Consider the following 54,591-nt stretch of genomic DNA (forward strand, 5'->3'; position numbering starts at 1 on the left):
CGCGCCGAGCCCTGCCTGGTGCTCCTTCAGGATGCCAATAATCTGTTCTTCGCTGAAACGGCTTCTCTTCATCTTTTGTCTCCTCAATTGGAGAACAGGCTAACCTCAAATCGAGGACATTTCAGGGGAGCAGGTCATTAGCCACAATCCGTATTGTTGTTTGTTTCCAATGGGCCATTTGATGGCTAACCGGAGCCTAAGTAACTGTTATATATCGTGTCCTAGTTCTGCCGGGCCTACCATTCCGCCCCCGCTTTTCGCCCAAACCTCAGCGTTTGGCGCTGACATGCCAGTTCACCTGCATCTGAACGACCGTCTCGCCCGCCTCATTCTGGATGTCGACCGCCACGTCAAAGGCGACTTTTCCGTCCTCTTGCAGCGCGGTCAGCAATTCGGCACCGGGGCGCGAGGTTTCGGCGTGGGCGGTCAGCGTGCCTTCGGCGATCTTTTTGAATGTGATCTGCCCCATGGCCGCGACGGGGCGCATGTCCATAATCACCGGCGCAATCGCCCCTGCCATGGCAGCACCCGAGGCCGCCTCGCCCAAGGTGAACATCGCGCCTGCGTGCTGGGTGCCGATGTGGTTAGAGGTCTCATGTCGCTGCACCAGCTCAGCGCTGGCAGTACCGTCACCGATCTTGAGCAGTTTCACTCCGACATGGGCGGCAAAAGGCACGGCGGTGTCGAGATGGGCTTTGATCATGTCGTAGGGGGTCATGGCTGCGCTCCGTTCTAAGGTCGGCTCACTGTGGCAAAGCCGCGCGCGCGGCACAATCCTGCCGCGGGGTCACCGCGCGATGACAATATCTGCACGCAGCCCGCCGAGCCGCGCCGATTCTCCAAGCCGCAGCACCCCGCCATGGGCGCGCGCAATGTCTGAGGCGATGGCAAGGCCCAGCCCAACGCCGCCGCCCTTGTCTTGATTGCGCGCAGGGTCGAGCCGCGAGAAAGGCCGTGTCGCCTCGTCGCGCCGCTCTTCCGGGATGCCGGGGCCGTCGTCTTCGACCCGGATACGCAGGGTGCGGTCGCTCAGCATGACCGAGACTTCGGCCTGCGAGCCATAGCGCACGGCGTTGGAGATCAGGTTATCCACCGCCCGGCGCATTGCCACCTTGCGCAGTTTTACCATGCCCTCGCCCGTGCCTTCGGGCGGTAGAAGCGTGACTTGACGCCCCCCGCGCTCGGCATCTTCGACGATTGCGCGTACAAATCCATGCGGCTCCACCTTCTCCGGCTCGCCCTCGGCGGCACCCTTGGCGAAGTTTAGAAACTCATCCAGCATCCGCTGCATATCATCCACATCGGCCAGCAGCGGGGCCGCATCCTCTTCGTCGATCATCGACAGGCCAAGGCGCATCCGGGTCAGCGGGGTGCGCAGGTCGTGGCTGACCCCCGAGAGCATCAGCGTGCGCTGTTCGATCTGCCGTTCGATCCGTGCACGCATGTCGACAAAGGCGTTGCCCGCCGCGCGCACTTCGACAGCGCCAGTAGGGGTATAGGGCTCATGCCGGCCCCGGCCAAAGGCTTCGGCTGCACGGGCCAGGCGTTTGATGGGGCGCAATTGATTGCGCAGGTAGATCGACGCAATAACACTCAAAAGCACGCCGAAAAACACCGTGTAAACGAAAAGCTGGTGCGGGTTCGAGGCCGAGATCCGCCGCCGTTCAAACTGGATGCGCAGCGGGCCATGCACGCTATCGACGTAGAGCACGACAAAATCATCATCGCTGAGGTCAAATGCCTTGATCCCCTCCATGCGGCTTCTCATCCGTGGGATGAGCACCCGGCCCGAATAGTCATACCACAGCATGCTGTCTTCATCCGGCAGCGGAGGATTGGCGCGGGTCACCACGAAATCAAGCGGCCCCGCCCGCGCCTCTACCGCCATGGGCACCGATTGGGCATCGGGTGCCGTGCCGACCGCCAGCATGACCAGTTCCAACTCGCGCAGGACCGTGTCGGTCATCTGACCGGTGACGCCTTCGAAATGTCGCTGGGCAAAGATCACCACAACGACCAACTGCAAAAACACCACCGGTAACAGCAGGATCAACGCGGCGCGTCCGTAGATGCCGCGTGGCACATATCGTTTGAGCCAGGCAAAATTCATGGCTAGACCTTAGCCAGCCCCCTGCCCCAGCGAAAGGTGAAACCATGCTGCCGCCCGACAACTTCGACCCCGAGATTTGCCTTGCCGAAACCTTGGAGCCCGGGCTGCGCCGTATCGTGGCGCCCAACCCCTCGCCAATGACCTATCGCGGCACCAATACCTATCTTCTGGGCAAGACCGATGTGGCAGTGATCGACCCCGGCCCCGACAGCCCCGCGCATCTTAAAGCGATCCTCGCCGCGATAGAGCCGGGGCAGCGCATCAGCCATATCATCGTGACCCATACGCATCTCGATCATTCCCCCCTCGCCCGTCCTTTGGCCGCGCGGACCGGGGCCGAGGTCTGGGCTTTTGGCGACGCTACGGCGGGCCGTTCGGCGGTGATGCAGGGGCTGGCCGAGGCGGGGCTGATGGGCGGCGGTGAAGGTGTGGATCACGGGTTTCGCCCAGATCATACCTTGGCCGACAGCGATGTGCTGGAGGGGGACGGCTGGGTGCTGGAGGTGCTGCACACGCCGGGTCATATCGGCAATCACCTCTGCCTCGCATGGGGGCATGCCTGTCTCACAGCGGATCACGTCATGGGCTGGGCCACCTCTCTGGTCTCTCCACCCGATGGGGATTTGACCGACTTCATGGCCTCTTGCGAAAAGCTGGGCGCGCGGAATTGGCGGGTGTTCTACCCCGGCCACGGCGCGCCGGTCCTTGACCCCAATGCGCGGCTTGACTGGTTGGTGGCGCACCGCCGCACGCGGGAGGCTTCGATCCTTAAGGCGCTGAGTGCCGGGCCCGCCACGGCTGAAGACCTCGCCCGCGCCATCTATACCGAGACCCCCGCCGCGCTATTAGGGGCTGCCACGCGAAACGTGCTGGCGCATTTGGTCGATTTGACAGGGCGCGGCCGCGTTGCCCCGCAGGGTGTCTTGCAGGCAGAGGCGCATTTCGCCCTCAGCTTATAGGGAAAAACCGTGGATTCCGTCGCAAAATCGCAACAAATGCCTCAATCTGGGCGCAATTCGGCCCATTTATGGACCTGAACCGCGCTCAAGCTGGTTGCTAGGGTGAAAGACATCAAACCCCAGCGAGCAGCAAAGGAGCTACCCGATGGCCCGACTTGACAGAACGCCGCAACCGCAAAAACCCAAGCCTGAGCAGACGCCCAAGGGCACTTCGGCCCAGCCACCGCAGCGTCCCACACCATTGATCACCGATTACGCCAGCCTTTGAGCAGGCCCCGCGACGCGCCGGATGGAGCCGGTGCTTTGGGGAACTTTGCAGCCTGACCGCGCGTTTGCAGCCTAGAGCAACACGCAAGGACAGATATGGAACCCCACGCCCCCTCTCACGAAGCCGACCTCGCCCGTCTGCGCCGTCTGGCGGTCAGCATGGACAGCGCTTTTAAATTGCCGATTGTCGGTGTGCGCATGGGATGGGATTCGATTTTGGGTTTCGTGCCCGTGGTGGGCGATACGCTCGCCCTGCTTCCTTCCGCCTATATCCTTAAAGAATCGCACCGGATGGGCGCACCAAAGGGGATGCTGGCAAAGATGTTGGTCAACACCGGGATCGACTACGTTATCGGTTCGGTCCCGCTGGTGGGTGATCTTTTTGACATCGGGTGGAAGTCGAAACTGCGCAACGTCGATCTGCTGGAACGTCATCTGAAAGACCAAGCCGCCAAAGCGCCGCCCACGGGCAACGTCGAAGGGCGCATGTCCTCGCATCACCCCACGCTCAATAACTGATCCCTAAACGCAAAAGGGCCGCCCGAAGGCGACCCTTTCAATCGTTTTCCGAAGAACGGTGGCTTAGCCGACCAGTTCCAGACCGGAGAAGAAGTAGGCGATCTCAACCGCTGCGGTTTCCGGTGCGTCGGAACCGTGAACGGAGTTTTCGCCAACGCTTTCAGCAAATTCTGCGCGGATGGTGCCTTCGGCGGCGTCCGCAGGGTTGGTGGCACCCATGACTTCGCGGTTCTTCGCAATGGCGTTTTCACCTTCGAGAACCTGAGCAACGATCGGCGCGGAGGCCATGAATTCGCAAAGTTCGTCGTAGAAGGGACGCTCAGCGTGCACCTTGTAGAACTCGCCCGCCTGCGCCTTTGTTAGGTGGATGCGCTTTTGTGCGACAACGCGCAGGCCAGCGTCTTCGAATTTCTTGACGATGGCGCCGGTCAGGTTGCGGCGGGTTGCGTCGGGCTTGATGATCGAGAAAGTGCGTTCGAGGGCCATTGGCTGTACTCCATAGCGGGTGTTGATTTGCGCGCTCCCTAGCATGGGGTCTAACACATGAAAAGCCGTGATTGACCTTCGGCCCGGCTTGCTCCAAACGGCGTGCATGTTACGCATTTCAGAAATCAACTACTCCGTCGAAGGCCGCCCTCTGTTTGAGGAGGCCTCTGCCGTGATCCCCGAGGGCCACAAAGTGGGCATCGTCGGGCGCAATGGCGCGGGCAAGACCACGCTGTTCAAGCTCATCCGTGGTGAACTCACGCTGGACGGCGGCGAGTTGTCTTTGCCCTCACGCGCCAAGATCGGCGGCGTGGCGCAGGAAGTGCCCTCATCCGAGACGTCGTTGATCGACACGGTGCTGGAAGCCGATGTCGAACGCGCGCGGTTGATGAAAGAGAGCGAGACCGCCGAGGATCCCTCTCGCATCGCTGACATTCAGACCCGTTTGGCCGATATCGACGCATGGTCCGCCGAAGGGCGCGCGGCGTCGATCCTCAAGGGTCTTGGCTTTGACGACGAAGAGCAGCAGATGCCCTGCTCTGCCTTTTCCGGCGGTTGGCGGATGCGCGTGGCGCTGGCAGCGGTGCTTTTTGCCCAGCCCGACCTGCTGCTGCTCGACGAGCCGACCAACTACCTCGACCTTGAAGGTGCGCTGTGGCTGGAAAGCTATCTGGCGAAATACCCGCATACGGTGCTGATCATCAGCCACGACCGCGGTCTGTTGAACCGCGCCGTGGGCGGTATCCTGCACCTCGAAGACCGCAAGCTGACGTATTATCAGGGTCCCTATGACCAATTCGCCCGCCAGCGCGCCGAGAAACGCGCGTTGCAGGCGGCGATGGCCAAGAAGCAGCAGGCGCGGCGCGATCATATGCAAAGCTTCGTGGACCGCTTCAAGGCCAAAGCCTCCAAGGCGAAACAGGCGCAATCCCGTCTGAAGATGATCGAGAAGATGGACATGATCACCGCGCCCGAGGATGTGGCGCGCAAGGTCTTCACCTTCCCTGAGCCCGAGGAACTCTCGCCGCCGATCATCAATATTGAGAACGGCTCGGTCGGCTATAGCGACGACAACCCGGTGCTGACGCGGCTGAACCTGCGCATCGACCAAGACGACCGTATCGCGCTCTTGGGCAAGAACGGTCAGGGCAAGTCGACGCTGGCGAAACTCTTGTCGGACCGTCTGCCGCTGATGGCCGGGCGGCAGGTAAACTCCTCTAAACTACGGGTGGGCTTCTTTGCCCAGCACCAAGTGGATGAGTTGATCGTCGAAGAGACGCCGCTGCAACATATGATCGCCGCCCGCCCCGGTGTGATGCAATCGAAATTGCGCGCGCAACTGGCGGGCTTTGGCCTTGGCCCCGAACAGGCCGAAACCGAGGTAGGCCGCCTGTCAGGCGGCCAAAAGGCGCGGCTTTCGCTGCTGTTGGCCACGCTGCACGCCCCGCATCTGCTGATCCTCGATGAGCCGACCAACCACCTCGACATCGAAAGCCGCGAGGCGCTGGTTGAGGCGCTGACGCGCTACTCGGGCGCGGTGATCCTTGTCAGCCACGACATGCACCTATTGTCGCTGGTGGCCGACCGGCTTTGGCTTGTGTCGAACGGCACGGTCAAACCCTATGAGGAAGACCTCGAAGCCTATCGCAAGATGCTGCTGACACCCGAAAAGCCCGTCAGCAAGAAGCCGTCGAAACAACTCAAAGAAGCCCCCAAAGTCAAACGCGCCAGCCGCGATGAGGTGCTGGCCCTGCGCAGCGAGGTCCGCAAGGCCGAAACACGCATGGAAAAAATCAATGAGATGCGCGACAAGCTAGCCAAGAAACTGGCCGATCCGGCGCTCTACGAAGATGCCAAGACCGGCGAGCTTGAGGTCTGGAACAAGAAATACGCTGAAGTGATGGAAGCGCTGGAGCGTGCGGAGAGCCTCTGGGTCGGCGCGCAAGAAAAGCTGGAGAAAGCCACAGCCTGACCCCGCATGGCCCAATTTATCACATCGCGGGGGTCGCCTAAGGGGCGGCCCTCGTGCATTCTGGCAAGAAGCCCCGCGCCAAGGAAGACCTATGACCCTCGACACCGCCTATATGATCACCGCTCTCGTTACGATGTTCGTGGTGATCGACCCCATCGCCATCGCGCCGGTCTTCCTTGCCTTGACCCGTGGGATGAGCAATGCACAACGCCGCCTGATCGCATGGCGCGCGGTGGGTGTGGCGGGCTTGGTGCTGTTGATTTTTGCCGCCTTTGGCGAGGCGGTGCTGGGCTTTATCGGCATCTCGATGCCCGCCTTCCGTGTGGCGGGCGGCATTCTTTTGTTCATCACCGCGCTCGACATGCTGTTCGACCGCCGCACCAAACGCCGCGAAGACCGCGCGGATGAGGATGACCACGACGATCCGTCGGTTTTCCCTATGGCCATTCCGCTGATCGCTGGCCCCGGCTCCATCGCCTCGGTGATCCTGCTGACGGGTGAAAAACCGGGCGGCGAAGGGCTGCTGACCATCATCGTGATCACCGCGCTGACGCTGGTGGTCATGGCGTTGACGATGCAGGTCAGCGGCGCGTTGGAGCGGGCGATGGGTAAGACCGGCATCAATATCATCACCCGTCTGCTGGGCATGTTGCTGGCGGCCCTCTCGGTTCAATTCGTGCTCGACGGGCTGGCGGCCTTTGGCTTTGGCCCCGGCCCGATGCCCGGCTGACATTTGCCCGCTCGCTTCCTATATGAGGTGTAAGGGGGCGCATTCATGGCCGAAATCGATACCGCACATCTGATCTACCTCATCGTTCTGCTGGCGATGCTGGCGATGCTGGCGGGCTGGTTCTTTTTGCAAAGCCGGCCCAATATGAACAAGACGCTGCAACAGGCGGCGGTCTGGGGGCTGATCTTTACCGGCGCGGCGGCGGGCGTTGGCCTGTGGCAAGACATCACCCGCGACACCGCCCGCCAACAACTCTCCGTCAACCAACAGGGTGAGATCGTCCTGCCGCGCGGGCGCGATGGGCATTACTACCTGACGGCCGAGATCAACGGCGCGGCGGTGCGCTTTGTCGTCGACACGGGCGCGTCGGACATTGTGCTGACCAAAGCGGATGCTGCGCGGATTGGCATTGCCCCCGAAGGGCTCGACTACCTCGGCCGCGCGGGCACCGCCAATGGCGAGACGCGCACCGCTTTCGTGCGGCTGGATGAGGTCGTGGTGGGCGATGCGGTTGACCGCAATGTCCCCGCGGTGGTGAATGACGGGATCATGTCGCAATCTTTGCTCGGCATGGGCTACCTGCAACGCTGGGGCCGGATCGAGATCAGCGGCGGCGAGCTGCGCCTGAGCCGCTGATCGAATAGGGCGAGACCTTGCCCGAATTGCGCTACAAAAGATCAAATTCGCCGCAAAATCACGCCGCATTCGCCGTGAATTGAACAGGTTTCCGCCCTTTTGCCCAGATACTTGCAAAGCACAACTGTACCCAATTCTGGAGAAAGTGCTGCTATGCTGACAAATATCATCGGTGGGTCATCCTCCTACCAACAAAGCAATAAACCCGCCAAGGCGGAGAAGGCTGAAAAGCCAGAGAAGGCCGAGAAGACCAACAACAACTCCCCACAGGCGCAAACGAAACCCGCCAGTGAGGGGCAGACCACGCAAAATAGCACGGCGGCACAGGAGGCTTCCAAACCCCAAGCCGTGGGAGCGCCTGCCAAGACCGAAACGGTGCAAGCCGTGACCCAGGCAAAGCCGGTTGAGACATCGCAAAAGCCGACGGGTGCGGATGACGCAGCCTTTGCCCGCGCCGCAGCACAGCGCAGCGTCGACAGCCAGCGTACACGCGCCTTGCTGGACACCATCGCGCCGGTGAACAACAGCGCGGTCGAAGCGGCCAAATCCTATGTGAGCAAGGTCGAACCCGCAGCGCCGGAGGCCGAAGCGAGCAAATCCGCCGCTGCCTCGAAACCCGCGCTCGACAAAGCGGCCTGATCCGTGTTCAGGGGCGGCGGGCTTTCGGCCCCTGCCCCTGCACTGCCGTCTTTTAAGTCTCGGCCTTCTTTTCCCAGCGACCACTTTCCTCAGACCAATATTGCGCCGACGCGCCTTCGGATTTCAGGCGCTTCCACAGGCCGCGTGCTTGATCCAGTGCCACGGGATCATGCCCGTCAAACAGCACGCAGACCCGTTGCAGCGACGCGATCTCTTCGGCGGTGACATCGGCACCATGCACCGCCATCAAACAATCCGCGCGATTGGGCGTGCCATCCTCCAAGGTCAACAGCACCGGTTGATCCGCGTCCCGCGGTCCGCCCGCCATGCCATGGGGCAGAAAACTGTCGTCCGAATAGGTCCAAAGCGCCCGGTCGAGCGCTTGCAGCCCCGCATGATCGGTTCCGCGCAGCGCCACGCGCCACCCGTTGGCGAGCGACTTTTCCAGCAGCATCGTCAGCGTCTCGACCAGAGGTCGCTGGGTCAGGTGGTAGAAGTAAGCCGCCCCCATATCCGGCTCAGCCCTTCTCGAAACGGTCGGCGACCAGACGGTTCAGTGCCGCCACGCCCCAGCCCGTCGCGCCCGCGGGTGCCAGCGTGCTCTCGGACTTCAACGAGGCGACCCCGGCGATGTCGAGGTGAATCCAAGGTGTCTCATCCTTGACGAAGCGCTTGAGGAATTGCGCCGCCGTGATCGATCCCGCCGGACGCCCGCCGATGTTTTTCATATCGGCGATCCGGCTTTTCAACTGATCGTCATAGCCTTGCCCCAGCGGCAGTCGCCATGCGCCCTCGCCTTCACTCTCTGCGGCCTTCAGGAAATCGTTGCACAGCCCGTCGTCGTTCGAGAAGACGCCAGCGTTTTCATGACCCAGCCCGATAATGACCGCACCCGTCAGCGTCGCCAGGTCAATCATCGCGGCAGGTTTGAAGCGGTCCTGCGCGTACCACATCACATCGCAAAGCACCAAACGCCCCTCGGCGTCGGTGTTGATGACCTCCACCGTGTCGCCTTTCATGGTTGTGATCACATCGCCCGGACGGGTCGCATTGCCCGAAGGCATATTCTCGACAATGCCCACCAGTCCGACAACATTCGCCTTGGCCTTGCGCAGCGCCAGCGTGCGCATCACGCCCGACACAACGCCCGCGCCGCCCATGTCCATCGTCATGTCTTCCATGCCAGCGCCGGGTTTAAGGCTGATGCCGCCTGTGTCAAAGACGACACCCTTGCCGACCAGCGCCAGCGGGGCCATATCATCTGCGCCGCCATCCCACCGCATCACGACGACTTTGGAAGGGCTGTCAGACCCCTGACCCACAGACAAAAGCGTGCGCATACCGAGGCTTGCAAGCTCTTCCTCATCCAGTACTTCAACTTTCAGGCCCAAGCTCTCCATCTCGGCCAGACGTTCTGCAAAGTTGGTCGTCGTCAGAATGTTGGCAGGCGCGTTGGTCAGATCGCGCGTCATAAAAGCGCCCTCGGCCACCGCCATCAACGGCGCTGCGGCCTCGCGGGCCTCCTCGGGTTTGGAGCACATCACCTCAACACTGCCTTTACGCGGCTTGGGGGCGGATTTGTGATCTTCAAACCCATAGTCTCGCATCGCCAGTCCAAAGGCCACATCCGCCACCCGGCGGGTCGCGGCAGCGAGCATCAGCATATCACTGTCGCCCCGGCGCTTGGCCAGCGCGGCACCGGCTTTGCGGGCGGTCATCACATCGGCCCGGCGCGGCATGTGGATTACGTCGACGGCCTCTGCCGCCATGCCAGCCGGATAGCCCATGCTGAGCATGTCACCGGACTTCAGCGCCGCAAAACGCTCACTCTCCACCAGCCGCTGCAAAGCGCCTTTGGTCAGCCGATTGACCCGCCGCGCCCCGGCATCCAAACGGCCCTCAGGCTCTAGGAACACCGCGATCCGCCCGGAATGCCCCGCGATACTGTCGATGTCGGTCTCGGCGAAGGTGATGGGGGTCAGATCGGTCATGGCATGCCTCATGGTTGATTTTGCCCCAGACCTATCGCGGCGCGCCGCGCATGGCCAGATAGCAGTTTTCCCGCCCCGCGAATTGCTTTAGGATCTGCGCAAAGGCCGTCAGAGCATCTCGGGGGATCAGAGTGGCAAGAATTGACCGCTACATGCTGTCGCAACTTCTGGTTATGTTCGGCTTTTTCGCTCTGGTGCTGGTGGCGCTGTTCTGGATCAACCGCGCGGTGGTCCTATTCGACCGTTTGATCGGCGATGGCCAATCTGCACTGGTGTTTTTGGAGTTCACGGCCCTTGGCCTGCCCAAGCTCATCGTCACCGTCCTGCCCATCGCGACCTTTGCCGCTTCGGTCTATGTGACCAACCGCATGTCGGGCGAATCTGAGTTGACCGTGCTGCAGGCCGCAGGCTCCGGCCCATGGCGGCTGGCTTGGCCTGTCTTTGTCTTTGGGCTGTGTGTGGCGGTGATGATGACGGTGCTCAGCCATTTTCTGGTGCCTATGGCGCAGGGTCAGTTAAAACAGCGCGAGGCCGAGATCTCGCGCAACCTTACCGCGCGGCTGCTGACAGAAGGGACTTTTCTACACCCTTCCGACGATGTGACCTTCTACACCCGGGCCATCGACAACGACGGTGTGCTGCGTGATGTTTTTCTGTCGGATCGGCGCAAGGCCAATGAGGGGGTGATCTATACCGCCGCCGAAGCCTATCTGGCGCGCAATGGCGACAGCACGACGCTGATCATGCTCAGCGGTATGGCGCAGCGGCTGGACACCGAGCGCAATCGCTTGGCCACGGCCAAATTCCGCGACTTTTCCTTTGATATCTCTCCGTTGGTGAGCAGTGGCGATGCGATCGACCCGTCTGTCAGCGCCATGGTGACGCCCGATCTGCTTTGGAATTGGGGCGAGGTTGCGGCGCAAACTGACACCACAGCGGGCGTCGTTGCCGAAGAACTGCATGGCCGTTTTGCGCAACCGCTGTTTTGCCTCGTCGCAGCGATGATCGGTTTTGCCACTTTGATCCTTGGCGGCTTTTCCCGTTTTGGCGTCTGGCGCGAGGCGGTGATCGCCTTTGGCCTGCTCATCGCTATTGACGGGCTGCGGGGCACGATGGTGGTGCAAATCCGTGAGACTGCGGCCCTCTGGCCGCTGGCCTACCTGCCCTCGCTTATCGGGGCCGTGCTGACGTTGGCAATGCTTTGGCAGGCGGCACATCCGCGCTGGATAAGGCGGCGGCTACGTGGCAAAGGGGCGGCCGCATGATCCTTCATCTCTACTTCGCCCGCCGCTTTTTCATGAGCTTTCTCGTCATCACCGGGGTGCTGGCCGCCTTGGTGATGCTGGTTGATGGTGTGGATCAGGCCCGGCGCTTTGCCGATGATGATGTGGGCTGGGATCAGGTCTTGGGGATGACGCTGCTGCATATGCCGCAGACCATCAATATGATCCTGCCGCTGATCATGATCCTTGCCACGGTGGCGCTTTTCATCGGTCTTGCGCGGTCCTCGGAGTTGGTGGTGACCCGCGCTGCGGGTCGCTCTGCCCTGCGCGCGCTGGTGGCACCGGTGGTGGTGGCGCTGATCATCGGCACGTTGGCGGTGGCCTTTCTCAACCCCATCGTCGCCGCGACCAGTGAACGGGCCGAGCAATTGACCCAGAAATACCGTTCCAACGGTCGCTCGGCCCTGTCTGTGAGCGACGAGGGGCTTTGGCTGCGTCAGGGCACGGAGGAAGGCCAATCGGTCATTCGCGCGTGGCGCACCAACAGCGATGCCTCCGTTCTCTATAATGTGACGATCATCAGCTATGACGCCGAGAAAGGTCCGATCCGCCGGATCGAAGCCGAAAGCGCGCAGTTGAGCGGTGGCGACTGGGAATTGACCGGCGCCAAGATTTGGCCGCTGGAGGCCGGGGTGAACGCCGAAGGCGCCTCTGAGGAGCATGAGACCCTGACCATCCCCTCATCCCTGACCGTAGAGCGCATCCGCGAGAGCATTGGCCGGGTCGCTGCCGTTTCCATCTATGAGTTGCCCGAGTTCATTCGCCAATTGGAACAGGCAGGGTTCAGCACGCGCCAGCATGAGGTCTGGTTGCAAGCAGAACTGGCGCGACCCTTCTTTCTGGTCGCCATGGTTCTGGTTGCGAGCGCATTCACCATGCGCCATACCCGCTTTGGGGGGACCGGTGTTGCTGTGCTGGCCTCGATTTTGCTGGGGTTCGGTTTGTATTTCATTCGCAGTTTCGCACAAATCCTTGGCGAAAACGGCCAAATCCCCGTAACCCTCGCCGCTTGGGCACCGCCCGTGGCCGCGATTTTTCTGGCGTTAGGCCTGCTTTTGCACGCGGAGGATGGCTGACATGCGCGCGGCCCTTGTTGGACTTGCCCTTACTTTTGCGCCCCTGACTTTCGCGCCGCTGACGGTCAGCGCACAGACCGCCCCGGCCAGCGACCGCCCCGCCGTTCTGGTGGCCGATCAGGTATTCATTACCCGTGACAAGGTATTGGTTGCGCAGGGAAACGTCGAAGCCTTCCAAGGAGAGACGCGGCTGCGTGCCACGGCGATCCGCTATAATCAGGCCACTGGCGCTTTAAGCATTGAAGGGCCGATTGTCCTGTCAGAGGGGGAGAATACCACGATCCTCGCCGATGCGGCCTCCCTCGATGCGGGGTTGCAATCAGGGCTGCTGCGCGGCGCACGGATGATTTTAGAGCAGCAGTTGCAGCTGGCTGCCGTGCAGATCAACCGTGTCGAAGGGCGCTATAGTCAACTTTACAAAGCCGCCGTAACCTCTTGTAAAGTATGCGAAGATGGCGAAACGCCACTTTGGCAAATCCGCGCCAAACGGGTGGTGCATGACCAACTGGCCCAGCAGCTTTACTTTGACGAGGCGCAGTTCCGTATCAAGAACGTGCCCGTCGCCTATCTGCCGCGCCTCCGCTTGCCCGACCCGACATTGGACCGCGCGACCGGCTTTCTCGCCCCGTCTGTCCGCTCAACCTCGCAATTGGGCGTGGGGCTGAAACTGCCCTATTTCATCAAGATTGGCGATCACCGCGATCTGACGCTGACGCCCTATCTTTCCGCCGAAACCCGCACGCTTGAATTCCGCTACCGTCAGGCTTTCGTTTCTGGCCGGATCGACTTTGACGGCGCGATCACCGATGACGAATTGGAGCCGGGTGAAACCCGTGGCTACCTGTTTGGCACCGGCACCTTCGATCTGCGGCGGGACTATAAACTTTACTTCGGGATTGAGGTCACCAGCGACCGGTCCTACCTCAGTGACTACGGCTATTCCGACAAAGACCGCCTGACCAGCGAGTTGACTGTCAGCCGCGCGCGGCGGGATCAATATGTGCGGGCAAGCTTGCTGAACTACCAATCGTTGCGCGATGGCGAAGACAATGATCTGTTGCCCAATCTGGTCTTGGACGGCGAACACCAGCGGCGCTATTTCCCCACCTCAATTGGTGGTGAGGTTCGCCTGACGCTTGAGGCCCATAGCCACCGCCGGGCCTCTGGTCTCAGCACCGATGGCGACGGCGATGGCGAGGCCGACGGGCGTGATGTGTCGCGGCTCAATGGCGAGGCTGAATGGCTGCGGCGCTTTACCTTTGGCAACGGTCTGGTCACCGATCTCCAGGCTGGGGCGAGCTTTGGTCTGTTCAACATCGCGCAGGATGCCTTTTACAGTGAGCGGCACTACGACCTCGTACCACAGGCTTCTGTTTCATTTCGCTACCCTATGCAGCGTCGTGAGGCGCGCGGTGTGGTGCAACAGTTCGAACCGATTGTGCAATTCGGATGGACCGGGGGCGATCGGCTCAACATCCCAAATGAGGAAAGCACGCTGGTTGAATATGACGAAGGCAATTTCCTGTCGCTTAGCCGTTTTCCGCGCCCCGACCGGCGTGAACGCGGTGCGGTCGCGGCCTTTGGTGTGAACTGGGCGCGGATTGATCCGACCGGGTTGGATACCAGCTTTTCTTTCGGGCAGGTCATCAGGGCCAAGGCCGACGATGCTTTCACCTTTAGCTCGGGCTTGCAGGGCACCCATTCCGATTTCCTGCTGGCCGGGCAATTGCGCAGTGACGAGGGTTTGGCGCTCATTGGGCGCGGGTTGGTTGATGATGATTTCGAAGTCGCCAAGGCTGAGTTGCGCGGCATCTGGGATTTCAAGCGCGGGCAGATCGCGGGCAGCTATGTCTGGCTGCAGGAAGATGCCGCAGAGGACCGCGACGAAGATGTGTCAGAGATCACCTTTGACGGCAGCTATTCGATCAACAGCCAATGGCAAGCCTCGGCCGAATGGCGGTTCGACCTTGCCGATGAACGCGCCGCAACGGCAGGTCTTGGCCTGAGCTACAACAATGAATGCGTGCAGGTCGACCTTTCCGTTAACCGCAGCTATTCATCCTCAACAAGTGTTGAGCCCTCAACGGATATCGGTTTTAACATCGGCCTCAGGGGCTTTGCCGCAAACACCGGAACAGAAAGATACGTACGCTCATGTGGGAAGTAACGAAACAGACAGTCCGTGCCGGGATCCGTAGCACTGCGGCACTCGCCTTTGCTGTGGTGGTCGGCCAATCCGCAGCGGCGCAGAACCTTTTTGCGCCCGTGGCCCGTGTCAACGATGAGGTCATCACCGGTTACGAAGTCCAGCAGCGGCAGCGTTTCATGCAGCTGATCGGCGCGCCGGGAACGGATACCAACAGCGTGATCGACAGTCTGATCGACGACCGGCTGCGCGGGCAAGTGCTTGACCAAGCCGGGCTTGAAGTCACGCCAGAGGGCATTCAATCCGGCATGGCCGAATTTGCCAGCCGCGCGGATCTGACGACCGAGGAATTTCTCAAGGTTCTGGGTCAGGCTCAGATCTCGGAAGAGACCTTTCGTGACTTCATCGTGATCAGCGCCGCGTGGCGTGATCTGATCCGCGCGCGCTACAATGGCCGCGTCGACATCACCGACGAAGAGGTCGACCGCGCCCTTGGCAGCAGCCGGGGCAACAATGGCCTGCGCGTGCTTTTGTCCGAGATCATCATCCCCGCCCCGCCGCAGAACGCCGATCAGGTGAATGCGCTGGCCGAGCGGATTGCGCAAAGCCGCTCTGAGGCTGAATTCTCTTCCTATGCGAGCCAATATTCCGCCACCGCCTCACGCGGGCGCGGCGGCAAGATGCCTTGGACCCCGCTTGAAAATCTGCCCGCCAGCCTGCGCCCGATCCTGCTGGCGCTGGCCCCCGGTGAGGTGACGGCCCCGCTGCCGATCCCCAATGCCGTGGCCCTGTTCCAGCTGCGCGGCATCGAAGAAACTGGCAAGCCCAGCGTTGAATATTCCGAGATTGACTACGCCGCCTATTACATCCCCGGTGGCCGGTCCGAGGCCGCCCTGTCGCGCGCCGCACAATTGCGCGGTCAGGTGGATCAGTGCGATGACCTCTATGGCGTTGCCAAGGGCCAGCCCGCGAATGTGCTCGACCGTGGCACCAAGGCTCCTGGTGAGATTCCACAGGACGTGGCCATCGAACTGGCCAAACTCGACCCCGGCGAAGTCTCGACAACGCTGACCCGTGCCAATGGGGAGACGCTGGTTTTCCTGATGCTGTGCAACCGCACCACGGCGGCCAATGCCGATGTGAACCGCGACGCGGTGGTAAGCTCAATCCGGCAGCGCAAGCTTGAGGGCTACGCCACGCAGCTGTTGGAACAGGCCCGCGCCGAAGCCCGTATCACCCGCCAATGAGCAGCCCCTCCCGGCCGGTGGCCATCACCTGCGGTGAACCCGCAGGTATCGGCCCAGAGATCGCCGCCCGTGCTTGGGCGGCGCTTTCGTCTGACATCCCGATGTTCTGGATCGGCGACCCGCGCCACCTGCCTCAAGATGTGCCGCACCGCTTGATCCAAAGCCCCGAAGATGTAGGTGCACCGAGCACCGATGCGCTGCCTGTGCTGTCTCATGTTTTCGAAAGCACCGCGCTCGCCGGGGTGCCGCAACCTAGCCATGCGCAGGGGGTGATTGACGTGATCGCCCGCGCGGTCGATCTGGTGCAGACTGGGGCCGCTTGCGCCATCTGCACCGCGCCGATCCACAAGAAGGCGCTGCAGGACGGCGCGAATTTCGCCTATCCCGGCCATACCGAATATCTCGCAGCACTTGCTGGTGTCGACGACGTGGTGATGATGCTGGCCTCTGACCAGTTGCGCGTCGTGCCCGCCACGATCCACATCGCGCTCGATCAGGTGCCACGGGCGCTGACACCGGCGGGCCTGCGCCGCACGATTGAGATCACGGCGCAGGAATTGCAGAGCCGTTTCGGCGTTGAACGTCCGCGCATTGCTGTGGCCGGGCTGAACCCCCACGCGGGCGAAGGCGGCAGCATGGGGCAGCAAGAGATCGACTGGATCGCTCCGCTGATTATCGAAATGCAAGGCGAAGGCTATGCCCTGGCCGGGCCGCTGCCCGCCGATACGATGTTCCACGCCCGCGCCCGCGCAGGCTATGACGCGGCGGTGGCGATGTATCACGACCAAGCGCTGATCCCGATCAAGACGCTGGACTTTGACCGGGGGGTGAACGTGACGCTGGGGTTGCCTTTCGTGCGCACTTCCCCCGATCACGGCACCGCCTTTGACATCGCGGGCCAAGGGCGCGCCAACCCGACCAGCATGATCGAAGCGATCAAACTGGCATGGCAGATGGGCCAGAAAACATGAGTACAATCGACAACCTTCCGCCGCTGCGCGAGGTGATCAACACACACGAACTGGCCGCGCGGAAATCGCTGGGCCAGAACTTCCTGCTGGACCTGAACCTCACGGCCAAGATCGCGCGACAGGCCGGGGATATGGCCGATTGCGACGTGCTGGAAATCGGCCCCGGCCCCGGTGGCCTGACCCGCGGTCTGCTGGCCGAGGGCGCGCGGCGTGTGCTGGCGATTGAGAAGGACCGCCGCTGCCTGCCCGCGCTGGCCGAGGTGGCAGAACATTACCCCGGTCGCCTGACGGTGATCGAAGGGGACGCGCTGGAGATCGACCCGCTGAGCCATCTGACCCCGCCGATCCGCGTGGCCGCCAACCTGCCCTATAACGTCGGGACCGAGTTGCTGGTGCGCTGGCTCACCCCGCCTGAGTGGCCGCCGTTTTGGCAAAGCCTGACGCTGATGTTCCAACGCGAAGTGGCCGAGCGGATCGTCGCGACGCCCGGCTCCAAAGCCTACGGGCGGCTGGCCGTGCTGGCACAATGGCGCAGTGATGCGCGGATCGTCATGCAATTGCCGCCGGGGGCTTTCACGCCGCCGCCAAAGGTCTCGTCGAGCGTGGTGCATCTGACCGCCCTGCCCGAGCCGCGATATCCGGCTGATCCCGCTGTGCTCAGCCGCGTGGTCGCGATGGCGTTCAATCAACGTCGCAAGATGCTGCGCTCGGCCCTCAAGGGCGCCGCGCCGGATATCGAAGATCGCCTTCACGCCGCCGGGCTGAAACCCACCGACCGGGCCGAGCAGGTGCCGCTAGAGGGCTTCTGCGCCCTTGCCCGTGAAATCGCCAAGGGGTGAAAATGTTCTACCGTCTATTGCTCGTCTGCACGCTGCTGCTGACGCTTTCCGCCTGTGCCTTGCCCCGCAACGGGCCACCACCACTGGGGACTGAGGCCGATATCTCGGCGCTGACCCGTGCCATCACAGAACTCTCTCCCAGCGTGGACCCGGCAGAGGCCGCCCGTGCGGCGGGGATCGCCTACCGTCATACCCATGAGTTGGCGATTGCCTATCAAATCACCGACCCGCCGCTGATTCATAACGTGAAGGTCAACAACGGCAGCAAGCCACGGGGCCTGTGTTGGCATTGGGCAGAGGATCTGGAGAAACGGCTGCTGGCCGAAGGTTTCGCCACGCTCGACATGCACCGGGCCATCGCCAATGGCGACTCGCGGATCCTGCTGGATCATTCGACGGCCATCATTTCGGCGGCGGGTGCCCAGATGGAGGCAGGGCTTGTACTTGATCCATGGCGGCAGGGCGGCGAGTTGTTCTGGTCGCCGGTGATGAGCGACCCGCGCTACGACTGGGAGCCGCGTGAAGAAGTGCTGCGGCGCAACGGACGTGTCAGATATGTGCAGGCGGGGATGGAAGGGTAAGGCCACCCCGCGCGCCCTACCAAAGTCCCACACGAAAAAGCCCCGCAATTTGCGGGGCTTTTGTTATTCTGCGGCTTTGGCGGTGTCGTTACCATCGCCATCGCTGCCATTGTCCTGCGGCTGTGCCTCTGCCGCTTTCGGCTTGGGCTTGCGACGCGGAGCGCGTTTCGGCTTGGGCTTGCTTTCGGGCGTGTCGACCAGCGTGCTCTCTTCGCTGTTCGTGTCGGCCTCGGCTTGCTGCTGCTGCTGCGCAGGCTCGGGCTGCTTGTCCGCCTTCGGCTGGTCGTCCTGAGACTGGTTGCCCTGAGAATGGCCGCCCTGCTGCGCCTCGCGCTCCTGACGCTCTGCGCGCTCGCGATCCCGCTCAGCTTGGCGCTCACGGTTCTGGCGCTCTTGCTCTTCGCGGCGCTGATCCACCTCGCGCTGCGCTTCGCTCAGCAGACGCAGGTAATGCTCGGCGTGCTGTTGAAAGTTCTCGGCGGCAACACGGTCATTGCTCAACTGTGCGTCGCGGGCCAGTTGGTTGTATTTCTCGATAACCTGCTGCGGCGTGCCGCGCACCTTACCCTCGGGGCCGGAGCTGTCAAAAACACGATTGACGACATTGCCGCCGCCACCTTGCGACGAGCGTTTGCGGTTATTCTTCGACCGGGAGCGTGATCTGGGAGAATTCATGGAATGATGTCAGCCTTGTGTGCTGTGTGTCGTTCACCGGGGGGTGCAAAGCACGTCTTGAACCCGGCCTAAGCGATATGTTGGGCATAGTGCCGCGCGGGACCGCCTATGGCATCCACCGCTGCAACACCCCTGACTAACCATGCCAGACAGGCTTGGGCAAGAAGAAACTGCCGCTTGGCCTGCCAAATGGCGGATTTTTCGCGATTTCACGCCGGTTTATCGGCTGAAACGACCCTTGGCCGCCCATCCAGATCATGTGCCAGCGTCACCCGTCCCCAGCCTGCGGCGGCAAAGATTTCCTGCACCGCTTCGCCTTGCTGCCAGCCGATTTCGACCATGACCCGGCCTTGGGGCGTGAGATAGCCCTGCGCCTCGGCAGCGATAATGCGATAGATGCTCAGCCCGTCCTGTCCATCGGTCAGGGCCATCTCTGGCTCGTGCTGACGCAGTTCCGGAGAGACCGCCGCCATTTCATCGGCAGCCAGATAAGGTGGGTTCGACAAGATCAGATCAAAGCGCCCATCAACGGCGCTGAACCAATCGGATTGACGGATGTCGGCCCGTTCGGCCACCCCATGCTGAACCGCATTGGCGCTGGCCTGAAGGCAGGCAGCTTCGGAAAGGTCAACGCCCAGCCCCGTCGCGCGCGCCCTTTCGGCCAACAGGGTGACCAGGATACAGCCTGACCCGGTGCCAAGGTCCAGAATGCGGGTGAAATCATTGCCGAGGGCCAGATCAATCAGGGTTTCCGTCTCAGGCCGCGGGTCAAGCACATCGCGGCTGATCGCAAAGTCGCGGCCATAGAATGCCCGCCGTCCAATGAGTTGTGAGACCGGCACCCTCACGGCCCGCAGGGCGATGAGTTGATCAAAGCGTTCGGCGACCTCGGGGGCGATTTCTTCGGGCGCGATCAGGGTCACGCGGGCGGCATCCACGGCGGCGGCATGAGCCAACAAAAGCCGCGCATCCCGCGCCGGGTCGGGCACGCCCGCGGCACGCAGCCGTCCGGCAGCGGCGGCCATGGCTTGGGCGGCTGTCTGGGGGCTCACCCCTCCATCTCCGACAGTTGACGCGCTTGGGCGTCGGCGGTCAGCGCATCGACGATCTCATCCAGATCGCCCTGCATCACGGCCTCAAGCCGGTAGAGCGTCAGGTTGATCCGGTGGTCGGTCATCCGCCCTTGGGGGAAGTTATAGGTTCGGATTCGCTCGGACCGGTCGCCCGTGCCCACCTGCGCCGCGCGGTCGGCGGACCGTGCGCTGTCGATCCGGCTGCGCTCCATATCATAAAGCCGCGCTTTTAGCACCTGCATCGCCTTGTCGCGGTTGCGGTGCTGTGATTTCTCGGATGAGGTCACCACGATCCCGGTCGGGATATGCGTGATGCGCACGGCGGAATCGGTTGTGTTGACGTGCTGCCCACCAGCGCCCGAAGAGCGCATTGTGTCGATCCGCAGGTCATTGGCGTTGATCTCGATATCCACGTCTTCGGCCTCGGGCAGCACCGCCACGGTGGCTGCCGAGGTATGGATACGCCCGCCGCTTTCTGTCGAGGGCACGCGCTGCACGCGGTGCACGCCGCTCTCGAACTTCAGCCGGGCAAAAACGTTCTGCCCGGTGATATGGGCCACGACCTCCTTGACGCCGCCCAACTCGGTCATCTGGCTTTCGATCAGGTCGAACCCCCAGCCCCGCGCTTCGGCGTAGCGTTGGTACATGCGCAGCAGGTCGCCTGCGAACAGAGCGGCCTCATCGCCGCCGGTGCCGGGCCGGATCTCTAGCATCGCGGGTTTCGCATCGGCGGAATCGCGCGGCAGAAGCGCCAGTTGCAAGCCCTGCTCCACCTCCGGCAGACGCGCCTTTAGACGGGGCAGTTCTTCGCGGGCAAGCTCGGCCATCTCGGGGTCTTTCAACATCAACTCGGCCTCTTCGAGGTCCCGCTGAAGCTGCTGGTAAAGGTCGATCTGATCCACCACGGGCTTGAGATCACTGTATTCCTTGGCGAGGGCTGCAAAATCCGCCCCATCGGAGCCCGCAGACATGCTGGCCTCCAGAAACTGGAAGCGTTGCGAGATTTGCGCGAGGCGGTGCATCGGGATCATGGGGTTCCTGTCGCTTATGCAAATGCTTTGGTCAAGAGGCGGCTTATGCTATCATAGGTTATGAAACGCATCTTGCCGCTGTCCTGCCTCTTGGCCCTGACGGCCCTGCACCCTGCCCTTGCGGATGTCAAAGCGCCGGGCGGGAAGACGATTGATTGCTATTGCACCAACAGCACTGGCGACCGCGTGGAACTGGGCGAAACCATTTGCCTACAGGTCGGTGGCCGCATGTTCATGGCGCAATGTCAGATGTCGCTCAACGTGCCGATGTGGCGCGAGGTGCAGCAAGGCTGCCTGTCATCGCGCCTCAACCTGAGCGAGCCAAGCATTGACCCGCTTGGCGTTGACGCCCAGATCTGACCGGCCAAAGCGCGAGCGGCCATAGACTTCGACATAGCGCGGGTTGTCACCGTAGACGCCGATGGTGGTGAAATCTGGATAGCCCATCAATTTGGTGCGGGTGACATAGGTGACCTGCCCCTCGGCCAGTGAGCCTGCGACAACCTCGGTGCGCGGTGTCTGCATGATGGCACGGTCAAGCTGCGCCAAGGTCTCTTGCCCGCCGCCGTCAACCGGTGCGCGCCAGATATAGCTGTTGGTGCCTTGGGTCTTGCCCATCTTTTGCCCTTCGGCCTGCGCATGCCAACGCGCGGTATCGGTTGGCGCAAATCGGACATAGGCCACCAAGGCGACGAGGGCGATCACGATGATCCAGAACAGCATTTTAAGCACCTTTCGAAGGTCGGCGATTTGAGGCGACGCAGGTGGTCGCGGTCAGGTGGGCGGCCCCCAGGCCTGAGGGCCGCCCGATGATGTTGTGGCCTTCGCTCACGCGGTTCTCATGCGGTGGCCCAGCAACGACAGAATCTCGGTCGCGACATGCGCGCCCGCGATCGCTGTCGCGCCTGTGGTGTCGAAGGGCGGAGAGACCTCAACCACGTCGCCGCCCATGATGTTGATCCCGGCCAAATCGCGCAGCATGATCGAGGTTTGCGCCGAGGTCAGCCCGCCCCAGACCGGTGTGCCGGTGCCGGGGGCAAAGGCCGGATCCAGTGCGTCGATGTCGAAGGTCAGGTAACAGGGCCGATCGCCGAGGATTTCTTTGATCTTAGCCACGGTGGCCTGCGGCCCCTTCTCATGTACCTCACGGGCATCGATAATGTTGACGCCCATCGTGTCTTCGTTGGTTGTGCGTATGCCAACCTGCACGCTGGTCGAAGGGTCAAAGATGCCGGACTTGACCGCCTTGTAGAACATCGTGCCGTGGTCGATCCGGTCCATGTCGTCATCTTGCCACGTATCGGTGTGAGCGTCGAACTGTAACAGGCTGATCGGACCGTATTTTTCGGCATAGGCCTTGAGGATCGGGAAGGAGATGTAGTGATCCCCGCCCAGTACGACAGAGGCCGCGCCGGCATCCAAAATGGTCTTGATATGCGCGGTCAGAGCGGCGGGAAACTGGCTGACATGGCCATAATCAAACGCCAGATCGCCATAGTCCGCGATGGCGAATTCGCTCAGCACGTCAAAGTCCCAGCCATAGGGCGCGTCGGGCGCTTGCAGCGCGCTCGCCTCGCGGATGGCGCGGGGGCCAAGGCGGGTGCCGGGGCGGTTGGTGACCGCTTGGTCGAAGGGCACGCCGGTTACCGCGATGTCCACGCCGGTCAGATCCTTGGTGTATTTACGTCGCAGGAAAGAGGTCGCCCCGCCAAAGGTCAACTCATAGCTCGGCCCTTTGAGGTCCTCGCGGGTAAAGGCCATATCCATCTGCTTGGCCGCGTCTTCCAGTGCCATTACTTGCCTCCTGCTGGCTGTGCCCGCTCAACGATACGGGCGAAAAAGGATGCGCCGAGCGGCGCGATCTCGTCGTTGAAGTCGTATTCTGGATGGTGCAGCCCTGCGCCTTCACCGGTCCCGAGGAACAGATAGGCACCGGGGCGTTTTTCAAGCATAAAGCTGAAATCTTCCGCGCCCATTTCGCGGCCATAGTCGCCATGCACGCGGTCCGCACCCACCACTTCGCTTGCCGCCGCGATGGCGGTTTCGGTCTTGGCCGGATCGTTGACCGTGGCGGGATAGCCGACCTCATAGACCAGCTCTGCTGAGACGTCATAGCTTGCCGCCTGCCCGTCCACGATCTGCTGCATGCGCCGCATCACCATCTCCTGCACTTCGCGGTCAAAGGTGCGCACGGTGCCGTTGATATAGGCGGTCTCAGGAATGATGTTATCGGCGCTGCCGGTGTGGATTTGCGTGACCGAGACCACCAAATCCTGCGAGGCGAGATGATTGCGGCTGACGATGGTCTGGATCGCCGTGGCGATGCCGCAGGCCGCCACCACAGGGTCGCGGGTGTCATGGGGCATCGCGCCATGGCCGCCTTTGCCCTTGATGTGAATGTGAAACTCGTCCACCGCTGCCATGAATGGCCCCGGGGTGGTGAAAAACGCGCCTTCGTCCAACCCGGGCATATTGTGGATGCCGTAGACCTGCGCGATGTCGAACCGCTCCATGATGCCTTCTTCGACCATGATACCAGCGCCGCCGCTGGCCTCTTCAGCAGGTTGAAAGATCAGCGCGACCCGACCCGAGAAGTTGCGCGTTTCGGCCAAGTAGCGGGCGGCGCCCAGCAACATCGTGGTATGCCCGTCATGTCCGCAGGCGTGCATTTTGCCCATGCGGGTGCTGGCGTAGTCCTTGCCCGTCGCTTCATGTATGGGCAGGGCATCCATATCGGCGCGCAGGCCGATCGTCGGCCCTGCGCCCTGTCCGTTGATGATGGCAACCAGACCGGTTGTCGCGATGCCTTCGTGCAATTCATCGACGCCAAATTCCCGCAGCCGTTCGGCGACAAAGGCCGCCGTCTCATGACACTCCAGATCCAACTCGGGGATGCTATGCAAATGGCGCCGCCACGCTGTCATATCCTCCGCAAAGGCATTGATGCGGTTTACCACGGGCATGGGCTGGACTCCTTGGGGTTGGTTTGGTCAGGGTGCATCTGACACCAGACATACGGGGCCTGCAATGCCGGACGACACAAAAGCCGATCTCATTCACGATTCAGATGCCGGGATCGAACGGCTGCTTGAAATCATGCGCCGCCTGCGCGACCCCGAGACGGGCTGTCCTTGGGATATCGAGCAGGATTTCGACAGCATCGCCCCCTATACCCTTGAAGAGGCGTATGAAGTTGCCGATGCCATCGCCCGGCGTGATTGGGCGGAATTGGAGGGCGAGCTGGGCGATCTGCTGCTCCAATCGGTCTATCACACGGCGATGGGTGAAGAAGCGGGGCATTTCACCTTTCAATCCGTGGTGCGTAACATCAGCGATAAGATGGTGGCGCGCCACCCGCATGTCTTTGGCGACGAATCCCGCGACAAAAGCGCCGAACAGCAGACCGCCGACTGGGAAAAGATCAAAGCCGCAGAGCGCGCTGGCAAGGCACAGGGCGGCACGCTGGATGGGGTGGCGATTGGCCTGCCCGCGCTTTTGCGCGCCATGAAGCTGCAAAAACGTGCAGCGCGGGTCGGCTTTGACTGGCCCGAGACGACACAGGTGCTGGACAAGATCACCGAAGAGGCCGCGGAATTGGTCGAGGCGAAAGACACGCTTTCGCAGGCCGAGGTTGAGGAGGAATACGGCGATCTTCTCTTTGTCATGGCCAATCTGGGCCGCCACCTTGGGCTCGACCCCGAAGCCGCTCTGCGCGCCGCCAATGCCAAATTCACCCGGCGTTTCGAGGGCATTGAGGCCCGGCTCGCGGCAATGGGCAAAACCCCGCAAGACAGTGATCTGGCCGAGATGGATGCGCTTTGGGATGCAGTGAAACTGGCGGAACGCGGCTAATCGCCGGGTCTGCGGCTGGACAAAGACATGAGCCTCCGGCAAGGCTCTGCCCCAAGCAATTTGACGAAAGTAAGCCCATGACCCCGCGCAAAATCATTATCGACACCGACCCCGGACAGGACGACGCCGTCGCGATCCTCCTTGCGCTGGCCAGCCCCGAAGAGATCGACATTCTGGGCATCACCTGTGTCGCGGGCAATGTGCCGCTGGATCTTACCTCGAAAAACGCGCGGATCGTGTGTGAATTGGCGGGTCGGCGGGATGTGAAGGTCTTTGCCGGTTGCGACCGCCCGCTGGGCCGTGACTTGGTAACGGCAGAACATGTGCACGGCAAGACCGGCCTAGATGGCCCCGACCTGCCCAACCCCACCATGCCGCTGGCCGAGGGCCATGGGGTCGATTTCATCATCGAACAGCTCCGCGCCCATCCCGCAGGCAGCGTGACCCTCTGCCCCTTGGGCCCGCTCACCAATATCGCGACGGCGCTGCAAAAGGCGCCCGATATCGCCGAGAAGGTGCAAGAGATCGTGCTGATGGGCGGCGGCTATTTCGAGGGGGGCAACATCACCCCCACGGCAGAGTTCAACATTTACGTCGACCCGCATGCTGCTGATATCGTGTTTAAATCCGGCATCCCCATCGTCGTGATGCCGCTCGATGTGACGCATAAGGCGCTGGTCACCAAACCGCGCAACGATGCCTTCCGCGCGATTGGCACGCCGGTGAGTGTCGCTGTGGCCGAGATGACCGATTTCTTCGAGCGGTTCGACAAAGAGAAATACGGCTCCGAAGGCGCACCGCTGCATGACCCTTGCGTCACCGCCTATCTGATAAATCCAGACCTGTTCAAAGGTCGCCACATCAACGTCGAGATCGAGACCCAGTCAGAGCTGACCATGGGCATGACCGTGGCCGACTGGTGGGGCGTGACCGACCGCGCGCCCAACGCGCTTTTCGTGGGCGACCTTGATGCCGATGGGTTCTTTGCGCTGCTCACCGAAAGGCTGGCCCGCCTATGAGCGCACATCTCACCCTCGGCGCGCCTGAGCATCTTGATAAATTGGTCGGGCTGGTCACTGCCTTTCATGCCGAAGCGGGCATTCAGATGACTGATGAGCAGCGCCGCAACGGGCTTGCGCCGCTGCTGGAGGGGATCCCCCATGGGGCCGCCTATCTGATCGGCCCGCCCCGCGCGCCGATTGGCTATGTGGTGATCTGTTTCGGCTGGTCGGTTGAATTCGGCGGGCTGGACGCCATTATTGATGAAATCTACGTCCGTCCCGGCGTGCGGGGGCGCGGCATTGCCTCGGAAGCGCTGATCGCTTTGCCACGGGCGCTTGCCGCGGGCGGGTTGCGCGCCATTCATCTTGAGGTGGACCGCACCAACAAAGCGGCGCTCAAAGTCTACACCCGTGCGGGCTTCCGCCCCCGCGAGGATTACATGCTTATGTCTCGGAAACTGTGATGCGTATCCCCTTTGATAACAGCTATGCCGCCTTGCCTGAGGGGTTCTTTACCCGGCTGGACCCCACGCCGGTGAAAGAACCCAAGCTCTTGGCATGGAACGCTGATCTGGCGGCATTGCTGGGGATCGAAGGGGGCGATGCAGAGACCCGCGCGCAGGTTTACGGCGGCAATGCGGTGCCCGAAGGGGCGGCCCCTCTGGCTCAGCTTTACGCCGGGCATCAGTTCGGCAATTTCAACCCGCAGCTTGGCGATGGCCGTGCGATCCTGCTGGGTGAGGTCATCGACAGCGTCGGCAAGCGCCGTGACATTCAGCTCAAAGGTTCCGGCCCGACGCCCTATTCGCGTATGGGCGATGGCCGCGCTTGGGTTGGGCCAGTGCTGCGCGAATACTTGATCAGTGAGGCGATGCACGCGCTCGGCGTGCCGACCACCCGTGCCCTCGCCGCTGTCGCCACAGGCGAGCCGATCCTGCGCGAAAGCGGCCCCCTGCCCGGCGCCATCGTCACCCGGGTCGCCGCAAGCCATCTGCGTGTCGGCACCTTTCAGGTCTTTGCCCATCGCGGTGAGACGGAGGCGCTCAAGACCCTCACCGACTATGCCATCGCGCGACACTACCCAGAGGCCGAGGGCCCGCTTGGCCTTCTGCGCGCGGTCTGTGCGGCTCAGGCGGAACTGGTAGCGCAGTGGATGTCCTTCGGCTTTATCCACGGGGTGATGAACACCGATAATTGCAGCATTTCGGGCGAGACGATCGATTATGGCCCCTGCGCCTTTATGGATGCGTTTCATCAGGGCCGTGTGTTCAGTTCGATCGACCGGCAGGGCCGTTATGCCTATGGCAACCAGCCGCAGATCGTGGTCTGGAACATGGCGCAACTGGCGACCTCGCTTTTGCAACAGATGGACGACAAAGAGACCGCCGTCGAAGACGCCACCGAAATCGTCCACGACATGCCCGAGTTGATCGAAGCCGCATGGCTTCGCCGTTTTGCGGCCAAGGTCGGCATCTCTAACCCCCGGCCCGAGGATGTTGATTTGATCAATGAACTGCTGAGCCTGATGCAAACCGACGGCGCGGATTTCACCAACACGTTCCGCGCCCTTGGGACCGATCAAGCGCGTGATCACTTTACCAACCGCGACGCCTTTGACACATGGGCCGAAAACTGGCGCAGCAGTATCAAGGATGAGCCGGACCCGCAGGCGGTCATGCAGGCGGCGAACCCCGCCGTGATCCCGCGCAACCACCGGATTGAGCAGATGATCGAAGCCGCCGTTGCCGGCGACATGGCCCCGTTCGAGCGGTTGATGACAGCCCTGGCGACGCCCTTTGAAGAGACCGATCCCGAGCTTCAGCGCCCCCCGACCGAAGATGAGATCGTCCCGGCGACCTTCTGCGGCACCTGAGCCTAACGGCGCCGAGGTTTGCGATTGATCAGGTGGATCCCTGTCGCCACCAGCATCAGGGCGAACCAAACGGTAAGCCCGATGTCTTCCGACAGGATCAGCTAGCCCAAAAGCACCGCAAAGACCGCAGCCGCGCGAGCCGGATAAGTCAATGGCGCGCTGTGGTTGTCACAGCGCGCCATTGGGTCGTTCAACTTCCAAGTGTCGGCTTAGGCTGCCTGCTGGCCGCCCGGCTTCCCGCCGCCGCCACCGCGCCGACGGCGACGACCACCGCTTGGCTTGCCCGCGCCTTCGCCGCCGCCACCACCACCGGGACGCCCACCGCCGCCACCGGGACGGCCACCGCGCCCACGGCCACGGCCTTTGGGTTTGGACGGCTCATCGATCACTTCCCAAGGACGGCCCGAGGCCACCGGGATCGAAATCCCCATAGTCTTCTGGATCGCCTTCAATTCGCCCATCTCATCCGGTGCGCAGAAGGCCACGGCAGCGCCGTCTTTGCCCGCGCGCGCGGTCCGGCCAATGCGGTGCACATAGTTGTCGGGCACATTCGGTAGGTCGAAGTTATAGACGTGTTTCACATCCGGGATATCAAGACCACGGGCCGCCACATCGGTGGCCACCAGCACGGTGATGTCGCCACCTTTAAAGCCCGCAATCGCCCGGTCCCGCTGACCTTGGCTTTTGTTGCCATGGATCGAAGCGGCGTCGAAACCGGCTTTGACCAACGTCTTCATCAGCTTTTCCGAACCGTGCTTGGTGCGGCCAAAGACCAACGCGCGCTCGCCTTTGTGCTTGGCCAAAAGCTCTTTCAGCAGTTCGGTCTTTTCAGCCTTGGCGATGAAGTGCACCTCTTGCGTCACCTTATCCGCGGCCTTGCCCGGAGGTGAGACCTCGATGCGGATCGGGCTGCTGAGATAGCTGTTCGCGATCTCGTTCATCAGCTTGGGCATGGTCGCCGAGAACAGCATCGTCTGACGCTCTTTTGGGATCAGGTTCGAGATCTTGCGCAGGTCATGGATGAACCCCATGTCGAGCATCTGGTCGGCCTCATCCAGCACGAGGAAGGTCGTCGTGTCGAGCTTCACCGCGCGGCGGTCCAGCAGGTCCAGCAGACGGCCCGGCGTGGCGATCAACAGATCAACACCGCGCTCCAGACGCTTGATCTGGGTGTTTATCGACTGACCGCCGACAACCATCGCCACTTTGATCGGTGTGCCTTCGGCATAGCCGCGCAGGTTCACGGCGATCTGTTGGGCCAGCTCGCGTGTCGGGGCCAAGACAAGCCCGCGCACGGAGCGCGGCGCGGGGCGGCCTTCAAGCTCCATCATCTGCGCGATCAGCGGCACACCAAAGGCCGCCGTCTTGCCGGTGCCGGTCTGGGCAAGGCCCATCACGTCGCGGCCATTCATGGCTTGGGGAATTGCTTGGCGTTGGATCGGGGTTGGATCTTTCAGACCCATTTCATTCAACCGGGCTACCAGTTTCTTTGGCAGGCCCATCATGTCAAAATCGCTCATTCGTTCACTTTCCGGCACGCAGGAGCGCGCGCCATCCTTAGTCGCCGCGCCCATTTCAGGCGCCACGGGGTCGCGCAAGCCAGATCGCGGGCGCAGGCCACATGCCTCACACCCGTCTGTCGCGCTTGGCCCCACGCGTGATTTTGGGAACATCGGCGGGCCTTGTCGTCAGCATCCAGTGGCCCCTTATGGGACTTGGCGCTGATACTGCTCACGCGGCAGAAGGCTTCGCTTGACCCCCACATGGGCCGCGCGCGGGCAAAAGTCAACCGGCAGGGTTCAATTGCGGTGGCGTCTGGCCGCGCTAGAATGTTAGGAACGTGGTCCGACGGACGAAGGGCGAAACGATGCGCAACCCGATTATCAAACGGTGCGAGGCCATGGGCCTGCGCATGACAGGTCAACGCCGGATCATCGCGCAGGTGATTCACGACAGTGACGACCATCCCGATGCCGAAGAACTGCTGGCCCGCGCAACTGAAATTGACAGCGGCATCTCTATCGCCACGGTCTACCGCACGGTGAAACTGTTTGAAGAGGCCGGCATCCTCGACAAGTTAGAATTCGGCGATGGCCGGGCGCGCTATGAAGATGCGCAGCGCGAACATCACGACCACCTGATCGACGTGAATTCCGGCGAGGTGATTGAGTTCGTCGACGCAGAAATCGAAGAGCTTCAGGAACGTATCGCGCGTAAATTGGGTTACAAACTGCAGGGGCACCGGATGGAACTTTACGGTGTGCCAATCAAGAAGGATGACCCATGACCGACCGTGACCGCCCGCTTCTGGCCGTGTTGATCGACGCCGACAATGTCCCGGCCAAACATGCCGCGGCCATCATGCGGGAGGTCACAACCATCGGAGAGCCCGCCCTGCGCCGCGTCTATGGCGATTGGTCGAATGACCACCTCAAAGGATGGAAGGCGCCGATCCGCGAGTTGGGCTTGGTGGCCCATCAGGAAACCGCGAACACCAAGGGCAAGAACGCCAGCGACATAGGACTGGTCATTCAGGCGATGGACATCCTGCACAGCCGCCGCTTCGATATCATCGTGATCGTCTCATCCGACAGTGACTTCACCGCGCTGGTGAACCGTCTGCGCGAGGATGGGGTGACGGTGATCGGCATCGGTGAAAAGAAGACCCACGATTCGCTGCGCAACGTCTACAACCGTTTCATCCTGATCGAAAACCTTGATGGAGCCGAGCCGGACACAACGTCACGCTCCAGCGCCAAGGTGGCCGACGCCCTGCCCCTGTTCAAAGCGGCGATGGACAAGATCGACACCGAAGACGATTGGTACAACCTCGGCCAGATCGGCCAGACCATTCAGGCGGCGCATCCGGATTTCGACAGCCGGACATACGGCCATGGCAAGCTGAGCGCCTTAGCCGCCAACCTCAAAGCCCTGGAAACGCGCAAAGATGGCAACCGGCTCATGGTCCGCTTGAAAAGCTAGGACGGAATCACTCGGCGGCGCGCTGTTCTTGCTTCGCCACGCGGGAGAGCATGGTGGGCAGCAGCAGGCTCAGCACTACCAGACGCATGATGTGGCAGGCAGCGACGAATCCCGGCACCACCGCCAGCACCGCGCCAAGCGCGATCATCGTCTCCAGCCCGCCGGGCGCGAAGGCCACCAACACATGCCCCAGCGGCATGCCAAGCGCCCAAGCCACCGGCACCGCGCCGAGGCCCGCCAGCCCAACCGCAACGCCCGTGATCGCCAGCCCCGCGCCAAGCCCGCTGACAAACCGCGCGGGCGTGATGCCCGAAAACCGCGTGCCGATCAGGCAGCCCAGCACCAGATAGGCGATAAGGGTCAGCCACCCCGGCAGTACCCCGGTCTCCAACTGGGTCAGATGCGCGATGGCAGAGACCACCATCGCCCCCATAAGCAGCGGTGCCGGCACCGAAAGCCGGGCAAAGATCAGCCCCACGACCACGGCCGCAAAGATCATCACGAAGATTGAAAGTACCCCCATCCCCGCGCCCGCGGGAGCAATATTGCCGGTCATGTCGACGCCCATCAGCAAAGCGGCAAAAGGCACGATGATGGTCAGTGCCAAAAGGCGAACCGACTGGGTGATCGAAATGCGCGGCACGTCAGAGCCTCCGTCGCTGGCAATCGCCATGACGAAACTCAGATGCCCGGGGGCCGAGGCCAGAAGCGCGGAGCGCGCGTCGAAACCAAAATACCGCGCCAGCATCCAGCGGCAGACGGCCATAATCCCCCAGATCACCCCTGTCATAAACACAAAGGCCAGCGGCCAGCGCACCATGGCATTCACCGCATCTTGGTTGAAACCCGCGCCAACAGCGATGCCCAAAACCACGAAACAAGCATCCCGCAGCCGCGGGTCGACTGCCGTACGCCGACCGGCCAGCCCCAGACCACTCACCGCGATCACCGGCCCCAGCAGCATATAGACAGGCGCATTGAGCCACCAGAACAGCAGCGCGCCAAAGCCCCCGGTCGCAAGGGTCAGCACAGTATCGCGCGGGGCGAGCGAAGGGATCGGCCATCTCATGCGGTAGGGCTAGCACCCCGGTAGAGCGGGCGCCAGTGTCACACGCATGGCGCGCATCGCGCACCCTTGCCCTTTCGTCGCAAAAGGTTCATGGGCGACTGGCAATACCACGGATGGAGGGGCGTGATCATGGACAATCTGCGCGGCGCAATGCTGATGGTTCTGGCCATGGCCGGTTTCGCCATCGAAGACATGTTCGTCAAACTGACGAGCGATGCCCTCCCCGTGGGGCAGATCATCGCGTTGTTGGGCGCGGGCGGCGGGGCGATCTTTGCCGTGATCCTGCGCATTCAGGGGCGACGGTTGTTCTCTGCGGATATGCTCACCGGGCCGATCCTGCTGCGCGCCGTCGGTGAGGTGCTGGGCACCTTGTGTTTCGTGACTGCCATTGTGTTGACGCCGCTCTCCTCGGCCTCTGCCATCCTTCAGGCCACGCCGCTCGCCGTGACCCTTGGGGCCGCACTGTTTTTGGGTGAACCCGTCGGCTGGCGGCGTTGGAGCGCGATTGTTGTAGGCTTTCTTGGCGTGCTGCTGATCGTGCGCCCCGGTTTGGAGGGGTTCAACGCTCTGTCGCTCTTTGCTGTCGCTGGAGTCATCGGTCTTGCCCTGCGCGATCTGGCGACCCGTAAAGTCCCCAAAAGCATCAGTTCCATGCAGCTGAGCTTTCTTGCCTTTATCGTGCTGGTCCCGGCGGGGTTGATCCTGATGGCCGCCGCTGGCACCCCCGCCGTGATGCCGGGTGGTGCCGAGGTGATTTATCTTACCGCGGCGATGGTGATCGGTGTGATGGCCTATTACGCCATCGTGGCCGCCATGCGCGTGGGCGAAGTCAGCTTCGTCACGCCGTTTCGCTACATGCGGATGCTATTCGCGCTGGTTGCCGGAATCTTGGTCTTTAAAGAAACTCCCGACACACTGACGCTGGTTGGGGCCGCGATCATCATCGCCTCGGGGGTCTATACCCTGCTGCGCGAACGCAAAATCACCCCCCGGCCCCGCCGCGGTCTTTCCAAGCCGGGCCTGCCGGGGTAAACCGCTGCAAACCCGAACATGAGGACAAAGCCCATGAGCACGATCATCGACATCCACGCCCGCGAAATCCTCGACAGCCGGGGCAACCCGACCGTCGAAGTCGACGTTATCCTCGAAGACGGCACCATGGGCCGTGCAGCGGTTCCTTCCGGCGCATCCACTGGCGCCTATGAAGCGAATGAGCGCCGCGATGGCGACAAGTCTCGCTACATGGGCAAAGGTGTGTTGGAAGCTTGTGCCGCCGTGAATGGCGAGATCGCGGAAGCGCTGGTGGGCATTGATGCGACCGAGCAGGTCGAAATCGACGAGATGATGATCGAACTCGACGGCACCGAGAACAAATCCCGCTTGGGCGCGAATGCCATTCTGGGTGTGTCGATGGCCGCTGCTAAAGCCGCTGCGGATTACTGCACACAGCCGCTTTACCGCTATATCGGCGGCACAACTGCTCGCGTTCTGCCCGTGCCGATGATGAACATCATCAACGGCGGCGAACATGCCGACAACCCGATCGACATTCAGGAATTCATGATCATGCCGGTCGCTGCGGAGAACATCCGCGAAGCTGTGCGCATGGGCGCCGAGGTCTTTCACACGCTGAAGAAAGAGCTTTCCGCCGCGGGCCTGTCAACCGGGATTGGCGACGAGGGTGGCTTTGCCCCGAACATCAGCTCGTCGCGCGATGCGCTTGATTTCATTCTGAAGTCGATCGAAAAAGCAGGCTACAAGCCCGGCGAAGACATGTTCCTCGCCCTCGACTGCGCGGCGACGGAATATTACAGAGACGGCAAATATGTCCTCTCCGGTGAGGGCAAGACCCTGTCGAGCGAAGAGAACGCCGACTATCTGGCGGCTCTTGTAAACGACTACCCGATCATCTCCATCGAAGACGGCATGGCCGAGGATGACTGGGACGGCTGGAAAGCCCTGACCGAAGTGTTGGGCAATAAGGTGCAACTGGTGGGTGACGATCTTTTCGTGACCAACCCGACGCGTCTGTCTGACGGTATCAAACGCGGCTGTGCTAACTCGATGCTGGTGAAGGTCAACCAGATCGGCACGCTGACCGAGACGCTCAAGGCTGTCGATATCGCGCATCGCGCGGGGTACACCAACGTCATGTCGCACCGCTCGGGCGAGACTGAGGATGCCACGATTGCCGACCTCGCCGTGGCGACAAACTGCGGTCAGATCAAAACCGGCTCGCTCGCGCGTTCCGACAGACTGGCCAAGTACAACCAGTTGATCCGTATCGAAGAAATGCTGGGCGAGACCGCACAATACGCGGGCCGCTCGATCCTGCGCGGCTGATGTCTGAGATCGCAATTCGCCCTGTCACCACCGCTGCGGATCTCGCGGCGGTGGTTGAACTTTGCTGGGCCTACCGTGACTTTCTGTACAACTTCGCCCCGACCGAGCGGCGAATTGTCGAGACCTTCTATCCCCACGACAAATACAGCGCCTTGATGGACCGTCTGGCCGAGGAACACGCCCGTCCGCGTGGGATCATCCTGCTGGCCGAGCGTGACGGCATCCCTCTGGGCTGCGGCATGTCCCATGCGCTGAACGATACCGAGAGCGAGATCAAGCGTGTCTTCGTGACGGATGCAGCCCGTGGCACCGGCGCGGGCCGCGCGATCTGTCAAAGGCTGATTGATCAGGCGCGGGAGGATGGGTTTGCTAAGGTCTATCTTGACACGTCCATCGCCTTTGCCCCTGCCCGCGCGCTTTATACATCATTGGGATTTATTGAGCGCGGTGCTTACCAACCGATGCCCGAGTTCACACGCGACGCGATCTGCTTTTATGAGTTGCCGCTGACCGACATACCGGCAAGCGCCGGGTCTGCATGAACGCGGCTATACCCGGCTGACAGTACCGCCACCCACAGCGGCCCGCACACCAGTTGTGCCGGGGCACGATGTCGGCAAGCCCCGTGATACCCGCACAGCCAGATAGGCGAAGGCCTGCGCCTCCAGCATATCGCCATCCAACCCGATGTCCTCCACCGGAGCGACAGGGCAATCAAGGCTGACGTCCAGCATCCGCATCAGCACCGGGTTATGTCGCCCGCCCCCCGTGACATAGACGCGCTCAGGCGGGGCCGGGCAATGCTGCATTGCTTCGGCGACGCCAGCGGCGCACATGGCGGTCAGGGTGGCACAGGCGTCAGCGTCGGACAGTTCGCCCACCAGCGCCACCATTTCCGCGAAATCATTCCGGTCGAGCGATTTGGGCGGCATGCGTGCGAAGTATGGCTCGGCAAGGAATAGCTCCAACGCGCCATGTTCCACCCTGCCGCGCGCGGCCAGTTTGCCGCCTTCGTCAAAGTCTTGGCCAAGGCGGGCTTGCATCAAATCGTTGATCGGCGCATTTGCCGGACCGGTATCGAAAGCCAGCAGCGCGCCTTCTTCCTCTGGGCGTGCGATGCGCGGATTGACCCAAGTGAGGTTGCCCACGCCGCCAAGGTTCAAGAAAGCCACCGGGCCCTCCCGCCCAGCAAAACGGGCGCAGGCATGGTGAAAGAACGGGGCCAAAGGCGCGCCCTCTCCGCCCAGCTCCACATCGGCGCTGCGGAAATCCCAGACAACGGGCAAGTTGATGGTGCGCGCCAACAGGGCCCCGTCGCCCACTTGCAGCGTGCCTTGCAACCGCGGCGCATGGGCAAGGGTCTGGCCATGGAAACCGACAAGCTCGACGCCGGACTCATCTTTTAACAGATCATCCAACAGCGCCAGATGCGCGGCCTCGACCGCTTGGGCTGCCGCCTCGACCTCGGCCCCGTGCCATTTCCCGAATCCGGCGGCGATCACCCGACGCTCTTCTGCCGAATAGCTGCGATAGGCGCTGCGGCCAAAGCTGGTGATGTTATGCCCGTCGGTGCGCAAAATAGCCGCGTCCACCCCGTCTAAAGAGGTGCCCGACATCATTCCCAATGCCGTCACCACACCGGTTCCGACATGTTGCCTGTGCATGGCCCTATTCATGGCCTTTTCCTTTGCCGCTCGTGCGCATATAGATTGCCCCGCAATACAGTTTTGAGGCAAGTCACCATGACATACCATCCCAAATCGGAGTTCATCCACACGATGATGCAGCGCGGCTTTTTGGCCGATTGCACCGATTATCAGGGATTGGACGACGCCCTGATGAAAGGTGCCGCTCCTGCCTATGTGGGCTATGACGCCACAGCCAAATCGCTGCACGTGGGGCATCTGGTCAATATCATGATGCTGCGGTGGTTGCAAAAGTGCGGCGGCAAGCCGATCACCCTGATGGGCGGCGGCACGACAAAGGTGGGCGATCCATCCTTCCGGTCGGATGAACGCCCCCTGCTGACGCCCGAGGCGATTGACGACAATATCGAAGGCATCCGTCAGGTCTTTGCCCAATACCTCGATTACGGCGAGGGCGAGAATGGCGCCTTGATGCTGAACAACGCGGAATGGCTCGACGGGTTGAACTACCTCGACTTCCTGCGCGACATCGGGCGGCATTTCTCGATCAACCGGATGTTGAGCTTTGAGAGCGTGAAATCGCGGCTGGACCGGGAGCAATCGCTGTCGTTCCTCGAATTCAACTATATGATTCTCCAAGCCTATGACTTCATGGAGCTGCACCGTCGCTACGGTTGTATCCTGCAGATGGGCGGCAGCGACCAATGGGGCAATATCGTCAACGGGATCGACCTGACCCGCCGGGTGATCGACGGCGAAGTTTACGGTCTCACCTCGCCCCTCTTGACGACCAGCGACGGCAAGAAGATGGGCAAATCGGCAGGCGGCGCGGTCTGGCTGAACGGCGATATGCTAAGCCCGTATGAGTTCTGGCAGTTCTGGCGCAATTGCACCGATGCCGATGTGGGCCGTTTCCTCAAACTCTACACCGAGCTGCCGGTCGATGAATGCGACCGTCTGGGCGCGCTCGCCGGGTCCGAGATCAACGAGGCAAAGGTGCGTCTGGCCAACGAGGTCACCGGCCTGCTGCACGGCGAAGAAGCAGCGCGCAACGCCGAAGCCACAGCGCGCGAAGTCTTTGAAAAAGGCGGCGTGGGCGATGACCTGCCCACCCTGACCCTTTCGGCGGCGGATGTGGGCGATGGCGTCTCTATCGTGCAACTGCTGGTGAAATCCGGCCTTGCGGGCTCCGGCAAAGAGGCCAAGCGCCTGATTGCCGAGAACGGCGCGCGGATCGATGACCAGCCGCTGACCGATGCGGGCATGATGCTTGATGCAGGCGCGCTGTCCTCTCCGATCAAGCTGAGCGCGGGCAAGAAACGCCACGCGCTGGTGCAGGTCGGCTGATTGCCAAGGGGGGATGGCCACGGCCTTCCCCGCCCGCCGCCGCAACGGCATCGCTTGCATGGGTCGAGACTTCGTGTTGAACTGAACAAGCGTTCATATCGGGGGGAGCCATCATGAAACTAGACAGTACAGCCGCCATCATCACCGGAGGCGCATCGGGGCTTGGCGAAGCCACAGCGCGCTATTTTGCGTCGCAGGGGTCGCAGGTCACTCTGCTGGATCGTGACGCCGCCCGGGGCGAATCTGTGGCCAAGGAAATCGGCGGGCATTTCGTAATGACCGATGTGACGGATGAGGCTTCGGTGCAAAAAGCGGTGGACCATGCTCAGGAAAAGATGGGCTGGATCACGGCGGCGGTGAACTGCGCAGGCATTGCGCTTGGGATCAAGACCACAGGCCGCGACGGGCCGCACCCGTTGGACGCCTTTCAACGCACGGTCGACATCAACCTTGTCGGCAGTTTCAACGTGGCACGGCTTGCAGCGGTGGCCATGGCCAAGAACACTCCCGAAGACGATGGCGCGCGGGGGGTGATCATCAACACCGCCTCAATCGCCGCATTTGACGGGCAAAAGGGCCAAGCCGCCTATGCCGCGTCCAAAGGCGGGATCGTAGGTATGACCCTGCCCATGGCGCGGGATTTGGCCAAAGACGGCATCCGCGTGATGACCATCGCGCCCGGCATCTTCAAAACGCCGATGCTGGCGGGGCTGCCGGAAGAAGTGCAAGCGGATCTGGCCAAGGATGTCCCGAACCCGCCGCGTCTCGGCGATCCGTCGGAATACGGGCGGTTGGCCGGGTTCATCGTTGAAATGGGCTATCTCAACGGCGAGGTTATCCGCCTCGATGGGGCGCTGCGGATGCGCTGATGCCGCTGCAGAACCGCGTCCAGCCGGATGGAGAGATCATCGCCCACCCCGCGCGGGGTGGGTTCATGGGCAATCGCGGTATCCTGCACGATGAAAACGGTCTGCACCCCAAACGCCGTTGGGCGCATCAGAATTGGGTGTGCTGTGTGCTCAGCTTCAAGGGCCGTCGGCGGCAGTTGATGGCCCCGCGTCACTATACCGAGCTTTTCTTTCTGGATGAGGCCGTGGCCTTTGCTGCCGGTCACCGGCCCTGCGCGGAATGCCGCGCCGCGGATTACCGGCGGTTTCGGGCGTGCTGCGATGTGTCGGGGCCTGCTGCGGCCCTTGACCGTCAGTTGCACGCCGAACGCGCCGTGCCGCGCATTTTCCAACAGCGGCGACATGCGGATGTGGCGGTGCACGACTTGCCTGACGGGTCCTTTGTCTTAGATCATGAAGGCCAGAGTGGCGTGCTCTTTGGCGACGCTTTCCACCCCTATCAGCCCTCAGGCTACGGCCCGCCGCAACCACGCCCTCGGGGCCGTGTCACCCTGCTCACCCCGCCCAGCAGCGTCGCGGCTTTCCGCAATGGATACCGGCCGCAGATCGCCCTGAAAGACGCGGGGGGTTAACCCTGCGCCTTTTCCTCCAGCGTCATCCACTCTTCCTCGGCGTCGGACAGCTTTTCGTGCCGCTGCACCAGCGCATCGGTGGCCTTTTGGAACTTCACCGGCTCACGGGTGAACAACTCCGCGTCGCTGAGCAGTTCTTCGAGTTTGCCGATCTCTGCCTCAAGACGCTCAATCTCACCCGGCAGCGCTTCGAGCCGGTGCTTTTCGGTAAAGCTGAGACCTGAGGCGGATTGTTTCTTCTCTGCTTTCGGCTCGGCCTTGCCGGGCTTGGACTTTACCACGCTGTCGGAAAAATCATCCTGCCCGCGCTGCGCCAGATAATCGCTCCAGCCGCCCGCATAGACCGTGGCACGCCCGTCGCCTTCCATGGCGATGGTGGTGGCGGCCACGCGGTCAAGGAAGTCACGGTCGTGGCTGACCAGCAGCACGGTGCCGTCGTAGTTGCCCAAGAGTTCTTGCATCAGGTCAAGCGTCTCGACATCCAGATCGTTTGTCGGCTCGTCGAGCACCAAAAGGTTCGAGGACCGTGCCATGATCTTGGCCAGCAGCAGCCGCGCCTTTTCCCCGCCTGAGAGCGAGCGGACAGGCGCGCGGGCCTGCCCCTCATCAAAGAGGAATTCTTTTAGATAGCCGACCACATGTTTGGGCTGTCCGCGCACCAGCACCTGATCGGCCTTGCCTGACACGCGCATGTCAGGATCCCCGGTCAGGCTGTCCCAAAGGGTCATGTCCCCGTCAAGCTGCGCACGGGCCTGATCGAAAAGCGCCAGTTCAAGGTTTGTACCCAGCTTGATCTCGCCTGAGTCGGGCTGTTCTTTCCCGATCAGCATGTTCAGCAGCGTGGTCTTGCCCACGCCGTTCGGCCCCACCAGCGCGATCCGGTCGCCGCGTTGCACGGTGATCGAGAAATCGCGCAGGATCTGTTTGTCACCGAATTTTTTGGCGACCCCCGCAGCTTCGATCACCTTGCGGCCAGACTTCGGCCCGGCCTCCAAGGCCATGGCCGCCGTGCCCTGCCGTTTGATCTGGGCCGACCGTTCGGCGCGCAGGTCCTGAAGCGCCCGCACCCGGCCCTGATTGCGTTTGCGCCGCGCAGAGATGCCTTCGACCGCCCAACGGGCCTCGGCCTTGATCTTGCGGTTCAGCTTGTGACGCTGCATGTCCTCTTCTTCCCAAACCTGATCGCGCCAAGCCTCGAAGCCCTCAAAACCGATGTCCTGTCGGCGCACGGCACCGCGGTCCACCCAAAGTGTTGCGCGGGTCAATTCGCGCAGGAAAGCGCGGTCGTGGCTGATAATGACAAAGGCCGTGCGGGTGCCCTTTAGCTCGGATTCGAGCCACGCAATGGCTTCGATATCAAGGTGGTTGGTCGGTTCGTCCAGCAGCATCAATTCGGGTTCTTCGGCCATCAGCCGCGCCAGCGCCGCGCGGCGGCGTTCACCGCCCGAAGCGGTGGCGACAGGACGTGCGGGGTCGAACTTCAGCCCCTCGCCCGCGCGTTCGACCTTGTACATCTCGCCCGGATCAAGACCGTGGGCGGCGAAATCGCCAAGCGTCTCGAACCCCGTAAGATCGGGTTCCTGCTCCATATAGCCGACCGACACGCCGGGCCCGGCAATCACCGCACCGCTGTCAGGCTCGACCAGCCCGGCCATGACTTTCATCAGGGTCGATTTGCCCGATCCGTTGCGGCCGACCAAAGCCAGCCGGTCGCCGGTCTGAACCACCAGTGAAAGGTCTTCGAAAACAGGATCGCCGCCAAAGGTCAGCGAAATGTCGGTGAGTTGTAAAAGGGGTGCGCGTGCCATGCCCGCCAGCTATCTCTCGGCGCGGGCAAGGTCAATGTCCAAAGGCGCGCCCGCGTCAGGCCAATGCGCGCAAAAGCCGCGCACGGTTGGGTGGGATCGCGGCGATCTCAAGCCCGGTAAAGACGTGCAGCGTGTTCATTTGTCGGTCGATCACGGCGTGATCGCTGACCCATCCCCCCATCGCCAGATAGCTGCGCAGCAGCGGCGGGATCTGCTGGCGCGCGCGCCGGGGATTGGCGGTATGGCTCTCGCGGGCGTAGGCGTGGATATCTGCGGCTTTGGCGGCTGGCCGCCAGGGGGCCGGGGCAAGGTGCTGCTGTTTCAAGAGGGCAAAGGCATCACGGTAGGCGGCGGCGTCGGTGCCCGCAAATGAGGAACAGCCGAACAAAAGCGCCACGCCGCTGCGGTCAACCTCTCGTGCCAACTGCCCCCAAGCGAGGCGCTGAATATCCGGGTCATGCCAATCTGGATGGATGCAAAAGCGCCCAAGTTCCAGCATGGCGCCCTCCATCCAGTGCAGGCGGCTCAGGTCATAGAATTGCGCGGCATAGCTTTGGCCAAGGCTAATGCCCTGAAACCGCGTCAGGCGAAAGCAGCAGATCAGCGTACCGCTGGCGCGGTCCTCGACCAGAAAATGCCGTGCAGCCGCGTCGAAGGGGTCTTTGTCTGGGGTGGTTCCGGTCTGAAAGCACTGCGCCCGAAGCGTCTGCGCACGGGTAATGTCGGCAGGCGTGAAGGCTTCGCGCATCAGATATCGGCCCGGGGGCGCATGGGTCATCTGCGAGGTTGCCTTTGCTTGTCCACAGCCCTGCCCCGCCAGCCGTCCGGCGGGACATGCCGGGAAGAACTTAGCCGCCGAATGCCGAGGGGCTAAAGCGGCCGAGGTTGCCCAGAATCTGACGCAGGAAGGTGTTGTCGGCCACCGGCGATGTCGTCACGCGGCGCGACAGCGGCACAACCTGCCCGCGTTCCAGCCCAAAGCGTTCGACATTCGACACCACACCGGCCTCATTGAAGCTGACGGTCACCACTTCACGCTCGATCTCTTTGGCGGCCATAAAGCCCAGAGCCCGTTTGCGCATCTTAACGTAATAGTAACTATCATCGCTCAAAACACCTGAAACGGTGGGCACACCGATCTTCTGGGCGACGCTTTCTTTGGTATCGCTGCCGACAACGACCTGCTCAAGCTGGTCCTCCGGTGGCACATAACCGTGGTTTTCATACTGCGGGCTGCAGGCTGTCAGAAGCAGTGCGAGGCCCATACCTGCGAGCCGGAGACTCGTCTTGCCGGTCTGTTTCGATTTGCGCATTTGCTCTGCCCTCTTGCCCTGACGGATTATGGCTTTTATTTCGCATACACCAAGGCACCCCAAGTGTACAAGAAACGAAAGTCGGATCTCATGTCGCGCAAATCACCTACGCCCACCGCTCTACGGGTCGCAGACCTGTCCCAGACGGAGCCAAACGGCTTTGCGCTACGCCCTGAGGCAGAGGCGCTTGCGCAGATCGCCGAGGAGTTGAACCTCTCCGCGCTGCGCAAGCTCAGCTTTTCTGGGAGCATCAAACCCCTTGGCAAGCAGGACTGGCAGCTTGACGGGAAATTGGGCGCGACCGTGGTGCAGCCCTGCGTGGTCACGCTGGAACCCGTCACCACGCGCATCGACGCGAATATCACCCGCCGCTTCGTCCATGATTTCGAACTCCCCGATGAGGAGGAGGTCGAAATGCCCGAGGACGACACGACCGAACCGCTGGGTCAATGGATCGACCCTGCGCAGGTGATGATTGAGGCGCTGGCGTTGGAAGTGCCGGAATACCCCCGCAAGGGCGATGTCGAACTGGGCCAGATGGTCCATGCCGAACCCGGGCAAAAGCCAATGACCGACGAAGACGCGCGGCCCTTTGCAGGCTTGGGCGCTCTGCGCGATGCGCTAAAGAAAGACAAAACCTAAAGAAACAGGCGGAAAATCGCGGGTATTCGCGCTTGCATCGCGGCGAATTCGCGTTATTTTGCCGCCCTCACCCGAATTAAGGTTGGACATTGCGCGGCTGCGGCCCTAAAGCGTCGTCACGCCCGAAACGGGGTCCGAATTGAAACACGGTTGCGGCATGCCTCATGCAGGTCAGCAACCCCGAAGGCAAAGGCACCAGACATGGCTGTCCAACAGAATAAAGTATCCAAATCCCGCCGCAACAACCGCCGCGCGCACGATTCGCTGTCCGCAGCGAACCCGAACGAATGTTCGAACTGCGGTGAGCTGAAGCGCCCTCACCACATCTGCGCTGCTTGCGGTCACTATGACGACACCGAAGTTGTCGCCCTGACCGAAGAAGTAGACCTGGAAGACGACGCAGCATAAGCTACGGTTGTTTCCAAGGTTTTCTCTAAGGCAGTGAGGCATTCGCACTGATGACGGCCCAGCCCGATCACCCCAACGCGAAAGCCGGACACACCCTGATCTCGGTCGACGCGATGGGGGGTGACGAAGGCCCGGCAGCAGTTGTTGCCGGGTGTGCGCTTTCTGCGACAGCAAATCCCGACATCGGTTTTATCCTGCATGGTCCCCGCGATCAGTTGGAGCCTTTGATCGTCAAACGTGGTGAGTTGTCGGGCCGTTGCGAGATACGTCACGCCACGGATGTCGTCACGATGGACGACAAGCCGAGCCAAGTTGTGCGTACCGGCAAAGACAGCTCCATGTGGTCTGCCATCGAATCCGTGCGCAGCGGAGAGGCGGCCGTGGCTGTCTCCTGCGGCAATACCGGCGCGCTGATGGCGATGTCGATGATACGGCTGCGTAAATTGCCGGGCGTGAACCGCCCTGCGATTGCCGTGCTCTACCCGTCTTCCAACCCGCAGGGGTTCAACGTGATGCTTGACGTAGGCGCCGATGTGCGCGCCGACGCCGATGATCTGTTGCGTTTTGCGCTGATGGGCACCTCCTATGCCCGCAACGGCATGGAACTGGAACGCCCTCGCGTCGGTCTGCTGAATGTCGGCACCGAAGAGCATAAGGGCCGTACTGAACTCAAAGAAGCCTACGATCTGATTCGGGCCCAAGGCGATGCCACCGGGTTTGATTTCGTGGGTTTCGTTGAGGGCGGCGATATCTCGGGCAACCGCGCCGATGTCATCGTGACCGACGGTTTCACCGGGAATGTCGCGATCAAGACCGGCGAAGGCACCGCCAGCATGATCGGCAACCGCCTGCGCGAAGCGTTCAAATATTCGCCCCTGTCGCGTCTGGCCTCGCTGCTGGCCTATACATCCCTGCGCCGCCTCAGCAAAAAGATCGACCCGCGCCGTGTGAACGGTGGCGTCTTTCTGGGTCTGAACGGCACAGTGGTGAAATCGCACGGCTCTGCCGATGCGACCGGCATCTCTGCTGCGATCAAACTCGCCGCGCAGTTGTCGCAGAATAAATTCAATGACAAGCTGGCCGCCCGCGTTGCCGCGACGCTGCCAGCCGAGGAGTCCGTCAAATGAGCCTGCGCGCCGTTGTCACTGGTTGTGGCCACTACCTGCCCGCCCGTGTCGTGGAAAATGCCGAATTTGAAGCGACTCTCGACACCAATGACGAATGGATCCGCTCGCGCTCGGGCATCGAACGCCGCCACTTTGCCGCCGAAGGAGAGACGACCTCTACCATGGCCAGCGCCGCGGCGCGCAAGGCGCTTGAAGACGCGGGGCGCGATGTCTCTGACGTGGATGCGATCGTCGTGGCGACCTCCACGCCTGATCTTACCTTCCCTTCCGCCGCGACCATGGTGCAGGCCGAATTGGGCATGACCAGCGGTTTTGCCTTCGACGTGCAGGCGGTCTGCGCGGGCTTTGTCTATGCGCTGGCGAACGCCAATGCGTTGATCGTATCCGGTCAGGCGCGCAATGTACTGGTGATCGGAGCCGAGACATTCAGCCGGATCATGGATTGGACCGACCGGTCGACCTGTGTGCTGTTCGGCGACGGCGCGGGCGCGCTGCTGCTGGAAGCGCAGGAAGGCAGCGACAGCCCGTCCGACCGGGGCATTCTCGCGACGGATCTGAATTCTGACGGGCGCTACCGTGAACTGCTCTACGTCGATGGCGGTGTGTCGACCGGCACCACCGGCTATCTGCGGATGCAGGGCAACCAGGTGTTTCGCCACGCGGTCGAGAAACTTGCCGCCACCGCCAATACCGCAATGGACCGCGCCGGCGTCAGCGCCGAAGATGTCGATTGGATCGTGCCGCATCAGGCCAACATCCGCATCATCCAAGGCACCGCAAAGAAATTGAACCTGCCGATGGAGCGCGTGGTCGTCACCGTACAGGACCACGGCAACACCTCGGCGGCTTCGATCCCGCTGGCGCTGTCTGTGGGGCGTGAGCGCGGCCAGATCAAACAGGGCGATCTGATCGTCACCGAAGCCATTGGCGGCGGTCTGGCGTGGGGCTCTGTTGTGCTGCGCTGGTAAGTCCCTGAGCTAACGCGGAAAATCTCTGCCGAATCGTGCTTGATCCGGGCATTGATGTTGACTCTAAATTTCTGAGCAGCATATGCTATTGGAAAGCATGGGGGATATAATGCCGAACAAGACATTGACGCGCATGGATTTAAGCGAAGCTGTATTTCGTGAAGTCGGTCTTTCTCGTAATGAGAGTGCTCAACTGGTCGAAGCAGTGCTTGAGCATATGTCCGACGCTCTGGTCGACGGGGAACAGGTCAAGATTTCCTCCTTCGGCACCTTCTCGGTACGCGACAAGACCGCGCGTGTGGGCCGCAATCCGAAAACCGGCGAAGAGGTTCCGATCAACCCGCGCCGCGTGCTGACCTTCCGCCCCTCGCATTTGATGAAAGACCGCGTTGCCGAAGGCAACAAGTCCTGACCCATGGTCAAATCGCCGGACGCTTTTCGCACCATCTCCGAAGTCGCTGACTGGCTCGGTATTCAGGCCCACGTTCTGCGGTTCTGGGAGAGTAAGTTCACCCAAGTGAAACCCATCAAACGGGCTGGCGGGCGGCGCTATTACCGCCCGGCCGATATGATGTTGCTGGGTGGGATCAAGAAACTGCTGCACGATGACGGGCTGACCATCAAAGGCGTCCAAAAGATCCTCCGGGAGGAAGGGATGACCCATGTGTCCTCCCTCTCCGCCCCGCTTGATGAGCTGGATTTTGCGGAGCCTCGGCCCGCCCCCAAACCTGACATCATCCGCCCGGAAACCGGGGTGGTTCTGAACTTTGGCGGCGCAAAGCCTGACGCCGCGACTGAGGCCAATGTCTCGGACGAAGACGGCGAAGAGGCAGAGCCTGCTGCTGATCTGGATGTGAACGCCGCGCCCGTCGGAGAGCCCGCAAGCGCAACGGAGGCGGCGCATGTCGAAAAGGCACCGGAGGCCGCGCCTGTGGCGATGCCGCGCCGCTCGCCCGTGCCGCCCGCCGATGACCACCCACGGGCCACACCTGATCCGCTGGCCCCGGCTGACAGCGCGACGCCGGATGCACCGCATTTGGATGAACCTGCCGTTGATACAGCGGATGAGCCCGCCCCGGCGGTGTCCATCCCGCTCGAGCCAGAACCGTCCGAGCCAGAACCGTCCGAGCCAGAACCGTCCGAGCCGGAACCATCCAAGCCGGAACCGGCATCAAACGCCAGCCTCCCCGATTTTCTCAAACGCCCACTGGCTCCCGAACCTGAACAGGCAACCGAAGCAGCGCCTGAGCCCGCTGAAGCCGCATCCCAAGAAGACGAGTCTGACGACACGCCCAAACCCGCGATCATCGATCTGCCTGATTTCACTCCCGAAGCCGATTTCCCGGCCCGCCCGGGGCTGCTGAGCGTTGGCGCTCGTGTCCACCGTCTGCCGCGTGATGTGCAACCTCAGGTCGCCGGTTTGCTGCTGGATCTGGCCGAATTGCGCGCGCGTATGGCCGCGGAACCCGGCGCCGAAACAAATTACTAATCGCGATGAAAAGTTTGGCAATTCCCCCTTGCGCCCCCTGCGAGATCGGGTATGAAGCCCACGTAGTCGGGCTATGGCGCAGCCTGGTAGCGCGTCCGTCTGGGGGACGGAAGGTCGCAGGTTCGAGTCCTGCTAGCCCGACCAACCGACTACAACAAAACGCCCGCGCCGGTAACGCGCGGGCGTTTGTCATTTGAAAGGCCCCGTTTGATGCCCAATGCGATGAACGGGGTGCTCCCCAACCAGCAGATTGCAGCGATGATCGACAGCGGTGCCATTGCCGCCGATCCGGCGGTGACCTCGGCCCAGACCCAGCCCGCCAGCCTTGACCTGCGGCTCGGCAATGTCGCCTACCGCGTGCGCGCGTCTTTCCTTGCGGGGCACGGGGCCAAGGTCGCGGATCGTTTGGAAGAATTCGAGATGCACCGCGTTGACCTCAGCGACGGGGCCGTGCTTGAAAAAGGCTGCGTCTATGTGGTGCCGCTGATGGAGCGGCTGGCCCTGCCCGAAAGCGTCTCTGCCGTGGCGAATGCCAAAAGCTCCACCGGGCGACTTGATCTTCTGACCCGCACCATCACCGACGGCGGCACCGAATTTGACCGGATCGCGCCGGGCTATACCGGCCCACTCTATGCCGAGATCTGCCCCCGCTCCTTCTCGGTACTCGTGCGCCCCGGTATGCGGTTGAATCAAATCCGCTTTGGCAGCGGGGATGCGACGCTCGATGATGACGCCCTGCGCGCGCTGCATGACACCACGCCACTGGTGGACGGCACTGCCGTGATCGACGAAGGGTTGGGCTTTTCCGTCGATCTGCGACTGCCCGGCACCAGCCTTGTCGGCTACCGCGCGAAGCCGCATACCGGGGTGATCGACCTCGACAAGATTGGCCACTACGACCCCGCCGCCTATTGGGAGGAGGTGCACAGCACCAATGGCCAGATCATCCTTGATCCGGGCGCGTTTTATATCCTTGTCAGCCGCGAGGCGGTGACGATCCCGCCCGCCTATGCCGCTGAAATGGCACCTTATCTGGCAATGGTCGGAGAGTTCCGCGTGCATTACGCGGGTTTCTTCGATCCGGGCTTTGGTCATGCCGAAGCGGGTGGTGCAGGCTCACGCGGGGTGTTGGAGGTGCGCTGTCACGAGGCGCCCTTTGTCCTGGAGCATGGGCAAGTCGTGGGCCGCTTGGTCTATGAGCATATGGCGCAGATCCCCAGCCAGCTTTACGGCGCTGACATCGCGTCGAACTACCAAGGTCAGGGTCTGAAACTGTCGAAGCATTTCCGCTCCGTCTGACCGCCTACCGCGAGCGAAGAAACCGGCGCAGCAAGCGGACCCCCCGCTGCGCATTGCGCGCATTGAAAGCGGTGCCCCCGCGCGAACGGCCCTTGCCCGCGGGCCGTTTTCCCCCGCCAGCACCTCTTGCCGTTAAGCGGCGCATGACATGGCACAGAACCATATTGACGATCGGTTTCATCAGCCCTCTCCCTTGGATCAGCAAAACTGATGTAGTGGCGGCGGGGCGTAAGTCAGCCCCGGCCCCGATCAATCTTCGAACAGCTCGCTCTGGCCTTCGGTGGTTTCTGGCTCGTCCTCGCCATCGCCCACGGTGGGCAGCAGACCCGCAGGCGGGCGTTTTTCCAACAACCCGGCAGAGCGCAGTTCTTTGAGCCCCGGCAGGTCCCGCGCGCTTTCCAGACCGAAGTGATCCAGAAACTCCTGCGTGACCACAAAGGTCACCGGACGGCCCGGCGTCATCTTACGGCGGCCAAAGCGGATCCACTCCATCTCAAGCAGTTGATCCACCGTGCCGCGCGACACGGCCACGCCGCGAATCTCTTCGATCTCGGCGCGGGTGACGGGCTGGTGATAGGCGATGATCGCCAAGGTTTCGATCGCGGCGCGGCTGAGTTTGCGGGTCTCGACCGTTTCCCGATGCATTAAAAAGCCAAGGTCAGGCGCGGTGCGAAAAGCATAGGCGTCGCCGACTTTCATCACCTGCACGCCACGCCCCTGATAGCGGTGGCGCAGAAAGGCCATCGCCTCGCCCACGTCCGAACCGCGCGGTAGGCGCGCTTCGAGTTCACGTAAGGTGATCGGCTCGGAACTGGCGAAAAGCACGGCTTCGATCATACGTTCCTGCTCGGCGAGCGAGGGCGCGTCGAACAGTTTCTTTTCTTTCGTTTCAATCTCTTCCGACACGCATCAATCCTTCTTGCGCAGTTGGATGGGGGCGAAAATCTCTTTTTGCCGGATCTCCATATGCCCCTCCTTGACCAATTGCAGGGAGGCCGCAAAGGTCGCAGCGGTCGCTGAGCGACGGCGCTCAGGATCGCTTTCCCAGCCCTCGGGCAGGTAGCTGTTCAGATCACCCCAATCGCCCGCATAGCCGATCAGCCCGCGCATCCGTTCCAGCGCCTCTTCCATGGTAAAGACCTTGTCGCGGTCCATCACAAAGGGGCGGAAATCCTCCCGCGTGCGGGTGCGCGCGTAGCCCTGCATCAGGTCCAGCAGCGTCGCGGTATAGGTGACCTTCTTGACAGTGGTGATCTCTTGGGTCTGACCGCGGGCAAAGAAATCCCGGCCCAGTTGATCCCGCGCCATCAGGCGCGCGGCAGCGTCCCGCATCGCCTGCAGGCGTTCGAGTTGGAAAGCCAGATGGGCGGCCATTTCTTCGCCCGAGGGGCCTTCTTCGGTGGGGTCCGGCGGCAGCAAAAGGCGTGATTTCAAGAAGGCCAGCCATGCGGCCATGACGAGGTAATCCGCCGCCAGTTCCAACCTCAGCTCCTTTGCCCGTTCGACAAAGGCCAAATACTGTCGCGCCAGTTGCAACACCGAAACCTTGCGCAGATCGACCTTTTGCGTCCGGCTCAGCGACAGCAGCAGGTCAAGCGGCCCTTCATAGCCTTCGACATCAATGATGAACGCCTCGGCGGCCAGCCGGTCGGCCACGGAGCCACCGGCCCCGCCCCCGTCTTCCTCGAATGTCGTGTCAGCCATGCAAAGCCCCGCCCAGAAGCGTCTCAAGCTGGGCGCTGAGGGCGTCGATGTCAACGTCATCGGGGGTTTGCCGCGCATCCAACGCACGCAGGGCACGGCTCTGGGCAGCGGGGGTCATTTCGCCTGCGGCTTCGGCCACGGCGCGGCGCTCTTCCAGCGGTCCGTTGCAAAAAAGCGCGACATCACAGCCCGCGGCAATGGCAGCACGGGTGCTTTCCGCCGGGGTCATCTGCAGGGCCTTCATCGAAATATCGTCGGTCATCACAAGGTTATCAAAGCCGATATCATCGCGGATGATCCGCATCACCTCTGACGACAGGGTCGCGGGGGTGTCGTCCAATGCGTTATAGACCAGATGTGCCGTCATGCCCATCGGCAGATCGCGCAGGCTGCGGAACGGCGCGAAATCCACGGCCTCAAGATCAATGCGGCGGGCATCCACACGGGGCAGATTGTGATGGCTGTCGAGCGTCGCGCGGCCATGGCCGGGCAAATGTTTCATCACCGGCAGCACGCCCCCGGCCAGCAGCGCATCGGCAACGGCGCGGCCAATCTCGGCCACCTGCCCCGGCGTCTCGCCGTAGCAGCGGTTGCGCAGGAAGCGGTGTGTGTTTGGCCCGGCCACATCGATCAGCGGCGCGCAGTTGCTATTGATGCCGACGCTATGTAGCTCATGAGCGATGATCCGGTACATCAGGGTGAAGGCTTTCGTCGCCTGTTCCCCGGCGCGCGCGGCCAGTTCCATCGGCGGCATCCAATCGCGCCACTGCGGGGCGCGCATCCGCTGCACGCGGCCGCCCTCTTGATCGATGGTAATTACCGCCTCATGGCCTGCCGCCTCGCGCATCTCCTCGCAAAGTGCGCGAACTTGGTCGGGGCTGTCGATGTTACGAGAAAAAAGGATGAAGCCGAAGGGCCGCACGTCCCGAAAGAACGCCTTTTCCTCGACGCTGAGCTGAAGGCCCGTCGCGTCGAGGATCGTGGCCCCGAGGGGGCGCATCAGCGCATCACCACCGGGATACAATCCGCGTTTTCAGCCACGAGAGCCGAACAGAAGCGCCGTGCATCGGCGATATCGTCAAAACCCATGGCGCGCAGGCGGTAGAACACCCGGCCACCGCTGGTCGCCTTTTGAACAACGCGGTTTTTACCTTCAAGGTAGGCGCCGAAGCGGCCCTGAAGACGGTCCCACTGTTCGCGGGCAACCTCTGGGCTGTCGAATGCACCAAGCTGCGCCATCCGGGTGCCCGCGGGAAGGGCCGCGGGATCAACTTCTTGGGCGACGGTTGCGACCGGATTGCTCTGGACTGCGGCGGGTGTCACCACGGCACCGCCTGCCGGGCGGCGCCGTGGACGCAGGGAGTTGCGTACGCCGGGCGCATTCAACACGGCCTTGACCACTTTCGGCTGCACGGAAGTATCGGCTAGCGCCATCGCCACGGCGGCATCGACCGGATCACCAGAGGCGCCCGCCCCGGAGAGCGGTGCGACACCATTGGTCAGCTGCGCCACGAGGTCTTGAACATTGCCAGAGCGGATCGCGGCGGAGGCATCGATCAGGTCGCCGTCATTCTCGTGGGCGACAGCGGGGGTCGCATTGCCCTGTGTCTTTGCGGCAACCATCGCCACTTGAACGGGCTGGTCTTCGTCTTGCAATTCCATTTGACGCGGCGCGAGGCGCAGTTGATCTGCGGGGCGACCGGCACTGCCTTCGGCGGCAACGACATTGACCGATAGGCCCTGATGGCGGGCCAATTCGCCGCCCGGCTGTTCGGGGCGCACGCGGATCTCGCCTTCGATGGCGCGGACCACTGGGATGCCGGTCACATCACGCACCAGCAGCTTGTAGCCCCAAACACCAATCCCCGCGACAAGCGCCAAGGAAACCACAGCGCCTGCGATATTGGTGAGCGTTGTCAGGGTCTTGGGCCCGCTGCCCACTGCGTAGCCATGCGCGGAATCGGGCGCATAGCCCGCCGTCGTCGGGGAAGACGTGAAATCTGCCATCTCTGCCTCTTTGCCCGCTGTGATACATCGCCACGCGGGTCTGGTCATGGGGTTGCCTGTTTTCGGCGCGCTGGTGCGGTTATCGCATCTCCTGCGCCGGTGTGACCCCAAGAATACCAAGACCCGCCGCAATTACAATCGCAACGGCACGTGACAGGGCGATTTTTGCCTGCGATGTGGCAACGTCCCCTTCTTGCAACGCACGCAGCCCGTCTTCGGAACGGCCCAAGTGGTAAAGGCTGTGGAAGTCGGACGCGAGTTCATAGAGGTAGAAGGCCACCCGGTGCGGCTCGTTGCTGCGCGCGGCGGTTTCGACCAGACGCGGCCATTCGGCTAGTTTGCGCAGCAAGCCAAGTTCTGCATCATGATCCAGCTTAGTCAGATCCGCATCCATCAGCGTGGCATCGGCAACCTCGACCCCGGCCTCTAGCGCTTTGCGCAGTATCGAAGCCACCCGAGCATGGGCGTATTGCACATAGAACACCGGGTTTTCGCGGCTTTGCTCCAGCACCTTGTCGAAGTCGAAATCGAGCATTGCGTCGTTTTTGCGCGTCAGCATGACAAAGCGCGTAACGTCCGGCCCAACCTGATCGACCACATCGCGCAGGGTCACAAATGTCCCTGCCCGTTTGGACATCTTGAACGGCTCGCCGTTTTTAAAGAGTTTCACCAGCTGCGTCAGCTTGATGTCGAGCGGCACATGACCATCACTCAATGCCGACACAGCCGCCTTCATCCGTTTGACATAGCCGCCATGGTCTGCGCCAAAAACATCGATCAGCATGTCAAAGTCGCGGCTGACCTTGTCGTAGTGATAGGCGATATCGGGGGCGAAATAGGTCCAGGACCCGTCGGATTTCTTGACCGGGCGGTCCACGTCATCGCCGTGTTCGGTGGATTTGAACAACGTCTGCTCGCGCGGCTCCCAATCTTCGGGCTTCTTGCCTTTTGGCGGCTCCAGCACGCCTTCGTAGATCAGCCCTTTGGCTTCGAGCGAGGCAATCGCCGCTTCGATCTGGCCGGTGCCGTAAAGAGATTTCTCGCTGTAGAAGACATCCATCTCAACGCCGAGGGCCGCCAGATCCTCACGGATCAAGTTCATCATCGCGTCGGTCGCAAAGTCGCGGATATGATCGAGCCATTCGCTCTCAGGCTGGTCGACCAGCTTGTCGCCATACATCTTGGCCAGCGCCTCGCCCAGCGGGATCAGGTAATCGCCGGGGTATGTGCCATCGGGGAAGGCAACCTCTTTGCCATTGGCTTCGAGGTAGCGCAGATACACGGACCGTGCGAGCACATCGACCTGCGCGCCGCCGTCGTTAATATAGTATTCGCGCGTTACGTCATAGCCTGCGAAATCCAGCAGGCTGGCCAGCGCATCGCCAAAGACCGCACCACGGGTGTGGCCCACGTGCAGCGGGCCGGTTGGGTTGGCCGAGACATATTCGACGTTCACCCGTTGACCGGCGCCGAGGATCGCGCGGCCAAAGTCGGTGCCTTGGCTGAGCACCTGCCGCGCCACGTTCTGCCAGACCGAAGGCGCAAGGCGGAGGTTGATAAAGCCCGGGCCGGCCACTTCGGCAGAGGTGATGCGCGGATCGTTCTGCAACTGCGCGGCCAGTGCTTCGGCGATGTCGCGCGGCTTCATGCCCGCGGGCTTGGCCAGCACCATTGCCGCGTTGGTCGCCATATCGCCATGCGCGGGGTCGCGTGGCGGCTCAGCGGTGATCGGGTCAAAGTTCAGGGTCGCAGGCAGAGCATCCTGCGCGACCATTTGTTCCAGTGTCGCAATGATGAGATGGCGAATTTCGGCAAATAAGTTCATGTCGGGTATCCTTGTTCCCCGCCCGTTTATCATGTGCGGGGGTGCAGTCAATGAAGCGGCGGGCCGCGATGGCCCATGTAAGGGAATGGCGTTTGAAGCGGCGTTGTCAGCCGAGGTCCAAACGCCCACTTCGGAGCCGTCGGCCAGCTTCAGACCCAAGGTACAGCGCGGCGTCTGCGGCCAACTCAGTCTGTCCCTCGGGCACAGTGATCAGATGAAAATGCAGCCCGCGTGCGCCAAAAACCTTATCGAGCGCGGCATTGGCGGCCTCAAAAGCGCCGATCATCCCATGACCAGCAAGCGCCAGCGGCTGGCTGGGGCGCGGCAGGACGGTCACGACAGCCCCCTGCCCAGCCACCAAGCCACGGCCCAAGGCCCGCACCAGCGCAGAAAGCCCCCGGATCTGCGCGTCCATGCCTTGGGCGCAATCATCGGGATCAAGCGGCATCAGGTTCAGCACCAAATGTAGCGGTGTGCCGCCCCAGTTGCGGTAAAGCGGCTCGAACCGGCTGACCAGATCCCCGGCAAGCGCCAGTCCTTCGACCCGTGCGGGCGACTGGCTCATTAGCCGTGCCAGAACGGCGGGGTCGCGGTCCATTGCCACGACTTCCGCCCCCAGACCAGCCGCGCGCTTGGCGACCGTTGGGCCCGGCGCTTGCCCCGCCGAAAGGATCGCGAAGGTCGCGTCACCGGCCAGACTTTCCGGCAGAACAGGGGTTTGTATCATGTCAGGTCACCTATGGATCACAGGGGGCAGGCTACCATGCTGCAAAGATTAGCGGAAGCTGCGCAAATCACTGCCAAAGAGACGGGCGTGTTCTTGCAACGCAAAGCGGTCCGTCATGCCTGCAATGTAGTCCGAGACCATCCGCGCCAGCGTGGTTTCATCCTCTGCCGCTTCAATCGCCGCGGCCCAATGGCGGGGCAACAGGTTGGGTTGAGACAGAAACAGCGGAAAGAGGTCTTCGACGACCTTTGTCACCTTCTCGCGATTCTCCATCACCGACGGGGCGCGGTACATGCGGGTAAATAGGAACTTTCGAATTTCGCGCAGATCCTGCCAGACGGGATCCGAAAAGCGGATCACCGGGCGGCCCTGATGACGGATGTCATCAGGGGATTGTGCGCCCGTTTCCTTTAGCAGTTTGGCAGAGGTTTCGATCACATCACCGACCAT

58 protein-coding genes and 1 tRNA gene (1 of these 59 only partly in view) are annotated in these 54,591 nt (G+C 62.1%); 35 read left to right on the plus strand and 24 right to left on the minus strand.

Going from position 1 to position 54,591, the window contains the following annotated elements; all coding sequences use genetic code 11:
- Window positions 1-268: 268 nt before the first annotated feature.
- Window positions 269-718, minus strand: coding sequence for a DUF4442 domain-containing protein (locus O4H31_RS10090; RefSeq protein ID WP_269345370.1), 450 nt, complete (start codon window positions 716-718; stop codon window positions 269-271).
- Window positions 719-787: 69 nt separating this feature from the next.
- Window positions 788-2,110, minus strand: coding sequence for an ATP-binding protein (locus O4H31_RS10095; protein ID WP_269345372.1), 1,323 nt, complete (start codon window positions 2,108-2,110; stop codon window positions 788-790).
- Window positions 2,111-2,154: 44 nt separating this feature from the next.
- Here O4H31_RS10095 and O4H31_RS10100 point away from each other — a divergent pair, with 44 nt between their 5' ends.
- From O4H31_RS10100 to O4H31_RS10110, 3 genes are all read left to right on the plus strand, one after another.
- Entirely contained in the window at window positions 2,155-3,069 is a 915-nt protein-coding gene (locus O4H31_RS10100) for an MBL fold metallo-hydrolase (RefSeq protein ID WP_269345374.1), read from the plus strand.
- Between the two features lie 145 nt (window positions 3,070-3,214).
- A complete protein-coding gene (locus O4H31_RS10105; protein ID WP_259980958.1) occupies window positions 3,215-3,337 on the plus strand; it encodes a hypothetical protein in 123 nt (40 codons plus the stop codon).
- Between the two features lie 95 nt (window positions 3,338-3,432).
- Window positions 3,433-3,855: a DUF4112 domain-containing protein gene (locus O4H31_RS10110; RefSeq protein WP_269345378.1), complete on the plus strand. Its 423-nt coding sequence runs from the start codon at window positions 3,433-3,435 to the stop codon at window positions 3,853-3,855.
- 63 nt (window positions 3,856-3,918) lie between these two features.
- On the opposite strand, the gene ndk is transcribed toward O4H31_RS10110, so the two are convergent.
- Complete coding sequence (gene ndk, locus O4H31_RS10115; RefSeq protein ID WP_067266630.1) at window positions 3,919-4,341, minus strand: nucleoside-diphosphate kinase; 423 nt, start codon at window positions 4,339-4,341, stop codon at window positions 3,919-3,921.
- Window positions 4,342-4,447: 106 nt separating this feature from the next.
- On the opposite strand from ndk, the gene abc-f reads away from it, so the two are divergent.
- From abc-f to O4H31_RS10135, 4 genes are all read left to right on the plus strand, one after another.
- Window positions 4,448-6,313, plus strand: a complete 1,866-nt coding sequence (gene abc-f, locus O4H31_RS10120) for a ribosomal protection-like ABC-F family protein (RefSeq protein WP_269345386.1) — start codon at window positions 4,448-4,450, stop codon at window positions 6,311-6,313.
- Window positions 6,314-6,404: 91 nt separating this feature from the next.
- Window positions 6,405-7,043 carry a MarC family protein gene (locus tag O4H31_RS10125; RefSeq protein ID WP_269345388.1) on the plus strand — a complete coding sequence of 213 codons (639 nt, stop codon included), beginning with the start codon at window positions 6,405-6,407 and terminating at the stop codon, window positions 7,041-7,043.
- A gap of 45 nt (window positions 7,044-7,088) precedes the next feature.
- Window positions 7,089-7,679 (plus strand): retropepsin-like aspartic protease family protein, encoded by a 591-nt coding sequence (locus O4H31_RS10130; RefSeq protein ID WP_269345390.1) that lies wholly within the window; start codon window positions 7,089-7,091, stop codon window positions 7,677-7,679.
- A gap of 153 nt (window positions 7,680-7,832) precedes the next feature.
- Window positions 7,833-8,318: a hypothetical protein gene (locus tag O4H31_RS10135; RefSeq protein WP_269345392.1), complete on the plus strand. Its 486-nt coding sequence runs from the start codon at window positions 7,833-7,835 to the stop codon at window positions 8,316-8,318.
- A gap of 52 nt (window positions 8,319-8,370) precedes the next feature.
- On the opposite strand, the gene O4H31_RS10140 is transcribed toward O4H31_RS10135, so the two are convergent.
- Window positions 8,371-8,829 carry a DNA polymerase III subunit chi gene (locus tag O4H31_RS10140; protein ID WP_269345394.1) on the minus strand — a complete coding sequence of 153 codons (459 nt, stop codon included), beginning with the start codon at window positions 8,827-8,829 and terminating at the stop codon, window positions 8,371-8,373.
- Between the two features lie 7 nt (window positions 8,830-8,836).
- Complete coding sequence (locus O4H31_RS10145) at window positions 8,837-10,309, minus strand: leucyl aminopeptidase (RefSeq protein ID WP_269345396.1); 1,473 nt, start codon at window positions 10,307-10,309, stop codon at window positions 8,837-8,839.
- 131 nt (window positions 10,310-10,440) lie between these two features.
- On the opposite strand from O4H31_RS10145, the gene lptF reads away from it, so the two are divergent.
- From lptF to O4H31_RS10180, 7 genes are read left to right on the plus strand one after another with little or no spacing between them, the layout of a single operon-like run.
- Window positions 10,441-11,574: an LPS export ABC transporter permease LptF gene (gene lptF / locus O4H31_RS10150; RefSeq protein WP_120351027.1), complete on the plus strand. Its 1,134-nt coding sequence runs from the start codon at window positions 10,441-10,443 to the stop codon at window positions 11,572-11,574.
- Window positions 11,571-12,668 carry an LPS export ABC transporter permease LptG gene (gene lptG / locus O4H31_RS10155; protein WP_067629041.1) on the plus strand — a complete coding sequence of 366 codons (1,098 nt, stop codon included), beginning with the start codon at window positions 11,571-11,573 and terminating at the stop codon, window positions 12,666-12,668. Before lptF ends, lptG begins: the two co-directional genes overlap by 4 nt.
- 1 nt (window position 12,669) lies before the next feature.
- Window positions 12,670-14,835 carry an LPS-assembly protein LptD gene (locus tag O4H31_RS10160; protein ID WP_269345401.1) on the plus strand — a complete coding sequence of 722 codons (2,166 nt, stop codon included), beginning with the start codon at window positions 12,670-12,672 and terminating at the stop codon, window positions 14,833-14,835.
- Window positions 14,823-16,061 (plus strand): peptidylprolyl isomerase, encoded by a 1,239-nt coding sequence (locus O4H31_RS10165; RefSeq protein ID WP_269345402.1) that lies wholly within the window; start codon window positions 14,823-14,825, stop codon window positions 16,059-16,061. The genes O4H31_RS10160 and O4H31_RS10165 overlap by 13 nt, the downstream gene beginning before the upstream one ends.
- Window positions 16,058-17,032 (plus strand): 4-hydroxythreonine-4-phosphate dehydrogenase PdxA, encoded by a 975-nt coding sequence (gene pdxA, locus O4H31_RS10170; protein WP_269345403.1) that lies wholly within the window; start codon window positions 16,058-16,060, stop codon window positions 17,030-17,032. The genes O4H31_RS10165 and pdxA overlap by 4 nt, the downstream gene beginning before the upstream one ends.
- Window positions 17,029-17,871 (plus strand): 16S rRNA (adenine(1518)-N(6)/adenine(1519)-N(6))-dimethyltransferase RsmA, encoded by an 843-nt coding sequence (gene rsmA, locus O4H31_RS10175; protein ID WP_269345405.1) that lies wholly within the window; start codon window positions 17,029-17,031, stop codon window positions 17,869-17,871. The genes pdxA and rsmA overlap by 4 nt, the downstream gene beginning before the upstream one ends.
- Window positions 17,872-17,873: 2 nt before the next feature.
- Entirely contained in the window at window positions 17,874-18,452 is a 579-nt protein-coding gene (locus tag O4H31_RS10180) for a hypothetical protein (RefSeq protein ID WP_269345407.1), read from the plus strand.
- 63 nt (window positions 18,453-18,515) lie between these two features.
- Here the strand turns inward: O4H31_RS10180 and O4H31_RS10185 are convergent, their stop codons facing one another.
- From O4H31_RS10185 to prfA, 3 genes are all read right to left on the minus strand, one after another.
- Window positions 18,516-19,127 (minus strand): DUF4167 domain-containing protein, encoded by a 612-nt coding sequence (locus O4H31_RS10185; protein WP_269345409.1) that lies wholly within the window; start codon window positions 19,125-19,127, stop codon window positions 18,516-18,518.
- A gap of 209 nt (window positions 19,128-19,336) precedes the next feature.
- Window positions 19,337-20,179, minus strand: coding sequence for a peptide chain release factor N(5)-glutamine methyltransferase (gene prmC / locus O4H31_RS10190; protein WP_269345411.1), 843 nt, complete (start codon window positions 20,177-20,179; stop codon window positions 19,337-19,339).
- Entirely contained in the window at window positions 20,176-21,231 is a 1,056-nt protein-coding gene (gene prfA / locus O4H31_RS10195; RefSeq protein WP_259980985.1) for a peptide chain release factor 1, read from the minus strand. Before prfA ends, prmC begins: the two co-directional genes overlap by 4 nt.
- Before the next feature lie 60 nt (window positions 21,232-21,291).
- On the opposite strand from prfA, the gene O4H31_RS10200 reads away from it, so the two are divergent.
- On the plus strand, window positions 21,292-21,591 hold the full coding sequence (locus tag O4H31_RS10200) for a hypothetical protein (RefSeq protein ID WP_269345414.1): 300 nt from the start codon (window positions 21,292-21,294) through the stop codon (window positions 21,589-21,591).
- Here O4H31_RS10200 and O4H31_RS10205 read toward each other — a convergent pair.
- The 3 genes from O4H31_RS10205 to O4H31_RS10215 all read right to left on the minus strand — a co-directional run bounded on the left by O4H31_RS10205 (window position 21,529) and on the right by O4H31_RS10215 (window position 24,194).
- Entirely contained in the window at window positions 21,529-21,954 is a 426-nt protein-coding gene (locus tag O4H31_RS10205; RefSeq protein WP_269345416.1) for a DUF1499 domain-containing protein, read from the minus strand. The genes O4H31_RS10200 and O4H31_RS10205 overlap by 63 nt on opposite strands.
- A 105-nt stretch (window positions 21,955-22,059) precedes the next feature.
- On the minus strand, window positions 22,060-23,025 hold the full coding sequence (gene speB, locus O4H31_RS10210) for an agmatinase (protein WP_269345418.1): 966 nt from the start codon (window positions 23,023-23,025) through the stop codon (window positions 22,060-22,062).
- Window positions 23,025-24,194 (minus strand): M20 aminoacylase family protein, encoded by a 1,170-nt coding sequence (locus O4H31_RS10215; protein WP_269345420.1) that lies wholly within the window; start codon window positions 24,192-24,194, stop codon window positions 23,025-23,027. The genes speB and O4H31_RS10215 overlap by 1 nt, the downstream gene beginning before the upstream one ends.
- 64 nt (window positions 24,195-24,258) lie before the next feature.
- On the opposite strand from O4H31_RS10215, the gene mazG reads away from it, so the two are divergent.
- The 4 genes from mazG to O4H31_RS10235 all read left to right on the plus strand — a co-directional run bounded on the left by mazG (window position 24,259) and on the right by O4H31_RS10235 (window position 27,957).
- Complete coding sequence (gene mazG, locus O4H31_RS10220; protein ID WP_269345421.1) at window positions 24,259-25,083, plus strand: nucleoside triphosphate pyrophosphohydrolase; 825 nt, start codon at window positions 24,259-24,261, stop codon at window positions 25,081-25,083.
- A gap of 77 nt (window positions 25,084-25,160) precedes the next feature.
- Window positions 25,161-26,102: a nucleoside hydrolase gene (locus O4H31_RS10225; protein ID WP_269345423.1), complete on the plus strand. Its 942-nt coding sequence runs from the start codon at window positions 25,161-25,163 to the stop codon at window positions 26,100-26,102.
- The gene (locus O4H31_RS10230; protein WP_269345425.1) at window positions 26,099-26,548 is read left to right on the plus strand and encodes a GNAT family N-acetyltransferase; all 450 of its coding nucleotides are present in this window, start codon (window positions 26,099-26,101) and stop codon (window positions 26,546-26,548) included. Before O4H31_RS10225 ends, O4H31_RS10230 begins: the two co-directional genes overlap by 4 nt.
- Window positions 26,548-27,957: a protein adenylyltransferase SelO gene (locus O4H31_RS10235; protein WP_269345427.1), complete on the plus strand. Its 1,410-nt coding sequence runs from the start codon at window positions 26,548-26,550 to the stop codon at window positions 27,955-27,957. The genes O4H31_RS10230 and O4H31_RS10235 overlap by 1 nt, the downstream gene beginning before the upstream one ends.
- Window positions 27,958-28,166: 209 nt before the next feature.
- On the opposite strand, the gene O4H31_RS10240 is transcribed toward O4H31_RS10235, so the two are convergent.
- Complete coding sequence (locus O4H31_RS10240; RefSeq protein WP_269345428.1) at window positions 28,167-29,477, minus strand: DEAD/DEAH box helicase; 1,311 nt, start codon at window positions 29,475-29,477, stop codon at window positions 28,167-28,169.
- 347 nt (window positions 29,478-29,824) lie between these two features.
- Here O4H31_RS10240 and O4H31_RS10245 point away from each other — a divergent pair, with 347 nt between their 5' ends.
- Window positions 29,825-30,244: a Fur family transcriptional regulator gene (locus tag O4H31_RS10245; RefSeq protein WP_093926106.1), complete on the plus strand. Its 420-nt coding sequence runs from the start codon at window positions 29,825-29,827 to the stop codon at window positions 30,242-30,244.
- A complete protein-coding gene (locus O4H31_RS10250; RefSeq protein WP_269345431.1) occupies window positions 30,241-30,939 on the plus strand; it encodes an NYN domain-containing protein in 699 nt (232 codons plus the stop codon). The genes O4H31_RS10245 and O4H31_RS10250 overlap by 4 nt, the downstream gene beginning before the upstream one ends.
- Window positions 30,940-30,946: 7 nt before the next feature.
- Here O4H31_RS10250 and O4H31_RS10255 read toward each other — a convergent pair whose 3' ends face one another.
- Window positions 30,947-32,008: an AbrB family transcriptional regulator gene (locus O4H31_RS10255; RefSeq protein ID WP_269345433.1), complete on the minus strand. Its 1,062-nt coding sequence runs from the start codon at window positions 32,006-32,008 to the stop codon at window positions 30,947-30,949.
- Between the two features lie 129 nt (window positions 32,009-32,137).
- On the opposite strand from O4H31_RS10255, the gene O4H31_RS10260 reads away from it, so the two are divergent.
- From O4H31_RS10260 to O4H31_RS10270, 3 genes are read left to right on the plus strand one after another with little or no spacing between them, the layout of a single operon-like run.
- Entirely contained in the window at window positions 32,138-33,040 is a 903-nt protein-coding gene (locus O4H31_RS10260) for a DMT family transporter (protein ID WP_093926103.1), read from the plus strand.
- Between the two features lie 33 nt (window positions 33,041-33,073).
- Window positions 33,074-34,351, plus strand: coding sequence for a phosphopyruvate hydratase (eno, locus tag O4H31_RS10265; RefSeq protein ID WP_269345435.1), 1,278 nt, complete (start codon window positions 33,074-33,076; stop codon window positions 34,349-34,351).
- Window positions 34,351-34,893: a GNAT family N-acetyltransferase gene (locus tag O4H31_RS10270; protein WP_269345437.1), complete on the plus strand. Its 543-nt coding sequence runs from the start codon at window positions 34,351-34,353 to the stop codon at window positions 34,891-34,893. The genes eno and O4H31_RS10270 overlap by 1 nt, the downstream gene beginning before the upstream one ends.
- A gap of 6 nt (window positions 34,894-34,899) precedes the next feature.
- Here the strand turns inward: O4H31_RS10270 and O4H31_RS10275 are convergent, their stop codons facing one another.
- Window positions 34,900-36,027 carry an anhydro-N-acetylmuramic acid kinase gene (locus O4H31_RS10275; protein ID WP_269345439.1) on the minus strand — a complete coding sequence of 376 codons (1,128 nt, stop codon included), beginning with the start codon at window positions 36,025-36,027 and terminating at the stop codon, window positions 34,900-34,902.
- A 66-nt stretch (window positions 36,028-36,093) separates the two neighbouring features.
- Between O4H31_RS10275 and tyrS the strand changes: the two genes are divergently transcribed.
- The 3 genes from tyrS to O4H31_RS10290 all read left to right on the plus strand — a co-directional run bounded on the left by tyrS (window position 36,094) and on the right by O4H31_RS10290 (window position 38,824).
- A complete protein-coding gene (tyrS, locus tag O4H31_RS10280) occupies window positions 36,094-37,344 on the plus strand; it encodes a tyrosine--tRNA ligase (RefSeq protein ID WP_269345441.1) in 1,251 nt (416 codons plus the stop codon).
- Window positions 37,345-37,457: 113 nt separating this feature from the next.
- Complete coding sequence (locus O4H31_RS10285) at window positions 37,458-38,213, plus strand: 3-hydroxyacyl-CoA dehydrogenase (RefSeq protein WP_269345443.1); 756 nt, start codon at window positions 37,458-37,460, stop codon at window positions 38,211-38,213.
- Window positions 38,213-38,824 carry a hypothetical protein gene (locus O4H31_RS10290; protein ID WP_269345445.1) on the plus strand — a complete coding sequence of 204 codons (612 nt, stop codon included), beginning with the start codon at window positions 38,213-38,215 and terminating at the stop codon, window positions 38,822-38,824. The genes O4H31_RS10285 and O4H31_RS10290 overlap by 1 nt, the downstream gene beginning before the upstream one ends.
- On the opposite strand, the gene O4H31_RS10295 is transcribed toward O4H31_RS10290, so the two are convergent.
- From O4H31_RS10295 to O4H31_RS10305, 3 genes are all read right to left on the minus strand, one after another.
- Complete coding sequence (locus O4H31_RS10295) at window positions 38,821-40,632, minus strand: ABC-F family ATP-binding cassette domain-containing protein (protein ID WP_269345447.1); 1,812 nt, start codon at window positions 40,630-40,632, stop codon at window positions 38,821-38,823. The two genes, O4H31_RS10290 and O4H31_RS10295, sit on opposite strands and share 4 nt — an antisense overlap.
- A 55-nt stretch (window positions 40,633-40,687) precedes the next feature.
- The gene (locus O4H31_RS10300; RefSeq protein WP_269345450.1) at window positions 40,688-41,410 is read right to left on the minus strand and encodes a GNAT family N-acetyltransferase; all 723 of its coding nucleotides are present in this window, start codon (window positions 41,408-41,410) and stop codon (window positions 40,688-40,690) included.
- 70 nt (window positions 41,411-41,480) lie between these two features.
- Window positions 41,481-41,945 carry an outer membrane protein assembly factor BamE gene (locus tag O4H31_RS10305; protein WP_269345452.1) on the minus strand — a complete coding sequence of 155 codons (465 nt, stop codon included), beginning with the start codon at window positions 41,943-41,945 and terminating at the stop codon, window positions 41,481-41,483.
- Between the two features lie 90 nt (window positions 41,946-42,035).
- On the opposite strand from O4H31_RS10305, the gene O4H31_RS10310 reads away from it, so the two are divergent.
- From O4H31_RS10310 to O4H31_RS10345, 8 genes are all read left to right on the plus strand, one after another.
- Window positions 42,036-42,587: a YceD family protein gene (locus O4H31_RS10310; RefSeq protein WP_269346333.1), complete on the plus strand. Its 552-nt coding sequence runs from the start codon at window positions 42,036-42,038 to the stop codon at window positions 42,585-42,587.
- A 201-nt stretch (window positions 42,588-42,788) separates the two neighbouring features.
- A complete protein-coding gene (gene rpmF / locus O4H31_RS10315) occupies window positions 42,789-42,995 on the plus strand; it encodes a 50S ribosomal protein L32 (protein ID WP_067629003.1) in 207 nt (68 codons plus the stop codon).
- A gap of 50 nt (window positions 42,996-43,045) precedes the next feature.
- Window positions 43,046-44,122, plus strand: coding sequence for a phosphate acyltransferase PlsX (gene plsX, locus O4H31_RS10320; protein ID WP_269345455.1), 1,077 nt, complete (start codon window positions 43,046-43,048; stop codon window positions 44,120-44,122).
- The gene (locus O4H31_RS10325) at window positions 44,119-45,090 is read left to right on the plus strand and encodes a beta-ketoacyl-ACP synthase III (protein WP_269345457.1); all 972 of its coding nucleotides are present in this window, start codon (window positions 44,119-44,121) and stop codon (window positions 45,088-45,090) included. The genes plsX and O4H31_RS10325 overlap by 4 nt, the downstream gene beginning before the upstream one ends.
- 109 nt (window positions 45,091-45,199) lie before the next feature.
- Window positions 45,200-45,502 carry an integration host factor subunit alpha gene (ihfA, locus tag O4H31_RS10330; RefSeq protein ID WP_067265868.1) on the plus strand — a complete coding sequence of 101 codons (303 nt, stop codon included), beginning with the start codon at window positions 45,200-45,202 and terminating at the stop codon, window positions 45,500-45,502.
- A 3-nt stretch (window positions 45,503-45,505) separates the two neighbouring features.
- Window positions 45,506-46,579 carry a MerR family transcriptional regulator gene (locus tag O4H31_RS10335; protein ID WP_269345461.1) on the plus strand — a complete coding sequence of 358 codons (1,074 nt, stop codon included), beginning with the start codon at window positions 45,506-45,508 and terminating at the stop codon, window positions 46,577-46,579.
- 67 nt (window positions 46,580-46,646) lie between these two features.
- Window positions 46,647-46,723 (plus strand) — tRNA-Pro (locus tag O4H31_RS10340).
- A gap of 78 nt (window positions 46,724-46,801) precedes the next feature.
- Window positions 46,802-47,878, plus strand: coding sequence for a 2'-deoxycytidine 5'-triphosphate deaminase (locus tag O4H31_RS10345; protein WP_269346334.1), 1,077 nt, complete (start codon window positions 46,802-46,804; stop codon window positions 47,876-47,878).
- A 249-nt stretch (window positions 47,879-48,127) separates the two neighbouring features.
- Here the strand turns inward: O4H31_RS10345 and scpB are convergent, their stop codons facing one another.
- The 7 genes from scpB to O4H31_RS10380 form a co-directional block, all read right to left on the minus strand.
- Window positions 48,128-48,784 (minus strand): SMC-Scp complex subunit ScpB, encoded by a 657-nt coding sequence (gene scpB / locus O4H31_RS10350; protein WP_269345462.1) that lies wholly within the window; start codon window positions 48,782-48,784, stop codon window positions 48,128-48,130.
- A gap of 3 nt (window positions 48,785-48,787) precedes the next feature.
- A complete protein-coding gene (locus tag O4H31_RS10355) occupies window positions 48,788-49,582 on the minus strand; it encodes a segregation and condensation protein A (RefSeq protein WP_269345464.1) in 795 nt (264 codons plus the stop codon).
- Window positions 49,575-50,582 carry a beta-N-acetylhexosaminidase gene (gene nagZ, locus O4H31_RS10360; RefSeq protein ID WP_269345466.1) on the minus strand — a complete coding sequence of 336 codons (1,008 nt, stop codon included), beginning with the start codon at window positions 50,580-50,582 and terminating at the stop codon, window positions 49,575-49,577. The genes O4H31_RS10355 and nagZ overlap by 8 nt, the downstream gene beginning before the upstream one ends.
- Complete coding sequence (locus O4H31_RS10365; RefSeq protein WP_269345467.1) at window positions 50,582-51,589, minus strand: SPOR domain-containing protein; 1,008 nt, start codon at window positions 51,587-51,589, stop codon at window positions 50,582-50,584. Before O4H31_RS10365 ends, nagZ begins: the two co-directional genes overlap by 1 nt.
- Before the next feature lie 79 nt (window positions 51,590-51,668).
- Window positions 51,669-53,414 carry an arginine--tRNA ligase gene (argS, locus tag O4H31_RS10370; protein ID WP_269345469.1) on the minus strand — a complete coding sequence of 582 codons (1,746 nt, stop codon included), beginning with the start codon at window positions 53,412-53,414 and terminating at the stop codon, window positions 51,669-51,671.
- Window positions 53,415-53,520: 106 nt separating this feature from the next.
- Window positions 53,521-54,141, minus strand: coding sequence for a hypothetical protein (locus O4H31_RS10375; RefSeq protein ID WP_269345471.1), 621 nt, complete (start codon window positions 54,139-54,141; stop codon window positions 53,521-53,523).
- A gap of 48 nt (window positions 54,142-54,189) precedes the next feature.
- A protein-coding gene (locus tag O4H31_RS10380; protein ID WP_269345473.1) for a deoxyguanosinetriphosphate triphosphohydrolase crosses the window boundary here: on the minus strand, window positions 54,190-54,591 show its end. It continues 756 nt past the right edge of the window; 402 of the gene's 1,158 nt are visible here — the last part of the coding sequence; the start codon falls outside the window, past its right edge — the gene reads right to left on this strand; its stop codon occupies window positions 54,190-54,192.

This window comes from Sulfitobacter dubius, assembly GCF_027214245.1.
Lineage (GTDB): Bacteria > Pseudomonadota > Alphaproteobacteria > Rhodobacterales > Rhodobacteraceae > Sulfitobacter > Sulfitobacter dubius_A.

Excerpts from the sequence above, each read along its gene's own strand:
- O4H31_RS10090 (WP_269345370.1), bottom strand. The coding sequence starts at position 718 with ATGACCCCCTACGACATGATCAAAGCCCATCTCGACACCGCCGTGCCT.
- O4H31_RS10095 (WP_269345372.1), bottom strand. The coding sequence starts at position 2,110 with ATGAATTTTGCCTGGCTCAAACGATATGTGCCACGCGGCATCTACGGA.
- O4H31_RS10100 (WP_269345374.1), top strand. The coding sequence starts at position 2,155 with ATGCTGCCGCCCGACAACTTCGACCCCGAGATTTGCCTTGCCGAAACC.
- O4H31_RS10105 (WP_259980958.1), top strand. The coding sequence starts at position 3,215 with ATGGCCCGACTTGACAGAACGCCGCAACCGCAAAAACCCAAGCCTGAG.
- O4H31_RS10110 (WP_269345378.1), top strand. The coding sequence starts at position 3,433 with ATGGAACCCCACGCCCCCTCTCACGAAGCCGACCTCGCCCGTCTGCGC.
- ndk (WP_067266630.1), bottom strand. The coding sequence starts at position 4,341 with ATGGCCCTCGAACGCACTTTCTCGATCATCAAGCCCGACGCAACCCGC.
- abc-f (WP_269345386.1), top strand. The coding sequence starts at position 4,448 with ATGTTACGCATTTCAGAAATCAACTACTCCGTCGAAGGCCGCCCTCTG.
- O4H31_RS10125 (WP_269345388.1), top strand. The coding sequence starts at position 6,405 with ATGACCCTCGACACCGCCTATATGATCACCGCTCTCGTTACGATGTTC.
- O4H31_RS10130 (WP_269345390.1), top strand. The coding sequence starts at position 7,089 with ATGGCCGAAATCGATACCGCACATCTGATCTACCTCATCGTTCTGCTG.
- O4H31_RS10135 (WP_269345392.1), top strand. The coding sequence starts at position 7,833 with ATGCTGACAAATATCATCGGTGGGTCATCCTCCTACCAACAAAGCAAT.
- O4H31_RS10140 (WP_269345394.1), bottom strand. The coding sequence starts at position 8,829 with ATGGGGGCGGCTTACTTCTACCACCTGACCCAGCGACCTCTGGTCGAG.
- O4H31_RS10145 (WP_269345396.1), bottom strand. The coding sequence starts at position 10,309 with ATGACCGATCTGACCCCCATCACCTTCGCCGAGACCGACATCGACAGT.
- lptG (WP_067629041.1), top strand. The coding sequence starts at position 11,571 with ATGATCCTTCATCTCTACTTCGCCCGCCGCTTTTTCATGAGCTTTCTC.
- O4H31_RS10160 (WP_269345401.1), top strand. The coding sequence starts at position 12,670 with ATGCGCGCGGCCCTTGTTGGACTTGCCCTTACTTTTGCGCCCCTGACT.
- O4H31_RS10165 (WP_269345402.1), top strand. The coding sequence starts at position 14,823 with ATGTGGGAAGTAACGAAACAGACAGTCCGTGCCGGGATCCGTAGCACT.
- pdxA (WP_269345403.1), top strand. The coding sequence starts at position 16,058 with ATGAGCAGCCCCTCCCGGCCGGTGGCCATCACCTGCGGTGAACCCGCA.
- rsmA (WP_269345405.1), top strand. The coding sequence starts at position 17,029 with ATGAGTACAATCGACAACCTTCCGCCGCTGCGCGAGGTGATCAACACA.
- O4H31_RS10180 (WP_269345407.1), top strand. The coding sequence starts at position 17,874 with ATGTTCTACCGTCTATTGCTCGTCTGCACGCTGCTGCTGACGCTTTCC.
- O4H31_RS10185 (WP_269345409.1), bottom strand. The coding sequence starts at position 19,127 with ATGAATTCTCCCAGATCACGCTCCCGGTCGAAGAATAACCGCAAACGC.
- prfA (WP_259980985.1), bottom strand. The coding sequence starts at position 21,231 with ATGATCCCGATGCACCGCCTCGCGCAAATCTCGCAACGCTTCCAGTTT.
- O4H31_RS10200 (WP_269345414.1), top strand. The coding sequence starts at position 21,292 with ATGAAACGCATCTTGCCGCTGTCCTGCCTCTTGGCCCTGACGGCCCTG.
- O4H31_RS10205 (WP_269345416.1), bottom strand. The coding sequence starts at position 21,954 with ATGCTGTTCTGGATCATCGTGATCGCCCTCGTCGCCTTGGTGGCCTAT.
- speB (WP_269345418.1), bottom strand. The coding sequence starts at position 23,025 with ATGGCACTGGAAGACGCGGCCAAGCAGATGGATATGGCCTTTACCCGC.
- O4H31_RS10215 (WP_269345420.1), bottom strand. The coding sequence starts at position 24,194 with ATGCCCGTGGTAAACCGCATCAATGCCTTTGCGGAGGATATGACAGCG.
- mazG (WP_269345421.1), top strand. The coding sequence starts at position 24,259 with ATGCCGGACGACACAAAAGCCGATCTCATTCACGATTCAGATGCCGGG.
- O4H31_RS10225 (WP_269345423.1), top strand. The coding sequence starts at position 25,161 with ATGACCCCGCGCAAAATCATTATCGACACCGACCCCGGACAGGACGAC.
- O4H31_RS10230 (WP_269345425.1), top strand. The coding sequence starts at position 26,099 with ATGAGCGCACATCTCACCCTCGGCGCGCCTGAGCATCTTGATAAATTG.
- O4H31_RS10235 (WP_269345427.1), top strand. The coding sequence starts at position 26,548 with ATGCGTATCCCCTTTGATAACAGCTATGCCGCCTTGCCTGAGGGGTTC.
- O4H31_RS10240 (WP_269345428.1), bottom strand. The coding sequence starts at position 29,477 with ATGAGCGATTTTGACATGATGGGCCTGCCAAAGAAACTGGTAGCCCGG.
- O4H31_RS10245 (WP_093926106.1), top strand. The coding sequence starts at position 29,825 with ATGCGCAACCCGATTATCAAACGGTGCGAGGCCATGGGCCTGCGCATG.
- O4H31_RS10250 (WP_269345431.1), top strand. The coding sequence starts at position 30,241 with ATGACCGACCGTGACCGCCCGCTTCTGGCCGTGTTGATCGACGCCGAC.
- O4H31_RS10255 (WP_269345433.1), bottom strand. The coding sequence starts at position 32,008 with ATGAGATGGCCGATCCCTTCGCTCGCCCCGCGCGATACTGTGCTGACC.
- O4H31_RS10260 (WP_093926103.1), top strand. The coding sequence starts at position 32,138 with ATGGACAATCTGCGCGGCGCAATGCTGATGGTTCTGGCCATGGCCGGT.
- eno (WP_269345435.1), top strand. The coding sequence starts at position 33,074 with ATGAGCACGATCATCGACATCCACGCCCGCGAAATCCTCGACAGCCGG.
- O4H31_RS10270 (WP_269345437.1), top strand. The coding sequence starts at position 34,351 with ATGTCTGAGATCGCAATTCGCCCTGTCACCACCGCTGCGGATCTCGCG.
- O4H31_RS10275 (WP_269345439.1), bottom strand. The coding sequence starts at position 36,027 with ATGAATAGGGCCATGCACAGGCAACATGTCGGAACCGGTGTGGTGACG.
- tyrS (WP_269345441.1), top strand. The coding sequence starts at position 36,094 with ATGACATACCATCCCAAATCGGAGTTCATCCACACGATGATGCAGCGC.
- O4H31_RS10285 (WP_269345443.1), top strand. The coding sequence starts at position 37,458 with ATGAAACTAGACAGTACAGCCGCCATCATCACCGGAGGCGCATCGGGG.
- O4H31_RS10290 (WP_269345445.1), top strand. The coding sequence starts at position 38,213 with ATGCCGCTGCAGAACCGCGTCCAGCCGGATGGAGAGATCATCGCCCAC.
- O4H31_RS10295 (WP_269345447.1), bottom strand. The coding sequence starts at position 40,632 with ATGGCACGCGCACCCCTTTTACAACTCACCGACATTTCGCTGACCTTT.
- O4H31_RS10300 (WP_269345450.1), bottom strand. The coding sequence starts at position 41,410 with ATGACCCATGCGCCCCCGGGCCGATATCTGATGCGCGAAGCCTTCACG.
- O4H31_RS10305 (WP_269345452.1), bottom strand. The coding sequence starts at position 41,945 with ATGCGCAAATCGAAACAGACCGGCAAGACGAGTCTCCGGCTCGCAGGT.
- O4H31_RS10310 (WP_269346333.1), top strand. The coding sequence starts at position 42,036 with ATGTCGCGCAAATCACCTACGCCCACCGCTCTACGGGTCGCAGACCTG.
- rpmF (WP_067629003.1), top strand. The coding sequence starts at position 42,789 with ATGGCTGTCCAACAGAATAAAGTATCCAAATCCCGCCGCAACAACCGC.
- plsX (WP_269345455.1), top strand. The coding sequence starts at position 43,046 with ATGACGGCCCAGCCCGATCACCCCAACGCGAAAGCCGGACACACCCTG.
- O4H31_RS10325 (WP_269345457.1), top strand. The coding sequence starts at position 44,119 with ATGAGCCTGCGCGCCGTTGTCACTGGTTGTGGCCACTACCTGCCCGCC.
- ihfA (WP_067265868.1), top strand. The coding sequence starts at position 45,200 with ATGCCGAACAAGACATTGACGCGCATGGATTTAAGCGAAGCTGTATTT.
- O4H31_RS10335 (WP_269345461.1), top strand. The coding sequence starts at position 45,506 with ATGGTCAAATCGCCGGACGCTTTTCGCACCATCTCCGAAGTCGCTGAC.
- O4H31_RS10345 (WP_269346334.1), top strand. The coding sequence starts at position 46,802 with ATGAACGGGGTGCTCCCCAACCAGCAGATTGCAGCGATGATCGACAGC.
- O4H31_RS10355 (WP_269345464.1), bottom strand. The coding sequence starts at position 49,582 with ATGGCTGACACGACATTCGAGGAAGACGGGGGCGGGGCCGGTGGCTCC.
- nagZ (WP_269345466.1), bottom strand. The coding sequence starts at position 50,582 with ATGCGCCCCCTCGGGGCCACGATCCTCGACGCGACGGGCCTTCAGCTC.
- O4H31_RS10365 (WP_269345467.1), bottom strand. The coding sequence starts at position 51,589 with ATGGCAGATTTCACGTCTTCCCCGACGACGGCGGGCTATGCGCCCGAT.
- argS (WP_269345469.1), bottom strand. The coding sequence starts at position 53,414 with ATGAACTTATTTGCCGAAATTCGCCATCTCATCATTGCGACACTGGAA.
- O4H31_RS10375 (WP_269345471.1), bottom strand. The coding sequence starts at position 54,141 with ATGATACAAACCCCTGTTCTGCCGGAAAGTCTGGCCGGTGACGCGACC.